Consider the following 57,671-nt stretch of genomic DNA (forward strand, 5'->3'; position numbering starts at 1 on the left):
GGGACTCACTTTCTTTGCTGCTGCAAAGAAAGTAAGCAAAGAAAGCAGCTTCACAACGCCAATCCTTGCCATGCGCCGCTAGACCGCTCCCTCGGAGTGGTCCAACCGGGGGAGTGTCCTTAGCGGGGTTTCTTCGTTGTTGGCATGTAGACGAGGCGCGCGCGTCGCACCGCTCTACGAAGTGGACCAGCAGTCATACATCCAGCCTCGCGCTACGCGCTCACCCGTCAGGCAAAACCGAAACCCATCGCTACCTCGCTACATTTGTGCATGCTGACGCTTCAAATCACCACCGCTAGCAGCCCTATCGTCGGGCACGAAGTGCCATGACGGATGAATGACTGCTGATCCACTCTGTATCGCGGTGCGATGCCCGTACCTCTTCTACATGCCAACAACGATGAAACCCCGCTAACGACACTCCCCCGGTTGGACCACTCCGAGGGAGCGGTCTAGTGGCGACTGGCAAGGATTGGCGGTGGGAAGCTGCTTTCTTTGCTTACTTTCTTTGCAGCAGCAAAGAAAGTGAGTCCCGCCCCGGACAGGGGCAGAGCTAATAGACCGCTAAGAAAACAAGTTCCATAGAAGCCCAAGCGCATCAAACGGTGTAACCCAAACCCGAACCCCAGACCCCAAGCGCCAGCGACCACCCACACTTCAGTGCAAAAACCCCGTCGAGATCCACGGCACCGCCGCGACCACGATCAGCCCGACGATCAGCGCCGCGATATACCCCACGATCGGCTTCATGCCCTCGTCCGGATTGATGCGGCTCACCGCGCAAGCGGAGTAGTACCCAACCCCGAACGGCGGCGCAAACAACCCAACGCCCATCGAGAGGATCACGACCATCGAATAGTGGACATCGTTGATGCCCATCGCGCGCGCGATCGGGAACATCAGCGGGCCGAACAGCACGATCGCGGGAATGCCTTCGAGCACGCTGCCAAGCACGATGAACGCGGCGATCGATGCGGCCATGAACATCGCCGCGCCGCCCGGCAACGCACCCATCGTGCGGGCGAGCTGGCCGGAAAAGCCCGATTGCGTGAGCGCCCACGCCATGCTCGTCGCCGCGCCGATGATCAAAAGAATCGCTCCCGAGAGCGCGGCGGTGTCGACCAGCATCGGCTTCAGGCGCAGCCACTCGAAGCGGCGATAGATCAGCAGGCCCGCGAGCACCGCATACGCGATGCCGATCGTGGAGACCTCGGTCGCCGTCGCGATCCCTTCGACCACCGCCGCGCGGATCACGAACGGCAGCGCGAGCGCCGGCACCGCGATCACCAGCTTCTTCAGGATCTCGCCACGCGTGGCACGCCGCACGGCCGACAGGTCGTCGCTGCGATAGCGCCACCACACGACCGCGCACAGCGTCACCGCGAGCACGATGCCCGGCAGCATGCCGCCCGTGAAAAGCGCGGAGATCGACACGCCCGTCACCGAGCCGAGCGTGATCAGCACGAGGCTCGGCGGAATCGTCTCGGTCTGCGCGCCGGTTGCCGCCAGCAGCGCGACCAGATCGCCGGGCTTCGCACCACGCGCCTTCATCTCGGGGAACAATACCGGCGCGACCGCGGCCATGTCGGCGGCTTTCGACCCGGAGATGCCCGACACGAGATACATCGCGCCGACGAGCACATACGACAGCCCGCCGCGCACGTGACCCAGCAGGCTTGCGAGAAACGCGATCATCGCGGCGGCCATGCCGGTCATCTCGATCAACTGCCCGAGGAACACGAAGAGCGGCACCGAGAGCAGGATCAGATGCGACATGCCTTCGTCCATGCGGCCGACCACGACGACGAGCGGCGTGCTCGTCGTGAGCGCGAGATAGCCGAAGGTCGCGAGGCCGAACGAGAACGCGATCGGCACACCCGAGAGCACCGTGAGCGCCACCAGTCCGACGAAGAAGATCAGCAGGTTGACGTTGCCGAGATCGCGGAACACCGGAGCGAGCGCGACGAAGATGCCCGCGAGCGCCGCGACGAGCGCGAGCGCTGCGATCGTCAATTGCCAGTTCGCGCTCTTGATGAGCCGCAGACAAGCGACGAGCAGCATCAGCCCCGTGCCGATCGGCAGCGCGGCGGCCCGCCACGAGTTCGCGATCTCGAGTGCGGGCGTGGTGATGAAGGCCTCGTCCTGCGCGAACTCCACGGCGGGTCCGATCACGAGCAAGAGGAACGCGAGCGGCGCCGCGATCGCGACCACATCGAGGAATGCGCGCACGCCCGGCGACGCCATGCCGACCAGCGCCGTCATGCGCATGTGCTCGCCGCGCCGCAATGCGACCACGGCGCCGAGCATCGCGAGCCACAGGAACAGGATGGACGCGAGCTCGTCGGACCAGACGAGCGGCGTGTGCATCACATAGCGGCTTGTCACGCCCGCCAGCAACACGACGATTTCCGCGACCACCAGAAGTGCTGCGGGTATCTCCACAAGATGACCGAGGATGGTGTCGAGGACACCGGCCAGGCGGCGCGGCGCCGCGTGCGAGAGCGTGAACGCGGTCATGGCATCACACCAGCTTGCCGACGTTCTTTTCGAGCAGCGACCAGCCCTCGTTGCCGTACTTGGCCTTCCAGTCGCTGTAGAAGCTCGTCTTGCGCAGTGCGCCGCGGAAAGCTTCGCGATCGACCTCCACGATGTTGATGCCCTTCGTCTTCAGGTCCGTGCGCAGCGACACGTTCAGCTTCGCGATGTCGGCGCGCTGCAGCATGCCCGCCGCCTCGAATTCGCGCGTGACGATCGCGCGCATGTCGGCGGGAAGCTTTTCCCATGCACGGCGGTTGCCGAGAATCCAGTACGCGTCCCACACGTGCGAGGTCAGGCTGATCGACTTCTGAACTTCATAGAGCTTCGCCGTCGCGATGATCGGCAGCGGATTTTCCTGGCCTTCCACCACGCCCGTCTGCAATGCGGAATAAAGCTCGTTGAAGTTGATCGGCGCGGGGCCGGCGTCGAGTGCCTTGAAGAGCGAGGTGAGCATCGGCGCCTGCGGCACGCGGATCTTGAAGCCTTTGAGGTCCTCGGGCTTCTTCACGACGCGCGTCGACGAACTGACCTGGCGGAAGCCGTTGTCCCATGCGCGCGATACCGAGACGATGCCCGACTTCTCGATCTGCGCGCGCACATAGGTGCCGAGGTCGCCGTCCATCGCCTTCCAGACGGCGTCGTAGTCCTGGAACGCGAAGCCCGTATTGACGATGCCAGCAGCCGGCGCGAGCGTCGCGAGAATCGACGAGGCCTGGTTGAAGAACTCCACGCCGCCGCTTCTCACCTGCGAGAGCAGATCGGTGTCGGAGCCGAGTTGGTTCGCCGGGAAGAGCTTGATGTCGAGCTTGCCGGCCGTCGCTTCGCGGATCTTGTTCAGCGCTTCCTGCGCGCGGATGTTGACGGGATGGCTCGGGTCCTGGCCGGTCGCGAGCTTGTAGTTGAAATCCGCGGCTGATGCGCGGCTCGACAGGCCCAGGAACGGTGCCGCGACGGCGACCGTTGCGCCTGCCTTCAGGAACGTGCGCCGGTCGATGCCCTTCTGGGCGTGCGGACGGGTTGTCATGGTGTGCTCCTCCAATACGGGGTATCGGTATGGTTATCGCGCCTCGTGCGGCGCATTTTGTGGCGCCTCGCGGACGCATCATTCCGTGCGATCGGCAACCCGCTCTGCGGCGCGTTTGCCTTGAACGCTTCGCTGCGCCGTGCGGGCGAAGCGAAGCGTCCGGGTCCTGCCGCAACGCTCAACCGTGGATCAGCATGCCTCCGTTGACGTCGATGACGGCGCCGGTGATGTACGACGAAATGTCCGCCGCGAGGAACAGGAACGCGCCGGCGACGTCGTCCGGCACGCCGAGACGGCCCGCCGGAATGCCCGCCAGGATCTCGCCGCGCTTCTCGTCGGGGATCTTGCCCGCGTTGATGTCGGTCTGGATCAGGCCCGGCGTCACGCAATTGACGCGGATGCCGTCGCCGCCGAGTTCGCGCGCCATCGCCTTGGCCAAGCCGAGCACGCCCGCCTTCGCGGCCGAGTAGTGCGGCCCGCCCAGAATACCGCCGCCGCGCTGCGCGGAGACCGAGGACATGCAGCCGATCGAGCCGCTCTTTTGCTTCTTCATCTGCGGCACGACGGCCTGCGAGAGATACAGCACGCCGCGCAGGTTGACATCGAGGATGCGGTCCCAGCTTTCCGGGTCGATGTCGAGCAGCTTCGCCGCCTGCGTGATGCCGGCGTTGTTGATGAGCACGTCGATCGAGCCGAAGTCGGCCACGACTTTCTCTACTGCGGCCTGGCATGCCTGCCGGTCGGTCACGTTGCACGCGTAGCCGCGATGCTCCGCACCGATCGATGCGGCCGCTTCCTTCGCCTGCGCTTCGTCGAGATCGAAGATCGCGACCTTGGCGCCGTGCTTCGCGAACATGCGGGCGGTCGCCATGCCGATACCGCGGAGAGATGCTGCGCCGGAAATGACGGCGACCTTGCCTTCGAGCAGACGCGAGTCGGACATGATGGGTTTCTCCTGATGATAGGGTTGTTGTTTGAAGCTGGTTCGATGCGTTGGCTTCAGCCGAGCCAGCCCTTGATGGTGTCGACCATGAGATTCGTCGAGATGCCGTAGCGGTCATGCAGCGTCGGCAAGGCGCCTGCGTCGAGGAACGCATCGGGCAATGCGATCTGGCGGAACGGTGGGGTGATGCCGGCCGTGAGCAGCGCCGTTGCGACTGCTTCGCCGAGTCCGCCGATGCCGGTATGGTTTTCCGCGACCACGACGAGGCGGCCCGAGCGCTTCGCCTCGCGCAGGATCGTGGCGGTGTCGAGCGGCTTGATCGTCGGAACGTGCAGCACACCGACGCCGACCTTGTCCGCTTCGAATGCCTTCGCCACTTCGAGCGCGCGCATCGTCATGATGCCGGTCGAGATGATCAGCACCTCGGCGCCGTCGCGCAGCAGCTTGGCCTTGCCCAGCTCGAACTGGTAGTCGTATTCGTCGAGCACGACAGGCACGTTGCCGCGCAGGAGACGTGCATACACCGGGCCTTTGTGGGCCGCAATCGCGGGCACCATCTGCTCGATTTCGAGCGCGTCGCAGGGATCGATCACCGTCATGTTCGGCATCGCGCGCATCAGTGCGAGGTCTTCCGCCGCCTGATGACTCGGGCCGTAGCCGGTCGTGAGTCCGGGCAGCGCGCAAACGATCTTTACGTCGAGGTTGTCCTCGGCGATGGCCTGGTGCATGAAGTCGTAGGCGCGTCGGGTCGCGAACACGGCATACGTCGTCACGAACGGCTGCGCACCTTCATGCGCCATGCCGGCCGCCGCGCCCATCAGCAGTTGCTCGGCCATGCCCATCTGGTAATAACGTTCAGGGAATTCCTTGCCGAAGATGTGCAGATCGGTGTACTTGCCGAGGTCGGCGGTCATGCCGACTATGTTCGTCTTTTCCCGAGCCAATTGGGCCAACGCATGGCCGAACGGCGCGGAACGGGTGACTTGTCCTTCGCCTGCAATCGAGGCGATCATTGCCGAGGTCTTCAGGCGCGGCTTCTTGCCGATGACGGTATCGCTCATGCTTGTCTCCCTGCTTCGAGTGCGGCAAGCGCGAGCTGCCATTCATGCGGATCGACGCGGATGAAGTGGTTCTTCTCGCGTTCTTCGAGGAACGGCACGCCGCAGCCCATGCGCGTATCGCAGACGATGATCCGCGGCTTGGCCTCCGGATGGTTGCGTGCGTTGTCGAAGGCCGCTTTGACTGCATCGATATCGTTGCCGTCGATGCGTTGCGTGTACCAGCCGAATGCTTCGAGCTTTTCGACAAGCGGCTCGAACGCCATGACCTGGGACGAAGGACCATCGGCCTGCTGGTTGTTCACGTCGACGATGGCGATCAGGTTGTCGAGCTTCCAGTGCGCCGCCGACATCAGGCCTTCCCAGATCGCGCCTTCATCGAGTTCGCCATCGGAAAAGAGCGTGTAGACGAATGCGTCCGAGCCTTTGCGCTTGAGTCCGAGGCAACGGCCTACCGCGATCGTTAGACCATGGCCGAGCGAGCCGCCCGACATCTCCATGCCCGGCGTGTAACTCGCCATGCCGGACATCGGTAACCGGCTGTCGTCGCTGCCGTAGGTTTCGAGTTCTTCGGGCGGAAGGAAGCCCGCTTCAAAGAGCGCGGCGTAGAGCGCAATCGCATAGTGGCCGTTCGAGAGCAGGAAACGGTCGCGTCCTTCCCACTCTGGATTGTCAGGCTGATAACGCATCGCGCCGAAGTAGGCCACCGCCAGCACATCGGCGATGTCGAGCGCCTGGCCGATATAGCCCTGCCCCTGCACCTCGCCCATCAGAAGCGCATTGCGCCGGATGCGGTAGGCGCGTTCCGCGAGAGGGGCACGTTGCCCGGCTTCGCTCGTATTCACGTGTGTCTCCTTTTGTTTTGGCAGACGTATGAGGCTGCCGGCCGATACAAAGGACCTTGCTAAAAGCCCTTCCAGCCACCTCTCGCCGCGTCGGGAAAACCCTTGTCGGATAAGGCCGGCGAGTGAATCAAGCGTATCCACTTGAGCCGAGCGGCTCAAACGAATTAAAGTGGCTTATCGCTGAATTGAATTCATCTTGATACTGCAATGCAAAATCGTGCGACGCTCAAGTCCATACAAGCCTTCGAGGCCGCAGCAAGGCTTTCGTCATTTGCGCTTGCAGCAGAAGAGTTGTTCGTGACGCCCTCGGCGATCAGCCATCAGGTGAAGCTTCTGGAGGAGCAATTGGGCGTGCGCTTGTTCCACCGCGTGCATCGCGCGGTGATCCTCACCGACATCGGCCGCAAGTACGCCGAGGAGATCGGCGCGGCGTTCGGGCGGATCGAAGTCGCGACGCGCGACATCGGCCGCGTCGCGAAGAGCGACATCCTCACCGTGCATTCGACGCCGAGCTTCGCGACGCAATGGCTCATGTCGCGGCTCGCGCGTTTCAGCGCCCTGAACCCGGATATCGACGTGCGGCTCAATGCGTCGACGGAAGTCTGCGACCTCTCGACAGGCGTGGTCGATGTCGAGATTCGTTATGGCGCACGCAAGATGCAGCCCGCTGGCACGATGGTGCTGGAGTTGCCGCCGGAAACGATCGTGCCGCTCTGCTCACCGGCGCTGATGCAGGGCGAGCATCCGATCCGCGCGGTGGCGGACCTGCGCCACCATGCGCTGATTCACAGTGAGGGGTGTCTGGTGGGATGGCGCGACTGGATGCGCCTCCATCGCAAGACGGTCATCGACATCACGCGCGGCCCGCGCTTCGCACGGTCGTTCATGGCGATCAGCGCCGCGGCCGATGGCATGGGCGTCTGCCTGGAAAGCCTGCTGCTCGTGCACCGGGAACTCGAAACGGGACGGCTCGTGGCGCCGCTTGGCGTCGAGGGGCTCAGGGTAAACGGGTATACGATGAATCTGCTGAAGTCGCGCGCGGAACTGCCGAAGCTGCGCAGTTTCCAGGACTGGCTCTTTGCCGAGTTGGACAAATAGGCGCGCGACGGTGGGGAGACGCGCTCGGGCATCTCCCCGCGATGTAGCTAATGCGGCCAACAAAACTCACGCTCCGCCACTATCAGGGCATGACCTGACCGCCGTTGACTTCCACGATCTGCCCGGTGACATAGCTGCTCGCCTCGTCGCTTGCGAGAAACAGGAACGCACCCGTGCATTCGTCCGCCGTGCCGAGGCGTCCCATCGGGATCGCCGCCGAGAAGCGCTTCAGGATCTCGGGACTCGAATGTCCGTCATGGAACGGCGTCTCGATCACGCCCGGCGCCACGGCATTGACGCGAATCCCGTCGCCCACGAGTTCCTTCGCCATCGTGCGCGTGATGGTCGAAACAAAGCCCTTGCACGCGGCGTACAGGCCGGCGCCTGGCCCGCCGCCAGTGCGGGCGGCCTGCGTCGTCACGTTGATGATATTGCCGCCGCCGGCTTGCGCCATCAGCGGAATCACGCGGCGGCTGACCGCCACCACCGACCGCGCGTTGAGACGGAATACCTCGTCGATGTAGTCGTCGTCGGCTTCGACGATCGGCGCGCGTCGCACAAAGCCGCCTGCGTTGTTCACGAGCACGTCAATGCGCCCGAAATGCGCATGCACCTTCGCGACCATGTCATCCACTTGCGCCGACTGCGTGACATCGGCCTGCACGGCGATCGCGTCGCCGCCTGCGTCCTTCACCTGCGACACGAGCGTGTGCGCCGCGTCAGCGCCGCTTCGGTAATGCACCGCGACTCGCGCGCCACGCGCGCCGAACGCGCGCGCAAGCGCGGCTCCGATTCCCGAACTCGCTCCGGTGATCAGCACAACCTTGTTCTTCAAGTCCTGCATGCGTGCTCCATGATGATGGTGGGTGGATCAGACTTCCCGCAACGAGAGCTCGACGTGCTTCAGCCGCCGCACGATGCGATCGACGAATTCGAGCGTGACGTTCGGCAACGCGCGCTGGTTCGGCGTGATGATGCCGACGGTGAGCGCGTTCACGTTCACATCGTCGAGCGGGCGCCAGACCACTTCGCCGCGCGACAGTTCGTCGAGGAAAGCCAGTTTGGAAAAGAATGAAATGCCTCGCCCCGACGCGATCAGGCGCTTGAGCAGCGTCGTCGAATTGCAGGTCACGCTGGGTTGCAGCGATTCCCAGTACTCGGGGAAATCGGTCGTCACGACACCCTGGATCGGCGAGCGCCCCTCTAGCCGGAGGAAGGCATGATTGCGGCATTCGTCGAAGCTGATCCGCTCCTTCTTCGCAAGCGGATGCGACGACGCCATCACGACGCCCGGCGGCAGCGACACTTCCGTCACGACATCGAGGCCCGCGGGAAGCTTCGTGATGTACGAGATGCCGACGTCGTACTCGCCGCTCACGAGCCGCGGCGGCACGTCATGCGGCGGCACGGCGGCGATCGAATAGGTGACGGCCGGATAAGCGTCGGAAAACTCCTCGACGGTCGCGGGCAGGAAGTCGACGAAGAGCGAATCCATCGCCACCACCGATACATGACCCTTGCGTTCGCCCTTCAGCTCGTCGAGTTCGCTGCGCATCAGGTGGAAGTCGTTGAGCGTCGCGCGGATATGCTGCAGCACGCGCTCACCCGCCGCGTTCAAGCGGATGCCGTTGGGCAACCGGTCGAACAGTTCGGTGCCCATCTCGGATTCGAGCTTGAGTATCTGCCGGTTGACCGCGCTCGACGCGACATACAGGTTCTGCGCGGCCTTGCGGATCGAACTGCACCGCGCCACTTCGACGAAATACTTCAGGACGTTCGCATGCATGGTGATACCTCAGTTCATGACCCGCACCGGCCACGCGGCGACCCGGGGATGATCGCAGGCTACCTTGCCCACGTCGCACGCGCCACCCGGTGAACCGAGCGCGCTCACGCGCGCATCGAAGAAATCGCGGTTCACGGCAGCGAACGCGGCTTCCGCCTGCGGAAGCTCTTCTTCGTGAAAGATCGCCTCGGTCGGGCAGACCGACACGCACACGCCGCAGTTGATGCACTCATCGGGATGAATATAGAGCGTGCGCTCGCCTTCGTAGATGCAATCGACGGGGCAGCATTGCACGCACGCACCGTCTTTCACGTCGATGCAGGGTGAAGTGATCACGTAGGCCATCAGCGTCCGCTCCAGCGAGGTTTGCGCTTCTCCTGGAATGCCCGCACGCCCTCATGCGCATCCTCGGATTGCAGCGCCGCGACGAGTGCCGGCAGACGCAGCGCCTGCGCCTCCACCGGCGACAGCGTGGAGGTGCGCCGCACCACCTGCTTGATCGCCTGCAACGACAGCGGCGCGCAAGCGAGCACGGCGTCCACCCAGCGCGCGACAGCGGCGTCGAGTCCGGCGCGCGGCACGACTTCGTTGACGAGACCCATCTCGAAGCCCTCGCGTGCGGAGACGCGCTTGCCCGTGAGCAGCATCGCCATCGCCTGGCGGTACGGAATCTGGCGTTGCAGGAGCGTCATGCCGCCGTCGAGCGGCATGCGGCCGACGAGCGCCTCGGGCAAGCCGAAGCTCGCTTCGTCGCAGGCGATCACGAGATCGCAGCCAAGCACCATCTCGAAGCCGCCGCCGAGTGCATAGCCGTTCACGCGCGCGATCACCGGCACGTTGAGCGTCTCGCGCAGCGCGATCCCGCCGAAGCCGCCGGGACGCGGTGCGGCCCAGTATTCGAGGCCGCTCGTCGACGGATTCTTCAGGTCCGCGCCGACGCAGAACGCGCGCTCGCCCTCGCCCGTCAGGACCACGACGCGCACGTCGCGGTTATGCTCCAGCTCGGTCCAGATGCGTTGCAGTTCCCCTTCGGTCGCGAGGTCGACGGCATTGAGCGCGTCGGGGCGCGCGAGCGTCACGGTGGCGACGTGCTGATCGATGACGAGACGTACGCTCATACGGCCTCCGTGGCGACGCCGCCGCGCAGTTGCTGAAGGATTTCCTCGGTGTGCTGCCCGAGCCTGGGCGGCGCGCGCCGCAAGCCGACCGGCGCCTTCGAAAGCTCGATCGGGCTGCCGATGAAGCGCACCGGCTGGCCTTCGCCCTCGCCTTCGATGATCAACTGGTTATGCAGCGTCTGCGGATCGACGAGCGCTTCGCGCAAGTCGCGCACCGGCGCGCACAGCAGGTCCTGCTCTTCGAGCCGCGCGAGCCAGAAGTCGCGCGTGTTGCTCGCGAAGCACTCGCGGAAGATGCGCTGCAACTGGGCCTTGTGGACGAATTGCTGGTTCAGGTTGCAATAGCGCGGATCGGCGGAGAGATCGTCGATCTGCAGCGCCGCGCAGATGTCCTGCAGCGGATTCGCCTTGAACGCGCCGACCAGCACGAGCGCGCCGTCCTGTGTATCGAACACGCCGGAGAGCGGCATCGCGGCCCAGTTCACTTCGGAGTCGGCCATCATGATCATCGCGGCCTCCTGCATCTGCATCGCGAGCATCGAGTTGTACAGCGACACGTTGACCTTCTGCCCTTCGCCCGTGCGTTCACGATGCAGGAGCGCCAGCAGGATGCCCTGCACCATGTGCATGCCCGCGGAGTAGTCGGCAAGCGCCGTCGGGTAGACGGAGACCGGCAGCGAGTCGTCGGCGCGGCGCGCCATCACGCCGCTCATCGCCTGCGCGAGCACGTCCTGGCCGCCCTTGTGCGCATACGGACCGGTTTCGCCGAAGCCCGTGCCCACTGCATAGACGATGCGCGGATTCAGGCGCCGGCAGTCTTCATAGCCGATGCCCATGCGATCCATCACACCCGCGCGGAAGTTGCTCACGACGACGTCCGCGTCCGCGATCAAGCTTTTCAGCGCCGCCATCTGGCCGGGATCGCGCAAGTCGAGCGCCACGCTGCGCTTGTTGCGGTTCAGGCTGCAGAAGATCGGGTTGTCCGCGCCGGCGACCGGTTCGAACGTCGAGCGGCTCAGGTCGCCCGCGCCCTTGCGCTCCACCTTGATTACGTCGGCGCCGTAGTCTGCGAGCATCTGCGTGCATACCGGGCCCATCATCACCTGCGTCAAGTCGACGATGCGCACGCCCGAGAGCGGCAGGTCGCGCGGGTTGGCTGTGTTGTGCGTGCCGCTCATGCTGCTTCCCTCGCGTCGATATGAACGGCAAGCGACGGAATGTCCGCGTTGCGCCCGGTCTGGTCGCCCGGATCGGCGCCTTGCGTGCGCAGGGTCTTTTGCAGCGTGCGCACATCGACGTTGCGCACCGATACGCCCGCGCCGAGCGCCAGCGCCGCCGCGACGCCCGCCGCTTCGCCCATCGCCATGCACGGCGGAATTTCACGCGACATCTTTTGCGCCTGCGAGGTCGCCGAGTAGTGGCGGCCCGCGACCAGCAGATTGTCGACCTGCTTGGGCAGCAGCACGCGATACGGCATGTAATAGTCGCGTCCGCGTGCGATGCTGTCTTCAAAGCGGGTGCGCTGCGCGAGGTCGTCCTTGGTCATCACGTATTCGCCTTCGAGCAGACGCGTCTGGCGCACGCCCGTCTGCGGCGCGACGTCGATCACATAGGCCTGTTCAAAGCCCGGCAGTTTTTCGCGCACGAAATCGACGACCGCGTGGATGTGCTTGCGGCCCTGCATCTCGGCCCGCGTCAGGTCTTCGGGCTTGAGTCCGTCGAGACCGGCCATGTGCGGGCAGTTGCACCACACGACGCCCGGCAGCGGCGTCTTGAGCCACCAGTAGCCCCACGAGCCGCCGAGAATGCGTTTGATCTGGCGATCGAGCGCGGCGAACGCTTCCGGCTCTTCGGCTTCGAAGCGCTCGGCCGCGTCGGTGTCGACGCCGCCGAGGCGGAATACCGTCGTCGTGATATAGGTGCCGCCCACATGCGGCACGCCCGCCGACGCCGCGACATCGAGGTCGCCGGTCGCGTCGATCACGACATCGGCGAGGATCGCCTCACGGCCGCTCTTCGACTCGCAGATCACGCCCTTGACCTGGCCGTCCTCGACCAGCGTGCGCGAGAACCACGAATGCAGGCGCAGCTTGATGCCGAGCGATTCCACCAGTTCCAGCGCGACGCGCTTCATCCCGTCCGGATCGAACGCCGCCGCGAAACACACGGGGTGCGGCGTCTTCTGGCTGTGAAAATCGAAGGTGCCCCAACGGCCCCACTGACGGTAGGACGCAGGATCCTCGCCCCATTCGTGCGAGCGCGGGAACGTCGCGAGCTTGCGCGCCGCCATGCGCTCGATGAAGGTCATGCAGGTGCCCCGCACCGAGATCTCCTGAAGGTGGTTGTCCCACATGTCGTCGAGCACCAGCACCATGCCGCCCGATGCAAGGCCGCCCAGGTGGTTGTAGCGTTCGAGCAGGATAACTTCCGCGCCGTTGCGCGCCGCGCCGATCGCCGCCGACAGTCCGGCGGGACCGCCGCCGACCACCACCACGTTTGCCTTTGCCGCCACGCGCACATCGCGGGCGCTTTCCTGAATCCAGTCGCTGATCATGTTCATTTTCGTCTCTTGTCTGAAGGGGTTGTGTCGCTCGTCGTTCAATGGGCGCCTTCGGGCTGCCACTTGACGAGCCAGCGTTCGAGTGCGGCGATCACCAGGAAGAACAGGCCGGACAGGACGGCGCTCATGATGATCGCCGTGTACAGCAGGGCCGAATCGAAGCTGTACGTCGCCTGGATGATCATGGCGCCGATGCCTTGCGTCGCACCGATCCACTCCCCGACCACCGCGCCGATCACCGACATCGATGCCGCGATGCGCAGCGCCGAAAACAGGTACGGCAGCGAAGCGTAGAGACGCAGCTTGAAGAAGATCTCGCGCTTGCTCGCCGAGAGAATCTGCATCAGTTCCATCGCCTGCGGATTGACGGCCTGCAGTCCGCGCACCATGTTCACGAGCGTCGGGAAGAAGCAGACGATCGCGGCAATCGTGATCTTCGGCTCCAGCCCGTTACCCATGATCAGCACGAGAATCGGCGCCTTCGCGACGACCGGAATCGAGTTGATCATCACGGCGACCGGATAGAAGATGTCCTGCAGCGTCTTGTTGTGCACGAAGACCGTCGCAAGCAGGATCGCCGCGAGATTGCCGATCAGGAAACCTCCGCACGCTTCGATGGCCGTGGGCACGAGGTTCTGCAACAGCACGTCGCTCTTGCTGAAGAGCGTCTGCAGCACGAGCAGCGGCGAAGGCGCGATGAACGGCTTCACATGAAAACCCGCCACGATCGCCCACCACGCGAACAGCAGCCCCGCGACGCCGAGCGCCGGCAACACGCGCGCACGCCACACGCGCTGGCGGCGGCGTGCGAGCCATGCCGCGGCTTCAGGGTCCAGCGACTCGGCGGACAGGTTCAGTTGCATTTCGGACGTGGTCATCAGCAGGTCTCCAGTACGCGTCGCAGATACGCGGCGAGTTCGACGAATTCGCGCGTTTCGCGGATGTCGAGCGTGCGGTCTTCAGGCAGGTTCACCGGCACGATCTCCTTCACGCGCCCCGGGTTCGCGGCGAGCATCAGCACGCGCTGGCCGAGGAACGCCGCTTCGTAGATGCTGTGCGTGACGAAGAGCGTCGTGAGGCCCATCTCCTTCCACACGCGGCGCAGTTCTTCGTTCAGGCGGTCGCGGGTGATCTCGTCGAGCGCGCCGAAGGGCTCGTCCATCAGCAGCACTTTCGGATCGCTCACGAGCGCTCTTGCAATCGCGACACGCTGGCGCATCCCGCCCGACATCTCGTGCGGGTAGGCATCCTCGCGACCCTTGAGGCCGACGAGTTCGAGCAGCTCACGCGGGGTCGCACGTCCGGCACGCGCCCGGCCGTTGGCGACTTCGAGCGGCAACTGCACGTTCTGCAGCGCGGTGCGCCACGGCAGGAGTGCGGCGTCCTGAAACACGAAGCCGATGTCGCGGCGCTCGCGTGCCAGGCGCGGCGCCGCGCCGAGCACGCTGATATCGCCACGGCTCGGCTTGACGAGATCGGCCACGACGCGCAGGAACGTCGACTTGCCGCAGCCCGACGGTCCGAGCAGCGTGAGGAACTCGCCTGCCGCGACGTCGAGGCTCAGGCCTTCGATCGCGGTGACGCTGCGCCGGTCGGTGAAGAAGCGCACGTTGATATTGCGGCAACTGATTGAAAGATCGTTGGCTTGCGGCGTGGCGAAGGGCGAGCCGGACCGCTCCGCACGCGGCGGATTCATGATGGCAGCTTGCATGGGTTACACCGTTAGACGAGAGGAATGAGTGGCCTTGAGCACGTCCATTGTCATGACGTCCTCGACCTTCGGCTGATGCGCACGGAACTGGCCAAGCTGTCCGTACATCGCAATCTGATCTTCCCAGACCTTCGCATCCATCGTGCCCCAGCCCTGCGTTTTCGTGGTCTGGTCGAATGCGTAGCCCATCAGCGAATCGATCGCGACGCGTTCGTCCTCGCGATTCAGGTTCGGATATTCCTTCACGAGCAGATCGACAGCCTGGTCGCGATGCGTGTTCGCGTAGATCCAGCCGCGCGCCGTCGCACGCAGGAAGCGCGAGACCGTGTCGGGGTGATCCTTCAGCGTGTCGGTGGTCGCGTAGTACGGCAGCGCGTAGAGGCGCACGCCGGTGTCCCACAGACGCAGGTCGACGCGATCCGCGCCGAGCGCCTTGAGCGCCGTGGTGTTGGTTTGCCAGCCGGTGACCGCATCGACCTGGCCGCTCAGGAGCGGCATCATGTCGGCGCCGACCGGCACGATCTTCACCTGGCTCTCGGCAATCTTGTTCTTCGCGAGCAGCGCCCTGAGCAGCACCATGCCCGTCGACTGGATGCCGATGCGCTTGCCGATCATGTCCTGCGGCGTGCGGATCGGGTTCTTCTTCAGCGAAAAGAACGTGTACGGATGCTGCTGGAGGCCCACCGCGATGCACTTGATCGGCAGGCCTTCGGAGACCGCCAGCATGATCGACGGGCTCGACGAAATCTCGCCGGTTTCGAAGCGCCCCGAAGCGACGATCGCAACACCGTCGATGTTCGGGCCGCCCGGCTGGATGCGGAAATCAATTCCTTCCTGCTCGTAATAACCGAGCCGCTTCGCGACGATCTCGCCGACCTGGTTGCCGCCCGGCACCCAGCCGAGCTGCATGTTGACCGTCGCCTTGTCGCCGGCGAACGCGCGCACCGAAAGCAGTGAGCCCGTTGCAGCCATGCCGCCCGCCGCGAGCGTCATCCGCAGCAAACGACGGCGTCCGGCATTTTCAATTACTGACATCTGCACCTCCGATGGTCCTTCATGGATTCAAGGAAATCCGGTCTTTTTCTTCAGAGTGTTGCCGGCTGAAATCATTGTCAGCAGCCAAAAGTGTCCCCGCAAGCATCAAATTTGGCGCCGAGTGATGCCGAAATTAGCTCACCCACGGTGCAAGAAGATTTCTTCGCCCCACACGCCGACTGCGCACGATTCGTTCACGTTTGCGCGGTCGATGAGCGAAAAATTAGTCCACTGGGAGCCAAATTCAGTGCTAGGCGGCGTGAATTTTGTTCCGCAAGAATCGGTCGCAGATCGGACGAAACAGCATTTTCGAGCGGCAATTTACGGTTTACTTTCGATGCGATCCCCATTTCCGGTGTCGAATTGAAGATGCCCTCACGCGGCTTTATATTTCGTCATCCTACGTTTATAGACGGTTCACGTACCTACTCTTCGCTCCCTAACCAAGCTCCAAGGAAATCATGAATCGACGTGTCTTCGTTCTTGCCGCAACCGCACTGGCCTGCCAGGCCGCGTCCGCCCAAAGCAGCGTGACTCTCTACGGCCTGATCTCGACCGGGATCGTCTATGCGAACAACCAGAAGGGCGCCGACAAGCAAGGACACTCGACGTGGCAGTTCGCAAGCGGGCCGATGCAGACGCCGCGCTGGGGCATGAAGGGCGTGGAGGATCTCGGTGGCGGCGTGAAGGCAATCTTCACGCTGGAGAACGGCTACAACGTCGGCAATGGCACGCTGTCGCAAGGCGGACGGGAATTCGGGCGGCAGGCTTTCGTCGGGTTGTCGTCGGATAGGTTCGGGGCGGTGACGTTCGGGCGCCAGTACGATGAAGCCGTGACCCTGTGTGTGTTTTCATCGGCGTGCCAGTTTGCGGCATACGGCGCGCACATCGGCGACAGCGACAACGTGTTCGACACCTTCCGCATCAACAACGCCGTGCAGTACAAGAGCATCGATTACCGCGGCTTCCAGTTCGAAGGGCTGTACGGCTTCTCGAACAAGGCTGGCGGATTCTCGGACAACAACGCGTATAGCGCCGGCGCGCAGTATCGCAACGGGCCGCTGTCGCTGGGCGCGGCTTACCTCCAGGTCAACAATCCGAATGACGTGAATAACCCGAACGGCGCGGTGGTCGGCGACTACGGGTTTTCTTCGCCGTTCATCACGAATCCGGCAACGTCGTCGGGCGTGAGCAAGCAGCGGATGTATGGCGGTGGCGGCGCCTACGTATTGGGCACGGCTAGCCTTTCGCTGCTCTATACCAATGCGCGCTTCGACTATCTCGACAACTCGCGGCTGACTTTGCAGAACTTCGAGGCTTCGCTCACCGACTACGTTCGCCCGGACCTGATGCTCGGTGTCGCGTATATCTTCACCACGGGGCAGTATCGTCCGCAGGAGACGAGTCCGAAGTGGCATCAGGTGAATGCGGGTGCCGACTACTTCCTCAGCAAGAGAACCGATCTGTTCCTCGTCGGCATTTACCAGAAGGCCGCGGGCGATGCGCAGTACGCGCAGATCTATACGCTCTCGCCTTCGACCACTAAGACGCAGGTTTCGGCGGTGATCGGCCTGCGCCACAAGTGGTAATCGTCATTCTGTGTTCGGTTTGACGGGGTGGTGTGTTTCGCCTGCGTATTGAAACGCCTGAAACCCCGCCGCGCTGCGCGGCGGCGGGGTGATTCGAGCCGGACCGAATCGAACTAGCGCATGCCGCCGCTTGCGATAAGGTGCTCGCCGGTCAGCCAGCGCGCATCGTCCGATGCGAGGAACACTGCGATCGACGCGATGTCATCCGGCTGACCCAGCCGGCCGAGCGGAGTCTGGCTGAGCGCGGCCGCATCGAAGTCCGATCCGATGATGCCCGCGGTATGGGTCCCTTCCGTCACCACGACGCCGGGATTGATCGAGTTCACGCGAATCTTTCGCGGACCGAGTTCGCGCGCAAGCGCGCCGGTGATCGCATCGACCGCGCCTTTGGTGCCGCTATACACCGCGCTTGTGGCAGGCGTGATGCGGCTGACCACCGAACTCACGTTGACGATGCTCGCGCCTTCGCCAAGGTGCTTCGCGGCGGCCTGCGTGGTGAGCAGCACACCGAGCACGTTGGTATTGAACTGTTTGTGAAAGTGCTCTTCCGTGATTTCCTCGATTGCCCCGAACTCGTAAATACCCGAGTTGTTGACGAGGATGTCGAGGTGGCCATACGTTTCGATTGCTGCGTTGATGATGCCTTGCGCTTCCGCTGCCTTCGACACATCGCCGCCGACGGCGACTGCCTTTCCCTTGGCCGCTTCGATCGCCGCAACGACGGCATCGGCACCCGCCTTGCTGCTTGCATAGTTGACGACCACCGAAGCGCCCTCTGCTGCGAGTGCCTTCGCGATAGCGGCTCCGATACCCTTGGATGCACCTGTAACGACCGCCACCTTGCCTGTGAGCTTGCCCATGAACGTTTCCTTGAAAAGATTGTGTACCGCGGAGAATGACCGGCTGTTTTTTTGCTAGCCGGCTTCCAGTGGTGCCAATGTACCGATCTCATCAGCCGCGATAAAGCGGCGAAAAACGAATTGACTGACAGGATTTGGCGAACAATCGATCCATTGCCAACCCTGAGCACCAGCGAATCCCAATCGTGCAGTACACTGCAAACCGCCGCACCGGAACCCTGCGATCAAGCGTTGGAGACTTCTGATGAAAGTCCTCTTGGTAGACGATTACCGCACCACCACCGACCTGCTCGCCGACGTGGCGTGTTCGATGGGTCACGCAGTGACGAGAGCCTACAGCGGGGCCGAGGCCCTGGCGGCAACCGGCGGCGAAGGCGCATTCGAGCTCATTCTTCTGGACATTGGGCTGCCCGACATCAACGGCCACGAATTGTGCATGCGACTCCGTGCATCGGAGAAATACGCTTCCCGCCGCATCTTTTCCATCACGGCGCACGACGACCTTCACGAGCGTTTCGACATGTCATGCTTTGATGGCCAACTCACGAAGCCGCTTTCGCTCGGAGACTTCGAGTCCTTGCTCTCGGGCAAGAAGGAAGCCGAGCGACGCGATCACCGCTGACGAATGTCCCGTGCAGCAACCGCGATTCACGCCATGAGATATCTCTTTGCATCGACACTCGCGGCGGTCATCGCGGCCGCAAGCAGCGCGGCGAACGCACAAACGGCCGGGAGCGACGGTATCCCCACGACACAGTGCGCCATTGGCTATGTCACCGGTGTCGGTGGATCGGCACAGAGCGTTCGTGAGTATCTTGCGACACCCGACAGGGACAAATATCGCTACGTTGCAGACAACCCGATCCGATGCCAGGTCTCCGACGAAGGTCGCGCGTCTGCCTGCACCGGCATCACCGACCTTCGCCATGAAAAAGTCAGCGTGTACGACGACATCGACAGCGCGACGATGGCCGTGGTCGCGCGCGTGGAACTCGACCGGGGGACCTACCCGGCGATTATCGTGGTGCCAAAGCAGGATGTGCAATGCGGGGAGTAAGCACCTCAGCCTTACTCGACCAACGTCGAACCCGTTCGCGCGACGACCAGGACAACGCATCCGTCATCGGATGAAGTCGAATGGTTTGATCCTGCCGCATACTTTTGAGAGCAACGACTACCGGCTTCTTGTGTCGTTGGCGGAGACGGGCGAAGGGACGGTCCTCGGCCGGCATCATTTGGTCCACCGTCAGAACAGCGAGGGCATTCTCGTCCCGACGAGCGTTAAATCGTCAACCTCACGGCTTCAGGCTCATCCGGTTCGAACCAGTCGGGATTCAACTGCGCGACCGGTCCGAGCGACACCAGAATCTCCCGCAAATGGGCACGCATCGCGTTTTCGGCGGCGTCGGGATCGTGCGCCTTCAGACCGCTCACGATCAGCGCATGCTGCTTGATCAGCAAGTCGAGCGGCGATACTTCATGCAGGCTCAGATAGCGCACGCGATCCATCTGCGCCTTGATGTCCTGAATCGTCTCCCAGGCCGCAACGCAGTCGATCGACTGGGCGATCAGGAAGTGAAACTGCTCGTCGCAGGCGAGGAACGCGGCCGTGTCGTTGGCCTTGGACGCCGCTCTCTGCTCCCGCATGTTCGAAGCAAGCTCGGCCAGTTGCGCATCGGTGATGGCGACCGCCGCCTTGCGCACGACCGCCGCTTCGATCGCCTCGCGGATAAAACGCCCCTCGCGCACCTTGCGCGGCGAGATCCGCTTGACGAAGGTGCCGCGCTGCGGCAACACCTGCAGCACACCCGCTTCGACCAACTTGATGAACGCTTCGCGCACCGGTTGGCGCGACACCTGAAACATCTCCGACACCTCTTTCTCCGAAAGCGGTGTGCCCGGCGCCAGCAAACCGGTAAAGATCGCCTCGCGTAACGACCGGAAGATCTGCTTGCCGATCGGCTCGTGTGATTCGACCGATAAACCCGCCAGCGCGCCGCGAAGCGGCGTTTTCGATTCGCCGACAGAAGCGGCACGTGGCCTACTCGTGGCCGGTGCGACCGCGAGCGCGGCCCCTCCTTTTTCACGCCGCGTCGCGGGCCTCAGGCTTGCAATTTTCGTATCCATACCGGGTGCTCGAAGACTAGTATCGCAAAGCTACCATACTAGCTTACGCTCTGTCGGCGCTTTTTGCGACTTCGGTTCGCGGATGAATACCAGTGCGCACAGCGCGCCGAGCACCGCGATCGCACCCGCCAACACGAACGCACTGCCGTAGGCGCCGTGCGTCGCCTGCACGATAAAGCCCGTCACGGCCGGTCCGATCACGCCCGCGAGATTGGCCAGCAAGTGCACGAAGCCGCCGACGCCGCCCACGTTCTCGCGCCGCACCGTATCCTGGATCACCGCCCAGTAGACGGAGCCGGTCACGTACAGGAAGAAGATCGACACCGACATCAGCGCCACCGCGCCCTGCATGCTCTGCACGCGTCCGGCGAACGCCACGCACACCGCCGCCGCGCCAAGGCATACGGACAGCACGATCCTGCGCGACAACAACGGCTTGCCGGTCAGGCGCAGGATGAAGTCGGTGATGAAGCCGCCCGCCGCCAGCCCGATGCTGCCGAGCACCCAAGGAATCACCGTCGCGATGCTCATGTCGTGCAGCGACATGTGATGCGCTTCGGTCAGATAGGTCGGGAACCACGACAGGAAGAAGAACAGGACGTAGTTGTAGGAGAAGAATGCGAAGGCGGTAGCGAGGATGATCGGCTGCTTCAGGTAGAAGCCGAGGCCGGCCTTCTTGCCCGCGGGCGCATGTTCCATCGACGAAGCCTGCTGCTGCCCCGCGACGATCAGTTCGAGTTCGGCCGCCTTCACGCGCTTGTTGTGCTGCGGAAGTTCGGTCGTGGTGAACGACCAGAGCACGAGCCACGCGAGGCCGAACAGCATGATCGCGACGAACGCCCAGCGCCAGCCGAACTGGATCGCCATATAGCCGACGACCGGCCCCGCAAGCGCCCCGCCGAGCGGCGTGCCCGAACTGATGACGCCAATCGCGCTCGCCACTTCGCGTCGCGGGAACCAGTTGTTCACCATCTTGCTGTTCGACGAACTGAACGGGCCTTCGCCCATGCCGAACAATACGCGCAGCACGATCAACGAGACGAGGCCGCTCGCGAGCGCCGTCGCGCCGCAGAAGATCGACCAGATGCCCATCGCGCCGCCGAACACTTTCTTCGCGCCGAATTTATCGGAGGCCACGCCGCCGATGAAGTTGAACAGCGCATAGCCAACGAAAAAGCTGCTGAACACGATGCCCATCTGCGCATGCGAGAAGTTCAGGTCTTTCTGGATCAGCGGCGCCGCGATCGAGAGCGCGGCGCGGTCGAGGTAATTGATGACGCCTGCAAGAAACAGCAGGCCGACGACGAACCATCGCTGGCTCTTGATCATGGTGAGTCTCCAGTGCTCCGCCTCTTTGTCTGCCAGGGCGGTTTGTGCGGGTAAATTAGTCGAAGTTCAGATGGACCTTCATCGATTGCGTGCGGTCATGCGCCACTTCGAACGCGCGGTTCGCTTCTTCGAGCGGGAACGCGTGCGTCATCAGTGGCCGCAAGTCGATCTTGTGCGCGCCGAGTTCTTCGGCGGCGACCGCGTATTCGTCGGTGAAGCGAAACGAGCCTCGATAGAGCAACTCCTTCGACATCACGAGATTCGCCGCCACCGGCGATTGCCCCGCCGGCAGGTTGCCGACCTGGATCACCGTGCCGCCCGCGCGCGCGGCGCGCAATGCGGTGTCGAGTCCGGCGGTGCTGCCCGACGCTTCCAGCACGACATCGAAGGTGCCGCGCTGCTGCGCCCACTGGTCGATGCGTGCCTGATCGTTGGCGAGCACGGTTTCGTCGGCGCCGAGTGTCGCCGCCATTTGCAGCGCCTTGTCCGCGAGATCGAGCGCGACGATGCGGTGCGCGCCCGCACGCTTCGCCACGGCCAGCAGAATGCAACCGATCGGTCCGCAACCGACCAGCAGCACCTTCGCTCCGACGAGCGACCCGGCGAGACGCAACGCATGCAGCGCGACCGCGAGCGGCTCGGCCATCGAAGCCTGCGCGAAATCGAGCCCATCGGGCACCGGCACGCACTGATGCGCGCTCACCGCGATGAACTGGCGGAACATGCCCTGCATGTGCGGAAACGTCGACGCGCTGCCCATGAAGTGCATGTTCAGGCAATGGTTCGGCATGCCTTTTACGCAGTATCGGCAGACGCCGCAGTTGAGCCCGGGATTTACCGCAACGCGCTGGCCGACGGCGAGACCCGTCACGCCCTCGCCGAGCGCCGCGACTTCACCCGCGACTTCATGACCGAGCACGAACGGCTCGCGCACCGCGAAGTCGCCGCTCTTGCCCTTGAAGTAATACGAGAGATCGGAGCCGCAGATGCCGCCCGCGCGCACACGAATCTGCACCTGGCCGGCTTGCGGTTGAGGGGCATCGAGTTCGTCGATGAGGAGTTTCTTCGGTTCGTGCAGAACGGCTGCAAACATGCTGATGCTCCTTGGTGTCTTTTTGGGCTCGGTACTTACCAGTTCCACAGCGTGCCGTCTTCGAGCCGAGCGACCGGCAGGTACGCCGGGTCGTATGGATAGCGCGCAGCCGCTTCCTCATCGATATCGACGCCATGTCCCGGCGCCTCGCCCGGATGCATCATGCCGCGATCGAACGTCCACGCATGCGGGAACACATCGAGCGCTTCCTTCGGAAAGCCCATGTATTCCTGCACGCCGAAGTTCGGCACCCACAGGTCGAAGTGCAGCGCAGCGCCCATGCAAACCGGCGACAGATCCGACGGCCCGTGACAACCCGTGCGCACCTGATAAAGCGAAGCGAAATCGGCGATGCGCTTCAGGTGCGTGATGCCACCCGCATGCGTCAACGTTGCGCGGATATAGTCGATCAACTGCTCTTCGATCAGTTGCTTGCAGTCCCAGATGCTGTTGAACACTTCACCGACCGCGATCGGCGTGACCGTGTGTTCGCGGATCAGGCGGAAGCCCGCCTGGTTCTCGGCGGGCGTCGGGTCTTCCATCCAGAAGAGCCTGTATGGTTCGACCGATTTGCCGAGGCGTGCCGCTTCGATCGGCGTGAGCCGGTGATGCACGTCGTGCAGCATGTGCGAATCGAAGCCGAACTTGTCGCGCACTGCTTCAAAGAGCTTCGGCACGAAGTCGAGATATTTTTCCGTCGACCAGCTTTGTTCCTCGACCGCGCCCTTGGTCGCCGGCTCGTACATGCCGCTGCCCTTGGACACGCCGTACACCGAGCGCATGTTCGGCACGCCGCACTGGATGCGGATCGCCTTGTAGCCCTGTTCGAGGTGCTCTTCGTAGCGGTCGAGCGCTTCGGGAATGTCGCGGCCCGTCGCGTGCCCATAGACCATCACGCCCTCACGCGACGCACCGCCCAGCAACCGATACAGCGGCAAATTAGCCACTTTGCCCAGAATGTCCCAGAGCGCCATGTCGACGGCGGCGATCGCGCTCATCGTGACCGGGCCGCGGCGCCAGTAGGCGCCCTTGTATAGAAATTGCCAGATATCCTCGATGCGTCCCGGATCGCGACCGATCAGGAGCGGACACACATGGTCCTTCAGATACGACGCCACCGCGAGTTCGCGGCCGTTCAGCGTGGCATCGCCGATGCCGTACACACCCTCGTCCGTCACCACCTTGAGCGTGACGAAGTTGCGGCCCGGACACGTGACGATCACATCGGCGCGGACGATTTTCATGGGGATTTCCTTGAGTGGCATTCGATGGAACCGATGCTACCATACAAGTATATTCAATCGTCAACAGCGGGTTTTCCCGCCCCTCGGACCTGAACATGACCGCCAATTCACTGCTTTGCCGCAACGCGCTCCCTTCATTGACAGACCATGTGCTGGCGCCGGCGTGGCGCGATCCGCGTATCGGCATCGTTCATCTGGGGATCGGCAACTTCCATCGGGCGCACGAGGCCGTCTATACAGAAGAGGCGATGCTCGCGGCCGGTGGCGACTGGGGTATTTGCGGCGTGACGTTGCAAGGCGACGTGAGCAAGCGCGATGCCCTGATGGCGCAGGACGGTTTGTATAGCGTGGTCGAACGCGGGCCAGAAGGCGTGCGCGTGACGGTGATTCGCGCGCTCAAGGAAGTGCTCGCGATGCCGCACGATCGTGCGCGTCTGTTCGAATTGCTGGCCGATGACAACGTGCGCATCGTCTCGCTGACGGTCACTGAAAAGGGCTACTGCCGCGATACGAAAACCGGCGACGTCGACCTGAACCACGCCGGGATCGTGCACGATCTGGCTCATCCGGACGAAGCGTCGACCGTGCCCGGCATCCTTGCCGCCGCGCTCAGGCAAAGGCGCGACGCCGGCACGCCCCCCTTCACCGTGCTTTCATGCGACAACCTCTCGCATAACGGTGCGGCCTTGAAGCAGGCAGTCGTGTCGTTCGCGCGCATGCTCGACCGCAAACTCGCCGACTGGATCGACGCGCATGTCGCGTTCCCGTCGACGATGGTGGATCGCATCGTCCCCTCCACCACCGATGCCGATCGCGAAGCGGCGCTCAGCGCGTTGCAGACAAAAGACGCCGTGCCCGTGCCGTGCGAGCCGTTCCGTCAATGGGTGATCGAAGACCGCTTTCCGGCGGGGCGTCCGGCATGGGAGGAAGCCGGCGCACAACTCGTCGAGGACGTGATGCCGTTCGAACTCGCCAAGCTGCGCATGCTCAACGGCACGCATTCAACGCTCGCGTATCTCTCGATGCTCGCGGGCTTCACGACGATCGACGAAGCCATCGCGCACGCGCCTTTGAAAGCGCTGATCCACGCGATGATGACGCACGAGATCGCGCCGACGCTCGACGTGCCGCCCTCGTTCGACATCCTCGCCTATCGCGACGCGCTGCTCGCGCGCTATGCCAACGCGGCGCTCAAGCATCGCACCGCGCAGATCGCGATGGATGGCAGCCAGAAGATCCCGCCGCGTCTGCTCGCAACGATCGAGGCGCGCCTGAACGCGGGTCAATCGATCGAGCGGCTTGCGCTGGCCGTCGCGGCATGGCTCGTGTTCCTGCGCGGCCATGCCGATGACGGCACGCGTTACGACATCAGCGACCCGATGGCTGCCCGCCTGACGGCGAACGTCCCTGGCGATCCGGAACAACTCGTCGAAACGATGCTGGCGATCAAGGAAGTGTTCTCGCCAGAACTGGCGAACCGCGAAGCGTTTCGGCGACCGCTGCTGGACGCAGTCACGCTGCTTCAACGTGGTGCGCGACAAGCCATTGCGATGCAGAGAAATTGACGAGACACGCCGTGGCGACCTCGTTCACGTCATACGCGATCACACCGCCCGCGTGAAACACGAAGCGCCGCCGACCCGCACCTGGAAATGCAGCTCGTCGTATGCATGGTTCATCGCACCGGCGCACCCGCCTTTGCCCCAAAGTCCATGCTTCGAGCGAGGCACCCTTTGTGCGCGATCGTATTACGATGGACGCGCGGCGTCCGGTCTGCACCCACGCGCTCATGTTTCATGACGCGAAACGCACCGCCATTGCATGATCGTTCTTTGAAAAAACTCGAAGGCTGATGGCGATTAAAGAAACCTCGCTCTCGTAGGAACTTGCCATTTCGGTTGGTCTCCAAATCGGAGCGTATCGGAGTTGCATCCGCGTGGACGCGCAACGAGACGCCCTCAATCGAGTTTTCGCACCGGTTACTTGCCGCCGCCCCGCCGGACCCGCGCTACCCCAGCACCGAAAGGAGAGGCAATTGAACACTTACGATCGTCCAAACGCTAACGCGCGCACCGAGGCTGTCGACTCCGAAAGCGCCCCCCTTTCTCCCGACCAATTGCAGAAAATGAACGCCTACTGGCGCGCATGCAATTACCTGTCGGTCGGCATGATCTATCTGCGCGCAAACCCTTTGTTGCGCGAGCCATTGCAGCCGGAGCACATCAAGCGGCGCCTGCTTGGACACTGGGGCTCGGACCCGGGACAGTCGTTCGCATGGGTGCATCTGAACCGTCTGATCGTCGAGCGGGACCTGAACGTCTTGTTCATCTCGGGACCGGGTCACGGCGCACCGGCGACGCTCGCGAATTCGTATCTCGAAGGCTACTACTCCGAAATCTATCCCGACCGCAGCGCGGACAGCGCCGGCATGCTCAAGCTGTTCCGGCTCTTCTCGTCGCCGGGCGGGATCGGTTCGCACTGCACGCCCGAAACGCCGGGGTCGATTCACGAAGGCGGCGAACTGGGCTATAGCCTCTCGCATGGCTTCGGTGCGGCATTCGACAATCCGGACCTGATCGTCGCGGTGATGGTCGGCGACGGCGAGGCCGAAACCGGGCCGCTCGCCACCTCCTGGCATTCGAACAAATTTCTCAACCCGGTGCAGGACGGCGCGGTCTTGCCGATCCTTCATCTGAACGGCTACAAGATCGCCAATCCGACCATTCTCGCGCGCATTCCGCGCGAGGAGCTCGAAGCCCTGTTCATCGGCTATGGCTACCAGCCGTATTTCGTCGAAGGACACGACCCCGCCGAGATGCACCAGCGCATGGCGTCCACGCTCGCGCGCTGCGTCGACGAGATCAAGGCCATCCAGGCGCATGCGCGTGACAACAACGATGCGACACGGCCGCGCTGGCCAATGATCGTGCTGCGCTCGCCCAAAGGCTGGACTGGCCCGAAAGAGGTCGATGGACACAAGGTGGAGGACTTCTGGCGTTCGCATCAGGTGCCCGTGCTCGATCCAGCGACGCGCGACGAAAGCCTGAAGGTGCTCGAAACCTGGATGCGCAGCTATGAACCCGAAACGCTGTTCGACGAGCACGGCCAGTTGATCGCCGAGCTGCGCGCGCTCGCGCCGCAGGGGGAGCGGCGTATCAGCGCAAATCCGCATGCGAATGGCGGACGCTTGCGTCACGCGCTGACGCTGCCGGATATTCGCGACTACCGCTTCGACGTAAAGGAGCCTGCCGCCGTGTATCACTCGCCAACGGCTGTGCTCGCCACGTATCTGCGCGACGTCGTCCGCAACAACATGTCGACGTTCCGCCTGTTCGGTCCCGACGAGACGGCCAGCAACAAGCTCGATGGTGTCTACGAGGCTTCGGGCAAGCGCTGGATCGCGGAATACAAGCCCGAGGACAGCGACGGCGGCGCGCTCGCCGTCGACGGCCGCGTGATGGAAATGCTGAGCGAGCATACGCTCGAAGGCTGGTTCGAAGGCTACGTGCTCACTGGCCGACATGGCCTCTTCGCCACCTACGAAGCGTTCGTGCACGTGATCGACTCGATGTTCAACCAGCACGCGAAATGGCTGGAGAAATCGAAGAAGGAACTCGACTGGCGCGCACCGGTTCCGTCGATCAATCTGCTTATCACATCGCTCGTCTGGCGCCAGGATCACAACGGCTTCACGCACCAGGACCCGGGCTTTCTCGATGTCGTCACGAACAAGAGCCCCGAGGTCGTAAGGATCTATTTGCCACCGGACGCGAACTGCCTGCTGAGTGTCGTGGAGCACTGCCTGTGCTCGCGCGACTACGTGAACGTGATCGTCGCCGACAAGCAGCCTCATCTTCAATACCTGAACATGCAGGACGCCATCGTGCACTGCACGAAGGGTATCGGCATCTGGGATTGGGCATCGACCGATGAAGGACACGAACCGGACGTCGTGATGGCCTGCGCCGGCGATATCGCGACGATGGAATCGCTCGCCGCCGTCGAAATATTGAAGGCGCAATTTCCCGACTTGCGCATTCGCTTCGTGAACGTCGTGGACCTGTTCCGCCTGATGCCCGAGAGCGATCATCCGCATGGCCTGTCCAACCGCGATTTCGATTCGCTGTTCACGCGCGACCGCCCCGTGATCTTCAACTTCCACTCGTATGCGACGCTCGTGCACAAGCTTACGTACAACCGCACGAATCACGAAAACATGCACGTGCACGGCTATCGCGAGAAGGGCAATATCAACACGCCGTTCGAACTGGCGATCATCAACGAGGTGGACCGTTACACGCTCGCGATCGACGTGATCGACCGCGTGCCCAGGCTGCGCGATTCAGGCGCGCACGCGAAGAACTGGCTGAAGGATCAGATCATCGAAAGCATCCGGCACGCGCATGCGGAAGGCATCGACCGGGAGGATATCCGCAACTGGGTTTGGAAGGGTTGAATTTGCCGCTGGCGCTTGGGGTTGGGCGGGGGTGGGGTTGGGGTTGGGTTGGGGGTTACACCGTTTGATGCGCTCAGGCTTCCATGGAATTTGTATTCTTAGCGGTTTATTAGCTCTGCCCCTGTCCGGGGCGGGACTCACTTTCTTTGCTGCTGCAAAGAAAGTAAGCAAAGAAAGCAGCTTCACAACGCCAATTCTTGCCATGCCCCGCTAGCCCGTTCCCACGGAGTGGTCCAACCGGGGGAGTGTCGTTAGCGGGGTTTGATCGTTGTTGGCATGTAGACAAGGCGCGCACGTCGCACCGCTATACGGAGTGGAACAGCAGTCATTCATCCGTCTTTGCACTTCGTGCCCGACGACAGGTTTGCAAGTGGTGGTGAATTGAAGCATGCGGCAGTACGAAGTACGACGCAGATTCACCGATGGGTTTCGGTTTTACCTAACGGGTGAGCGCGTAGCGCGAGGCGGGATGTATGACTGCTGGTCCACTTCGTATGGCGGTGCGACGTGCGCGCCTCTTCTACATGCCAACAACGATGAAACCCCGCTAACGACACTCCCCCGGTTGGACCACTCCGAGGGGACGGGCTAGCGGCGCATGGCAAGGATTGGCGTTGGAAAGCTGCTTTCTTTGCTTACTTTCTTTGCAGCAGCAAAGAAAGTGAGTCCCGCCCCGGACAGGGGCAGAGCCAATAAACCACAAAGAAAACAAGTTCCATAGAAGCGCAAAAACATCAAACGGCGTAAACACCCCACCCCCAAGCGCCAGCGGTCAATCGAACACCACCACCTGCCGGATTGCCTTGCCTTCGTGCAGCAGATCGAAACCGCGGTTAATCTCCTCGAGCTTCATGCGCCCCGTGAGCAGCTTGTTCACCGGCAAGCGGCCCTGTGCATACAGATCGACAAAGCGCGGGATGTCGCGCGACGGCACGCATGTCCCGATATAACTGCCCTTCAACGTGCGCTCCTCAGCGACGAGACTGACCGCGGGCAGCGGCCAAAGCGCGGTTGACGGCGGCAGGCCGGCTGTCACGGTCATTCCGCCGCGTCGCGTAATGCGATACGCCAAATCCAGCGCACGAATCGACCCGGCAAACTCGAACGCGAACTCGACGCCTCCCGAACTCAGCGCGCGGATCTGCTCCGCCGCATCGTCCTGACCCGCGTTGACCGTGTGCGTGGCGCCGAGGAGCCGCGCCTGCTCCAGCTTGTCTTCGGCCAGATCGATCGCGATGATCTGTCGCGCGCCCGCCGCATGCGCACCGATGAGCGCCGCCAGACCGACGCCGCCCAGGCCGATCACCGCAACCGAGGCGCCGACTCGCACTTGCGCCGTATTGACCACCGCGCCGACGCCGGTCAGCACGGCGCAGCCGAACAGCGCGGCTTCGTCGAGCGGCACGCCGCGATCGATCTTCACGACGGAGCGGCGCGACACCGTCGCGTACTCGGCAAACACCGAGCATCCGAGGTGATGGTTCAACGCTTCGCCGCCGCGTGTGAGACGCCGCTCGCCGGACAACAGCGTGCCGGCGCCGTTCGCCGCCGCACCGGGTTCGCACAGGGCTGGCCGCCCTTCCGCACATGGTGCGCAATGGCCGCAGCTCGGCACGAACACGACGACCACGTGATCGCCAACCTTGAGGTCGGTCACACCCGCCCCCAGCTCCTCGACGACACCCGAGGCTTCATGTCCGAGCGCCATCGGCATCGGACGGGGCCGGTCGCCGTTGATCACGGAGAGATCAGAGTGGCAGAGACCTGCCGCCGCGATCTTGATCAGCACCTCATCGGGGCCGGGCGGTGCAAGTTCGATCGCTTCGATGCGCAGGGGACGCGAGTCGGCGTACGGCAGTGCCGCACCCATTGCCTGCAAAACAGCTGCCTTGATTTTCATTGTGCGACCTCATTAACGCGGTTTCTGAGTTCGTCGACGAGTACGCGGCTGTTCTCCGAGTAGTCGACGGGAACGATGACGAGCTGCACCCCACCCTCGCGGAATGCCGCCTCCAGCGCCGGTGCCAGTCCTTCGGCCGATTCGACGCGTCGTCCTTTCGCGCCGTAGGCTTCGGCATACTTGACGAAGTCGGGATTGCCGAACGTGAGGCCCCAATCGGTGAAGCTGTCGACGGCCTGCTTCCAACGGATCATGCCGTAAGCGTCGTCCTGAATGATCAGCACGACGAGGTTCAGCTTCAGCCGCACGGCCGTCTCGAGCTCTTGCGAGTTCATCATGAAGCCGCCGTCGCCGCACACCGCCATCACGCGTCGGCCGGGATAGAGCAGCGCCGCCATCATCGCCGATGGCAGGCCTGCTCCCATCGTGGCCAGCGCATTGTCCAGCAGCAGCGTGTTGGCGCTGCGCGTTCGATAGCAACGGGCGAACCAGATCTTGTACATGCCGTTGTCGAGTGCGACGATGCCCTCGGCGGGCATGACTTCGCGCACGTCGTGGACGATACGTTGCGGCGTGAGCGGAAAGCGCGATTCGTCGGCGCGATCGAGCGTGCGCTTCAGGATACCTTCGCGCAATGGCGCGAGCGCGGCCGCGTTGGGCAGCTTTCCTTGAACGCGATCGGCGAGCCGCGCAAGGCTCAAGCCCAGGTCGCCCACGACTTCCGCATGCGGGAAGAACACTTGCTCGACGTTGGCCGGCGTGTAGCCGACATGGATGACCTTGGGCCCCTTCGGCCCCATGATGAACGGTGGTTTTTCGACTGTGTCATGCCCGATCGCGAGAATCAGGTCGGCGCGGTCGATCGCTTCGTGCAGGTAGTCGCGTTCACTCAGCGCGGCCGTGCCCATCCATAGTTCCGTGGCTTCCTCACGGCCCACGGCCGCCACCGTGCCCTTACCCATCTGCGTGTTGAAGAACGGAATGCCGGTGCGCCGGATGAAGTCGGTCAACTGGCCCACGAGCCGCGGCCGGTTGCTGGCCGCGCCGAACATCACGAGCGGCCGTTCGGCTTGCATCAGCAATGCCGCAGCCCGTTCGATGGCGGCATCGTGGGCCACCGGCAGTTCGACGGGATGCACGGGAACGATGGTCACGTCGTCGTTCACTTCGACGGCGGCCACGTCCTCGGGCAATTCCAGGTGGACGGGACCAGGACGCTCTTCCGCCGCCATCCGGAACGCATCGCGCACGACAGTCGGAATGCTGGCCCCGCTCACGATCTGCCGCGAGGCTTTAGTGAGCGGCTTCATCGTCGCGACGATGTCGACGATCTGAAAGCGCGCCTGGCGCGAGGTCATGATCGCCTTCTGGCCGGTGATCAGCACCATCGGCATTGCGCCAAGCTGCGCATAGGCCGCACCCGTGACGAGATTCAGCGCGCCGGGGCCGAGTGTCGCCATGCAAACGCCGGGTGTTCCGGTGAGGCGGCCATGAGTCGCCGCCATGAACGCTGCAGACTGTTCATGCCGCGTCACGATGAGCTGGATACTCGAGCGTCGCAGCGACTCGACCACGTCGAGGTTTTCCTCGCCCGGCACAGCAAAAATGCGATCGACGCCTTCATTCTCCAGCGCCTTCACGAATAAATCGGAAGCTTTCATCGGCAATCTCCTTGAATTTCAAATCACGGTTGATCGGGATGGAACGCGCAACGCAGCGTGCTCATCCACGTACGTTTCGTGGGGCGTCGACAATCGACTCTTGAGCGACGTCCTCGCGCCGGCTAGCGACGAACGCAGCCGCTTCCGTGTGTGTCCTGAAAATCTGCGATGCGGAACCTGAATCTCGATCGCACAACGCTGCACCCAGCTTCATGCGCATGAACGCGCTCGTGGTGAAGCGCGTGGCCGAGTGGTAAAACCTCGACTGCAAGTCCCTCGCCATGTCGAAGTACGCATCCGCTATCGAATCGTCGAGCCTGCATCCGTCATAGTTGACGATCAGCGAGACTTGATGGCCGATGCTCTCACAAAGCGCCTCCATCACGCGACGCACACTTGCGACATCGTCCGTCGAGCGAATCCCGATGCCTTCAAAGTTCACGAACAGGGTATTTCTTTCGGCGTCGTAGCTGAGGCGGCTGCGCAACTGGCGTTCGAACAGGATCGTCGACAGGTTGAGGATCTGCGGCAGGAAAATTCGCGGGTCCATTGATCGGACATTGCGCACGATCGGCGCGAAGTCCATATGCGCGAGCACATCGCGCTCGAGATCGATGCCGGGTGCGAGTTCCGTCAACTCAAGCCCTTCAGGCACGCGCCGAAAGACGCAGCGCTCGGTCACATAGAGCACGGGTTGACCGCGTTCGGCCGCGAGCGATCCGTTGAACGTGATCTGCTCGACGGATTCGACGAACTTCTTCTTCGTGCCTTCCGTGACAATCTTAAGACGCCCGCCTTCCACCCGTACATCGAGACCGCCCGCCGTGAACGTTCCCGCGAATATCACGCAACGGGCGTTCTGACTGATGTTGATGAAACCGCCGGCGCCCGCGAGTCGCGGCCCGAAGCGACTGACGTTGACGTTGCCGCAACGGTCGACCTCGGCCATGCCGAGGCACGCGAGATCGAGGCCGCCTCCGTCGTAGAAGTCGAACTGCTGGTTCTGATGCAGTAGCGCATCGACATTGATCGCCGCGCCGAAATCCAGTCCGCCCTGAGGCATGCCACCGATCACGCCCGGTTCCGCAGTCAAGGTCAGGTGACTCAGCAGGCGCTCTTCTCCCGCCACGGCGCCAACGACTTCCGGGACGCCGATGCCCAGGTTGATCACCCCGCCCAGCGGCAATTCGAACGCGCATCGGCGTGCGATCACTTTTCGCTCGTCGAGGGCGGGGCTTTTCATCGCCCCGACCGCGACTTTCGTCTGCGCCGAGAACGCCGGGTTGTACGCCGTGCCGTAGGTCTGAGGCTGAGCACCGGGACGCGCGAGAACGACACGGTCGACCAGGATGCCGGGAACCACGACCGCTCGCGGATCGAGCGTCCCGCTTGCAACGATGTTTTCCACCTGGGCGATCACCAGGCCGTTCGAGTTGTGCGCGGCCATCGCCGCCGCTTGCGCGTCGAGCACGAGCGCTTCGCGTTCCATTGTGATGTTGCCTTCGGGGTCGGCCGTCGTCCCGCGGATCAGCGCAACGTTGAGCGGAAAGACTTTATAGAGGAGCCAGGTCTTGCCGTCGATCTCGATGGTGCTGACCAGGTCTTCAAGCGTGCACGCGTTGATCTTGCCGCCGCCGTGGCGCGGATCGACGAAGGTGCCGAGGCCAACCTGAGTCAGCGTGCCGGCCCGATGCGCCGCGATGTCCCGGTAGAGATGCGACATGACGCCGAGCGGCAGGTTGTACGCCTCGATCAGATTCTCAGTCGCCATCCGGGCGAGCTTCGGGACCAGCGACCAATGTCCGCCGATTGCCCGCTTGACCAATCCCGGCAACGCGATCCGGTTGAGTCCCTGATCCTTGCCGTCACCCGGCGCGGCGGCGAAGACCAAGGTCAGGTCGCGAGGCATGCCCGCACTCGTGAACCGTCGTTCCAGCGCGATGAGGAGTTCGTCCGGCGTACCGATACCGACAAAGCCCGAGCAGCAGACGGCATCACCATCGCGGATCAATCCGATCGCTTCGTCAGCGGTCACAATCTTGTCTTTCATGGCGGGGTCTCAAGTGGCGACTCGGCGCTTGCCGGACGCGGGGCGGTGCGATCGGGCCCTGTTGATCGAATCGGCCGTGAGAATTCGTCCGGCCGGTCGACTACATATTGAGCGCAAACTGCGGAAGACTCGAACAATGCGTCGAGCATAATAAAAAGCCCGCCATGGCGCGGGCTTCGAAACCAGACGGTGAGACGAAAGGCACGACGCTTTCCGGGAATCTCGGCGAACAAATCTTTGCGGCGCGTCGTTTGCCAGCTTGGAGAGTCGCCGGGTTCAGGACCGCAGTACCGTCTTGACCGTTTGCGCGTTCAACTGGCAAGTCGTTGAGGACCGCTCACATGGCGCTTGGGGTCACGTTCATCGCAGACTGCAAGTTCGCCGATGCAGCCCACGATGCCTGCTGGGGAGAATAAGGAAAGATTGACCGCTCGTGAAATAAATTCTTCGTGGGTCGGTCATTCAATGCCATTGCGAAGATTTGCTGCATTGCACCAATGGACCCATCATACGGCACTCTCGATAGCCGTCAAGCGGACATTTTTATAATTTGGCTTTTCGATCCAGCCGAGGCCGCCAGCCCCCTGAATCACGCGGTGCGCTGTCGCGTGGCGTAATCGTTCAAAGCCAGCGTGAAGCGGGCGGGCTCCCAATCCTCGGCAAGCGCACGGTGCATGAGTTCCTGCTGGCTTTCCGGCGCCAACCCGCCGACCGGTGGGTCGCGGTCGAGATTGGTGGGGAACGGGTAACCTTCCGCGCAGGATGCGATTACCGCAGCGGCTTCGGCATCACGGATTCGCCCCGACGCACGCCGCTTGCGCAATTCCGGATAAACCGCCTCGCACATTCTCCTGCGGTCGAGCGCTTCCATCGCCCGGCCATAAGCCGACGAGACCTGCAGCAGGTTCGCCATGCGTTGTACGTCCGCGGTGCGGTTCGCGCCAGCCGCATGGAACAACGCGGGATTGAAAAACACGGCATCGCCCTTCGAGAGCGGCAGTTGTACGAAATGCGCCTCGAAATATTCCCGGAAATCAGCGCGACGCCATGCGAGATATCCCTCGGCATATCGCTGCGAATACGGCAGGAGCTTCGTCGGACCGCTCTCAACCGGCATGTCGCCATGTGCGACCGCGCCCTGGAGCGTGAGGAAGGGCGACATCCGATGCACGTGCGCAGGATAGCGTTCGGCCTTTTCAGCCGTCTGGAAGCCAAGATGGTAATCGCGATGTGCCTCTTGAGCGGCACCGCCGGGGCGCACCACGTTGACCTGTGACGTCATCTGATAGCACGGTCCAAGCCACGCTTCCGACACAAGCATGAGCAACGGATTCGAGAAGTAATCCGTGAATACCGCGGGCGCTCGCAGGCAGAGCTTCTCCTGGGCGTTCCAGACACGGTCGTTCGCGCCCGCCTTGGCGAAATGATCGGCTCCGCCTGCGCCTTGCTCCTGCTCACTGCGGATAATGGATTCGAAAACAGCCGTGGCGTCGTCGACAGGTCTTGTATCGGCGAATGCTTGTCGAAGCACCAGCACCCCCGCGCCGTCGTGGAAGACGCGAGCCCATTCCGCCTGCAACTGCGCTTTCTGGGAAGCATCGCGCGTAATGCCTTCGAGCTGCCTGCAATCGTAGATGGGAATCCGCTGCGTAACTTCCGCCGCATAACGCGTCGGACGATTGTCATCGGCCTCCAGGAGTTCGATGAACTCATCCAGGGCGCAGTCGCGCTCGCGGTACCAGTTCTGCGCCCGTTGTTCGATACGTCCCTCGCTCGCGCCCATGTCCCTCTCCTGTTTATGCGTCAAGCATAGTCTCGGGGATCGCCAGCGGGGTATCATTAATCCATCAAAAACACATCAAATCAGAGGGGGCCCGCGGTGGCCTCACTGCCCATTGAAGTCGCTGAGGCGACCCGCCGTAGACTCGATGCACGCCGTCAAACTGGCTCCGTTGTTCTCGCTGCTCGTTGTGGAATGAGCGCCACGCTCACGACCATGAACGCGAGCAGGATCAGCGACGCATACAGGCGGCTCACGTGCAGGCCGCCCTGCGCCACGGGCTTGTCGAGCCAGTCGCCGAGCGTCGCGCCTAGCGGTCGCGTCAGAATGAACGCGGCCCAGAAGAGCGCGGTGCGCGACATCACCGCCCGGAAGTAGAGCGCGGCGACGATGACAAGGCCCGCGCCGAAGATCAGCGCGCCGGATTCGTAGCCGAACCCCAAGCCGCCGCGGTCGTTGCCCGCAATCCAGTCGCCGAGCGCCGTGCCCAGCGTCTGCGAGAACAGGATCGTGATCCAGTAGAACCATTCGGCCTTCGGGGTCGTGACGCTTTGAACGGCGACGTCGCCTTCGGCCCAATACCAGACTGCGAGACTCGCGGCAAGCAATCCGGCGACGATCGCGACGCCGCCGGGATAGCCCAGGCCAAGCGATCGATCAGCAAAGTCGGCCATTGTGGTTCCGAGCGTAGTCGTCGCGACAATGGTTGCCCAATACAGAAACGGCCGAAACTGATCAGCCTTGATCTGTCCTGAAACAAGGCCGATGAATATCAAAGCGAAGATTGCCGAACCGATCAGATACCCAAGGTTCAGCGACATCGTGACCCAGTCGCCACCGGTTTCGCCGAGCGTCGTCGCAGCGATCTTGATGACCCAAAAGCCGAAGGTAAGCTGAGGAACTTTGCTGATCGCGTAATGCGCCGGGGTGCGCACGTCGTTTGTCATGTCGAATGCCTTTCATTGGAAATGGGACTGCAACTCGCCTGGAAAGCCTTTGCGGCACAGGGCGCCCGCCCCTCCTTTACAGCGCGGCGTCCCGCTTCGAGTGGTATCGGGATAAGGGAAGTCAGCTTGCGTCGACCTCGACGTGCTCGGGATGAAGCCCAATTTCGTTGGCCGCCTTTTCGACTGCTTGCGACGAATCGAATGCCCCGAGAACGCCGATTTCCTCGGTCCCGAGAAAGAGCCGACCAGCCCATTGGCCGCCTGGGCCGCAGTAGATGCGCAGCGTGATTGCGTCGGAATCTGGTTCAAGCATTGATACTCCGTCGGATAACTTTTGCGGCGCGCCAGGCGCTGTGATTTTCGTTGTCATTTCGAACCGTTCGCGAATTCAATGGCGGCTTGCTTGGCACGTTCACGCGCCTCTGCCTCCGTTTCGAATTGCTCCTCCAGTTGGTGCGCAGCGCTGACCGGCATGTGGCCCGTCTTCCTCCGATATTCATCTACCGAAAAGCGAGGACGCCACTTTCCCGTATCGTGAGTGAGGTCCGCGCTGTACCAGACCATCTTCACGGTTCCACGTACCGAGATTTTGATGGCCAACGCTCCATTCGGATGAATCGGCTTACCGGACGCCGGTTCGCGCTCAAATAATCCTTGCATGAATCGTGACCTGGTTTGCCAAGGGCGCGATAAAACGCCGAGTTATAAGCACGGGGCGGTGTGAGTCAGCGCGACAGCGGTTTGTCGAGCGCGTAACATAACGCGCGCTCCGCTGCGCGATGCCAGGATTGTCCCGCCCTTTCGCTTAAGTATTGCTTAAGGAAAATGGCCGTTGCTTTTGGCGCTCGGTCAAAAGGGTAAGCAGATCCAGTCAACCAACATGGGGAGGAGGTGCTTCCGGTGCTCACAAGTAGCGAGGCCGCGCGCTTGTCACCCGCAATCGATGTTCAACCTGGTTCCCCGCTGGTCGGGCTGGCAAGCGCACCGGCCCATGCCGAGCTTGCGTACTGCCGGCTTATTCGTTCACTCACCGCGCGTAAAGTTGCGCCGAATCCTTTCTCTGCCCGAGAATCAACGCGCGCACTCGTCACCACCCGGGCCGCCGCGCTCCATGCGATTTCGGCGCCGTCGTCGATCAAGGCGCGAATGAGCGCAACGTCTTCGTTCCACGCGACTGGCGGAAAGCCGCCAACGCGCAGATAGGCGGCAGCCGTCAAACCCAGGTTCGCGCCGTGGATATGACGGTGGCCGTCCGCATCGGTATAGGTGGTGACGAAGTCCTCACGTACAGCTTCGTGATGCCCTGTCCAGTCGTCGATCTGAATCACACCGCATACCACCTCGGTATTGCACCGAAGTTGACACGCAAGCCAGTCATCGGCGACTACGCAATCGGCATCGGTAAATGCGAGCCATTGCGCCCCGCAGGCCAACGCGACCCGCGCGCCTTCCGCTCGGGCGATGCCGACGTTCCGCGCTGTCACGCGTATCGTCGCGGCGCCGCAGGCTCGGGCCAGGGCCGCGGTCGCGTCGGTACAACTGTCGACCACCACAAACGCCCGGACGACATAGCCATCCAACTCAGGGTGCCGTCCCGCGCGTAACACCGACTCAATGCATGCCGCGATGTTCGCCGCTTCGTTATGGGCAGGAATAACGACACCGATCATTTTTATTCTCCGATGACATTGCAATCAGCGTCGGCGTTCAAAGTCCTGTGCCAATGGATCTTCAAGGGCAAGCGGCATGCCCAGTCGCTGCTTTGCGCGTGCCCGGGAACGCGCCATGCGTAACGCTCCAGGCTGTTGTCATCGTCCAGGCGGTCCGCTGCCATTTGCCAGAGTCGCTGACTCTGAGAACCGGGTACCCGTCCAAGCGGGTGCTTCACGACCAAGGGGTCGTGAATGCCGCCCGGTGCGTCATCGGTGAATTCATCGAAGCAACCACGCCGCGCGGTGTTCCCCGGCCGCAGGCTTCGACGCGTCCACCATTTGTCTCGAGGAGAGATTCATGTTCGTGCATAACAAGCGCCTCCAATACACCGTGCGCGTCGCCGCGCCCAATCCGGGTCTCGCCAACCTCCTGTTGGAGCAGTTCGGCGGACCACAAGGCGAACTGGCGGCCGCGTGTCGATATTTCACCCAGGCAGTCGGCGAGGACGATCCTGGCCGGAAGGATTTGCTTTTCGACATCGCGACGGAAGAGCTGAGTCACCTCGAGATCATCGGGTCGATCGTGGCGATGCTCAACAAGGGCGCAAAGGGGCAGTTGGCGGAGGCTGTGGAATCGGAAGCCGAGTTATATCGGTCACTCACGTCAGGCGGGAACGACTCGCACACGACAGCCTTGCTCTATGGCGGCGGTCCGTCGCTCACGAACTCGGCAGGCGTGCCCTGGACCTCGGCCTACATCGACACGATCGGCGAGCCGACCGCCGACCTGCGCTCGAACATCGCGGCCGAAGCGCGGGCGAAGATCGTCTATGAACGGCTCATCAATGTGACCGACGACCCGGGAATCAAGGAAACGCTCGGCTTCCTGATGACCCGCGAGATTGCGCACCAGAAGTCGTTCGAGAAGGCGTTGCACTCTATTCAGCCCAACTTTCCGCAAGGCAAGTTACCAGGGGTGCCGGAATTTACAAGCGTGTATTACAACATGTCCAAGGGAGAGGATCGTGAGGAGGCCACGCGTGGGCCCTGGAATGAAGGCCCGGAGTGGACCTTCATTGATGATCCACAACCCGCCGTCGATGGTGGCGATGGGCTCGCAACAGTCGGGGTATCGGCCGAAGACGTGAAGGTTCTTCAGGCAATGGCGTCGCGCACCGCCTCGGACACGAGCGTTGATCCGACAACTGGTGCGGATCTCGGAGCCGGCGCGGCGGTGGCTTAGCGAGCGCTAAAACCACGAGGGCGCCCCGTTGGGGCGCCCTCGATTCGACCACCATTCTTCGCGTGCGACGTTGACGCTTCAGAAGGAAAAATCGGGCTTTCTCAAGCGTTCTCGGTCAAGGCTTCAGCATGACCTTGATGCAACCATCCTCCTTGTCGCGGAATGTCTTGTACCTTCCCGGTCCCTCTTCGAGTGGAACGGTGTGCGTAATGACGTTAGGGTACTGCGCTCGAACCCGAGAAATTCCCTCGCTTGCATTGGTCGCCGTGGCCGCAGAAGATCGTAAAAGGAACCACCACGCGGTCTCCAACCTTCAGTGCCTTGTTCTCGGCGCCGACCCCCACGACCTCGCCCATGAATTCGTGGCCCATGATGTCACCGCTTTTCATGGTCGGCACGAATCCGTCGAAATATCGACGAAGGTGCTTCGCGGATTCAGCAAAGCATGTTCCGCAGCCTTTAAGCGGGAAAGCGAGCGATGCGAGGTTGTTTGGCTATGTGGCAATTCCATTGGAAAACCGTGGGGATTCGCACTGTCCGACCGCATCTATCGCGGAAGAATGACTACATCACTACCGTGAGCCACTGAGCGCGCACTTGTGTTCAGCGCGCCCCAAGAAGATTTTGCCGAAGTGCGACGACGCAACAGTATTTTTGCCTTCGGAGGAAATGTGCGTAACAATAGGATTTGGTCCCACGCGATATCTGGTCGATTTAAGGGTCATCTTCGGACTCTTATTTAAATCACGCTGTGGGGGACTCGTCGCCTATAGGAGATCGGAGTAGATGTTCGAGCGTTTAGTGCGGGTCAACGCGGCGTCGGATGAATCACAAGAAGTGCTCACTGCACGTAAAGTGGCCGCAATCGTGGCGACGCTGACGACCGATATTACGGGGTTTTCGAAGTTCGACCATCGGGTTCTCCCTAGGAACTTCGCGGACAAACTTGTCGGTTACATGCACGGATTCAGCCTCACGATCTGTGCCGCCTGGCGAATCACGGAACCCGGCGTGCCGCGCGCCGCAACGCGGATCGCCGCGAGTTTCGTTTTGCCGCACGTCGAGGCACACTACCTGGACCAGATCGTCAACGAAATTGGCTCGTGCGCCGAATTCTCCGCTGGACGCGAAGCGGGACTCGCGGATGGGAATCGCTATGTCGCTACCGGACGAAGAGGCACCGCTTTGATCGAGATGCTGATGGATCGAACCGGCGCCGCGGTTGCGCCTTTCGAAACCGATCGGGGCCTTTCCGGTCAGGTGAGCCAGGAAGCTTAAAGACCCGCCCGCGGTCATTGCGGATGATTGCCTCGCTCATTCGCCCCCGGCCGGATTATCAATTGTCGGGCAACCGTATGGTTTGCCGTCGATCATCGCGTATTGGCTTCCCTGACAACCGATCGATCCGAAGGCACGCGTGGATGAGCGCCAGGCCTGTACGTGGACACCGCCTTCGAATCCCCCAGACTGGCACAATCGAGGAAATACTCGATCCGCCAGGGAATCTTCATGCCAGACGACGTCCCGTCTTCGCCGCGTATCGGCCCCCTGTTTGCCCTGTTTCCCTTCGTGCGCCCTTATGCCGTTCGCTGGGCGCTCGCGTTCCTGGCGTTGGTGACGTCGGCGGGTGCCACCCTCGCGCTTCCGGTGACGTTCAAATACCTGATTGACCGGGGCTTCGCCGCGGGCGACCGGTCGCACATCGATCGCTATTTCCTCGCGCTATTCGTCGTTTCGCTCGTACTGGCCGGCGCCACGGCGCTGCGCTTCTACCTCGTATCGTGGCTGGGCGAGCGGGTCACGGCCGACTTGCGGCGTGCCGTCTACGACCACGTGCTGGAGATGAGTCCGCAGTTCTTCGAGACCACTCAGACCGGAGAGGTGCTGTCGCGGCTCACCACCGATACGACGCTGATCCAGACGGTGGTCGGCACCAGCCTGTCGATGGGCTTGCGCAACTTCTTCCTGCTCACCGGCGGCGTGACGATGTTGGCGGTGACCAGCCCCGTGCTGTCGGGCTACATCATCGCGACGCTGGTCGTGGTGGTCGCGCCGATTGTCATGTTCGGACGTCGCGTGCGGCGGCTCTCGCGTGCGAGCCAGGACAAGGTGGCAAACGCGAGCGCGCTGGCGAGCGAGGTGCTCAATGCCATGCCGACCGTGCAGTCGTATGTGCAGGAGCCCTTTGAGGCGCGACGCTTTGCCGGCGCGGTTGAACTGGCCTTTGAAACAGCGCTCAACCGCATTCGGGCACGCGCCTGGTTGACTGCCGTGGTGATCGTACTGGTGTTCTCAGCCATCGTGTTCGTCCTGTGGCTTGGGGCGCAGGCGGTGCTGGCGGGGCGGATGACGGCCGGCCAATTATCCCAGTTCATCCTTTATGCGGTGTTCACGGCGGGCGCCGTGGGAGCGGTCGCCGAGGTGTGGGGCGACCTGCAGCGGGCTGCCGGCGCCACCGAACGCTTGCTGCAACTGCTGACGGCGCGCTCGCCGGTGGTCGAGGCCAAGACCACGGTCGTGCTGCCGGCGCGCGGCGAAGGCATACGCTTCGACAATGTCACCTTCTCGTATCCGTCCCGTCCGGGCATCGCCGCGCTATCGGGTCTCTCGCTCGACGTTCGCGCGGGCGAGCATGTCGCGTTGGTTGGACCGTCCGGCGCCGGCAAGACCACGCTGTTCCAACTGCTGCTGCGCTTTTACGACCCGCAGACCGGCAGCATTCTGATCAACGGCGTCCCGACACGAGAGGTGCCGCTCGCCGAGTTGCGCAACGAAATCGGAGCCGTGCTGCAGGAATCGGCGATCTTTTCAGGCAGCGTGCTCGACAACATCCGCTACGGCGCGCCCGAAGCCACACTCGGGCAAGTGCAGCGCGCTGCCGAAATGGCCGCAGCAGCCGGCTTTATCGAAGAACTTCCGCAAGGCTATGACACGTTTCTAGGCGAGCGCGGCGTGCGCCTGTCTGGCGGACAGCGCCAGCGCATCGCGATCGCCCGCGCGATTCTGAAGAATCCGCCGATCCTGTTGCTCGACGAAGCGACCAGCGCGCTCGATGCGGCAAGTGAACGGCTGGTACAAAAGGCCCTGGACAATGCCGCGAAGAACCGCACGACGCTGGTCATCGCGCACCGCCTCGCTACCGTGCAACAAGCCGACCGCATTGTCGTGCTCGAGCAGGGCCGCATCGTCGCGCAGGGCCGTCACGCCGATCTCCTTCTCGACTCGCCGCTCTATGCGCAGCTTGCTGCCCTGCAGTTCGGCGAGCCTCTGGCGAGGCACACGGCATAGCACGGCGTCGTGCGCGATCACATTGACTCCGAGCGAAGACACGGAAACTTCTACGTCGACTCACCCGCCTCGCCTTTGAGTTCGAGCGCGATAAAGTCAACGAAAGCACGAATCCGGTTCGACATCTGATGCCGTTGAGAATAGACGGCGAAGATATCCGCGTTCGGCGTGTCGTGATCGGCCAGCACGCGGACAAGGGAGCCATCGGCCAGGTACTGCTTGATGTCCCATTCGGCGCGCATCAGGATGCCGTGCCCCTCTAGCGCCCACTTGACCGCGATTTCGCCGTCGTTCGTCGTCAGCGTGCCGTTGATCCGCACGGCTTCCGTTTTGCGCGACGCCCCTCTGCCCGATGTCAGGCGCCAGACGCCATACGCTTCGTCGCCCTGGCGAATGCCGATGCAGTTGTGTCGCGTCAGGTCGTGCGCGGTCAATGGCATCCCGCGCGACGCAACATAAGAAGGCGCCGCGCACAGCAACCGCCGATTCGCTGCAAGACGCCTTGCGACCACGCGGGTATCGGGCGGCTCACCGAATCGAATACAGACGTCGAATGCATCGTCGGTGAGCGGCGGCGGCGTGACCGACAACTGAAGCTGAACCGCTACTTGAGGGTATCGCGCGACAAACCGGGAGATCGCAGGCGCGACGTGGCTGCGCCCGAACCCGAGCGTCGCGTTGACGCGCAGCAATCCTTTCGGGCTCTTCTTCGCCGTTCCGAGCAACTCGGCCAGTTCATCGATCTCGTCGAGAATCCGGCGCGCGTGGGCGAGATACAGTTCGCCCTCCGGCGTCAGCATCATCCGGCGCGTGGTCCGGTTGATGAGCGCCACGCCGGCGCGGCTTTCCATCTGCGTCAGGCGCTTGCTGACCGCAGCCGCGGTCAGCCCCAGTTCGCGCGCTGCCGCGCTCAGGCTGCCAGACGCCGCAAGCGTCGAGAAAAAGCTCAAGTCGGCCGGCTGGACGGTGTCCCGCATCGCGCTCACTTGTGAATTGAAGTTAAGGATGCTTTGAGTCTAGCACCGGTTTTCGGCCATGGATGTGGGTAAAGTTCAGTCACACCCACAACAACTGAAGGACGGAGACATGAAAACCTATCGCATCGCAACCATCCCCGGCGATGGCATCGGCAAGGAAGTGGTTCCTGCTGGCCAGCAAGTGCTCGAAGCGCTCGCGAAAACCGGTCAGTCGTTCGGATTCGAGTTCGAAAACTTCGACTGGGGCGGCGACTATTACCGCGAGCACGGCGTCATGATGCCCGAGGACGGACTCGATGCGATCCGTGGCAAGGACGCAATCCTGTTCGGGTCGGCAGGCGATCCCGACATCCCCGATCACATCACGCTGTGGGGCCTGCGCCTGAAGATTTGCCAGGGCTTCGACCAATACGCCAACGTCCGGCCGACCCGCATCCTGCCGGGGATCGACGCGCCGCTCAAGCGCTGCAAGCCGGAAGACCTGAACTGGGTGATCGTGCGCGAGAACTCCGAAGGCGAATACTCCGGCGTAGGCGGTCGGGTCCACCAGGGACATCCGATCGAAGCGGCAACGGACGTGTCGATTCTGACGCGCGCCGGCGTCGAGCGGATCATGCGTTTCGCGTTCCGCCTCGCCCAATCGCGTCCGCGCAAGCTGCTGACCGTCATTACGAAGAGCAACGCCCAGCGCCACGCGATGGTGATGTGGGACGAGATCGCGCTAGAGATCTCGAAGGAGTTTCCGGACGTCACCTGGGACAAGGAACTCGTCGACGCGTCGACCGCACGCATGGTCAATCGGCCCCAGACGCTCGACACGATCGTCGCCACCAACCTGCACGCCGACATTCTCAGCGACCTCGCCGCCGCGCTTGCCGGCAGTCTCGGCATCGCGCCGACGGGCAATATCGATCCTGAGCGCCGCTACCCGTCGATGTTCGAGCCGATTCACGGCTCCGCGTTCGACATCATGGGCAAGGGCCTGGCCAATCCGGTCGGCACGTTCTGGTCGGTGGTGATGCTGCTGGAACACCTCGGTGAATTCGACGCGGCCAGGCGCGTGATGCACGCCGTCGAAGCTGTGACCGCCGATACGGGTCTTCATACGCGTGACCTTGGTGGCTCGGCGACCACGGCGCAGGTTACTGCTGCTGTTTGCGCCCTGCTCGGTGAGGTAGCGGTCCCCGCGGCAGCGTAAGAGCGGGTTTGGCACGGGGGTGGGCTGGGGCTGGGCGAGGTTTACGCCGTTTGATGCGCTCAGGCTTCTATGGAGCTTGTTTTCTTAGTGGTCTATTTGCTCTGCCCCTGTCCGGGGCGGGACTCACTTTCTTTGCTGCTGCAAAGAAAGTAAGCAAAGAAAGCAGCTTTCCCCCGCCAATCCTTGCCATGCGCCTCCAGACCGCTCCCTCGGAGTGGTCCAACCGGGGGAGTGTCGTTAGCGGAGTTTCATCGTTGTTGGCATGTAGAAGAGGCGCGCACGTCGCACCGCTACACGAAGTGGACCAGCAGTCATACATCCGGCCTCGCGCTACGCGCTCACCCGTCAGGTAAAACCGAAACCCGCTGCTGCTTCGCTACGTTTGCATGTCGAACGCCAATGCACCATTGATTCGCAATCCTTTCGTCGGGCACGAAGTGCCAGGACGGATGTATGACTGCTGTTCCGCTCCCTGTATTGGTATGACGCCCGTGCCTCTTCTACATGCCAACAACGGGGAAACCCCGCTAACGACACTCCCCCGGTTGGACCACTCCGAAAGAGCGGTCTAGCGGGGACTGGCAAGCATTGGCGGTGGAAAGCTGCTTTCTTTGCTTACTTTCTTTGCAGCAGCAAAGAAAGTGAGTCCCGCCCCGGACAGGGGCAGTGCAAATAAACCAATAAGAAAACAAGTTCCATAGAAGCCTGAGCGCATCAAGCGGTGTAAACAACCCAACCCCAAGCGCCAGCGCCCCCCACCCTCCAGGAGACAAAAATGATTTCCGATCTCGAAGCCCGGGTTTCCCGGAAGCTCATGCTGCGGATTATTCCGTTCGTGATGCTGCTTTACTTCGTCAGCTTTCTCGATCGCGTCAATGTGGGTTTCGCCGCGATCTCGATGAACAAGGCCATCGGCCTCTCCCCGACTGCCTTTGGCCTCGGCGGCGGCCTGTTCTTTATCGGCTACTTCCTGTTCGAGGTGCCGTCGAACCTGATCCTTCACAAGGTCGGCGCACGCAAGTGGATCGCCCGAGTGATGGTGTCGTGGGGCATCGTGTCGGCGGCCTCTGCGTTCGTCGTCGGACCCAACAGCTTCTACGCGCTGCGCTTCATTCTGGGCGTCGCCGAAGCGGGCTTCTTCCCCGGCATCATTCTTTACCTCAGCTTGTGGTTTCCAGGCCGGCAGCGCGCAGTCGCCGCGGCCTGGTTCATGGCCGCCGCGCCGATTTCCACCGCAATCGGCTCGCCGCTCTCCGGCGCGATCATGAAACTCCCGCCGATCGCAGGCTTTGCCGACTGGCAGATGCTCTACATCATCGAAGCCGTGCCCGCGATCATCCTCGGCTTCGTCGTGTTGAAGTACATGACGGACACGCCGTCGAAAGCCAAGTGGCTTCAGCCGGACGAGCGGGACTGGCTGATCGCGAAGTTGAAAATGGAAGCGGACGCCAAGCAGTCGCATGCCGGACACACCGCCGGTGCGCTCAGCGCGCTGCGCGATCCACGGGTCCTGGCGCTCGCGCTGATTTACTTCGGAACGTCAGCCGGACTCTATACGCTCGGCCTCTGGGCTCCGTTGATCATTCGCCAGTATGGGTTCGGTTCGTTCGAGACAGGGCTCCTGGCAGGCGTGCCGAGCATCCTGGCCGTGATCGCGATGATCCTCTGGGCCAGGCACTCGGACCGCACGGAAGAACGCACGTGGCATGTGGTCATCCCGTGTGTGGTGGCCTGTCTCGGATTCGTCTTTGCAGGCGGCGCCAGCAGCGCGTTGATGATCATTCTGGCGCTTGTCGTCGTGAACATCGGGATCAGCGCTGCCAAAGCGCCCCTGTGGGCGATGCCGAGCATGTTTCTGTCGGGTGCGGGCGCGGCGGCCGGAATCGCCATGATCAATTCGGTTGGCAATCTTGGCGGCTTTGTCGGTCCATTTGCGATCGGCTGGCTCAAGAACGTGACGGGTGGCTACTCGGCGGGCTTGTATGTCGTCGGTGCGACGTTGGCCGTGTCTGCCGTCGTCACGCTCATGCTGAGCCGGCAATCGAAGCAGGTGCCGGTCGCGGCCGGCGAGCGGCACGGCCACTGAATGAGCTGGAACGGGTGCGTGAGACCTGGCAGCGGCCGTTCGGTGTGTCACCGGCGGTCGCTGTGCGGTGTCAACGCGGGCGGCCCGCTTAAGCTTCGGCAAGAATCCGTTGTATGGCTTGCTCAAACGCTTCCACGGATTGTCCGCCGGTCACCAGATAGCGTTGGTTGAAAATGATCGATGGTACCGACTGGATCCCCATTTCCTGATACTTTCGCTCTTCGGCACGAACGTCATCGGCGTAGTCTCCGCGCCGCAATACGTCACTTGCTTCCGCCGCGTCGAGTCCCGCACTCTGTGCCGCTTCGACCAGCACTTCATGGTCGCTCGGGTCCCTGCCCTCCGCATGATAGGCCTGCAGCAACGCCCGTTTGAGCGGCACCTGCCTGCCCTTGATACCGGCCCAATGCATGAGGCGGTGCGCATCGAAGGTGTTATAGACCCGCGTACGCGGGCCAAACTGAAAGCCGACGCTCTCGCCGCGTTCGCGGATCATCGCTTGCGTTTCGGCGATCTGCGCCGGTGTGCGTCCGTATTTTCTGCCGAGATACTCGACGATGTCCTCGCCGTCCGGCCCCATCTGCGGGTTCAACTCGAAAGGATGCACGACGATTCGAGCGTCCACCGCGTCGCCCAGGCGCGATAGCGCAAGCTGGAGCGACGATAGGCCGATCGCGCACCATGGGCACGCGACATCGGAGACGAAATCGATTGTTAGCGGTTGAGTCATTGCTTTCCTGAGGGAATAACCTGTTGCGTCGTCGGCTTGTCTAGTAGCCGCAGCCGCGATAGGTTAGCCTGAATCGCCGCGACTTGCAGCGGCGGAGTCCGTTCAATCGCGCTTGGCCAGATAGGCATCGACCAACTCGACCAGCCGTTCTCGGCCGAAACTCGTGTCGTGTCCGGCGTGGACCACCTGCACGGGCAATTCGCGCAAGCGCTTCATCGTGCGGACGTAGGTCGGAATATCGGCACCGCCAATTTCGTCGAGCAGCGGCCCATCGTAGATCGCATCGCCCGAGAACAGCGTGCCGGTCGCCGCTTCCCACAGCCCGATGCTGCCCGGTGAGTGACCGGGCAGATGCAGGACTTCAAAGTGCCGGTCGCCGAGATCGACGATGTTCCCTTCCCTGACGATTTCCGTGACCGTCGCGGCCCGCACGCGATAGTCGGACATCACGTAATCCGCGCTGGGAAGGGCCGTAATCAGGTCGCCGTCGAACGGATAACCTGCTTCGCGATACCGGAGAATCGCCGCGTCGCCCAGCACCGACGCCAGGAGCGTGCCTCGCTCGCGCGGCGAGCGCAGGGTGTCGGCTTCCAGCTCGTGAACCAGCGTGTGTTCGAACTCGTGATGTCCGCCGATGTGATCCGCGTGCGTGTGCGTCGCCACGGCGGTGACGTCCTTCTGCAACAAGTGCCTTGCCGCATCGTGCAGGCTGACGATACCCATACCCGTGTCGATCATCAGGTCCCGGTCGCGGCCGCGCACATGCCAGATATTGCAGCGCATCAGCGGCACGACGTGGGGTTCCCACAGGAGGGTAATGTCGTCGCTGATGCGCTTGAGTTCGAACCATCGGTCGGCAATCGGTAACTGGGTCATGGGTGTGCTCGGAGGTCAGCGATTTGGTACTTTGACACACTACGCGTCGCACTTCGAGCGTCATATCCATTCTCGCCTGGCCCTAGGAGAAACCTATGGCCGGCAGAGATAACTCATATTTGCGTACAAGCGGTTCTCCGATTCCAATAAGGTCAATAAGGTCAATGAGGTCCTCAAGGGACGCTGTGCGATGAACATGGAGAAGACGATGAAGATAGTGGTGCCGGTAGAGCAACCCCACCCTTTGAGAACGAAGATGCCCGACCTCGGCGCTCAACAAAACCGCTCTTTCCTGTTCGTGCCGGGAAGTCAGCCGGCTCGCTTCGACAAGGCACTCGGCAGTGGCGCGGATGCGATCATCGTCGACCTGGAGGATGCAGTCGAGCCCGGCGCGAAGGCCGATGCGCGTCATGCGGTCGCGCAATGGCTGTCGCCGGACCGGCCTGTGCTGTTGCGAATCAATGCGAATCACTCGCCCTGGTTCACCGAAGATGCGCAACTCGCCAGGCTTCGCGGTATCGCCGGCATCGTCCTGCCCAAGACTGAGAGCGCATCCGATGTGACTGCACTGGTCTCGCTGACGAAAGCGAAGATACCTGTCTTTCCATTAATCGAAACCGCCCGGGGGATGTGGAACGCGATGGAGATCGCGAAGGCGCCTTTCGTTCACCAGCTCATGTTCGGGACGCTCGATTTCATCGCCGACATGGGCATGGAATCGGATGGCGTCGAACTCGATCCGTTTCGTGCCCGGCTGGTCATGATCTCGCGGGTCGCGGGCATCGCTGCGCCTGTCGATGGCGTCACACCCGGCATCGACGATCCGGAACGCCTGGCCGCCGAGACGAGAAATGGCAAGCGGCGCGGTTTCGGCGGCAAGCTGTGCATTCACCCGAAGCAGGTCCCGATCGTCAACGAATGCTATGCCCCGACCGAAGCCGAAGTCGCGTGGGCAAAGCGGGTGCTCGATGCGTCGGACCAGGCCAACGGGGCGGCCATCTCGATCGACGGCAAGATGGTCGACCGCCCTGTCGTGCTTCGGGCGCAGCGCGTGGTCGATTGGGCACGGGCCTGATCGGCCAACGCTCCTGCGTTCTCGTACGATGCCATAGGCCAGTACAATGAGTGAGTCCCGAACTCTGTCAATCACGTCATGGACGTTCGACAACTCAGATATTTCGTCAGCATCGTCGACTACGGCAGCTTGGGCAAGGCAGCCGAGAAGCTTTTCGTCGCTCAACCTTCGCTGAGTCAGCAGATGGCTCGCCTCGAGGAGGACCTCGGGGTGCCGCTACTGCTGCGCAGCAACCACGGCGTCACGCCGACCCCGGCAGGCGACGCGCTGTATCGTCATGCGCGGCTCGTCCTGCGGCAGATGGAACAATTGAAGCAGGAAGTGACGAAGGGAGGCGGTGCGGAGTCGGGCACCGTAGCGGTAGGTCTGCCGACCACGATGGCATCGGTCCTTGCAGTCCCTCTGTTCGAGCGCTTGCAAGACCGGTACCCCGGAATCAGGTTGCAGTTCTTCGAGAGCCTGAGCGGCTATCTGAACGAGCTATTGGCAAACGGCCGCCTCGATCTCGCGATGCTCTTTCGCAGCACGGACACGCCTGGCATCTCCGCATTGCCCGTCTTTGACGAAGCCTTGTACGTGCTGGGCGATCCGGGCGGAGACCTGTCCCCCCGTTCGACTACCTGCCCGCTCGCCAAGCTCGCCGGCGTAAGGATCGTCGCTCCGGGCGTCTTGAACGGCCTGCGGCTTCTCCTGGAACGAACGTTTTCACGCGAGAACGTCGACCTGAACATCATCGCCGACATCGATTCATTGCCGACCATGATTTCGATCGCGCAATCAGGACGGGCTTGCACGATTCTTCCCGGCTCGGCGGTCGCGCAAATCGATGCGTCCCGTCTTCCCAGGATGCGTCGCATCGTCGAGCCGGCGATCGAACGTCCCGCAAGCATTTGCTGGCCCAATGGCTTGCCAGTCCACGCGGCAACGGTGGCCGTCCGTGAGACGATCGTGGGGCTCATCACCGAGCAGGTCGACAAGGGCGCCTGGAAGGGTGTCACGCTGAGACGCCCCGTCTCGATTCCCGGCGAAAACGAAAGTTCGCCGGCTTAGAGCCTGCTCCCCGCTAGTGCCCTGCTGCACCTGACCGAAGGAGATCGACAATGGTGGTCGAATCCAGCGTCGTCAGACTGCGCCCGCCTCGTGCATCTCCCTGATCTGAACATCGCTCAGGCCGAGTTCATGCAGGATGGAATCGGTGTGCTGGCCGAGCGCGGGCACGGCTCCCATGTTCGGCTCCTCGGCCGGTGTGACGCCCGGCGGATACAGCGCGGGGATCTCGCCCGCCGGCGTCTGCACCTTTGTCCAGCGCTTGCGGGCCAATAGTTGCTCGTGGTTCCAGACACCCTGCATATCGTTCATCCGGGCGTTGGCGATCCCCGCCTCATCGAGCCGCTCGATCACCTGTGCAGCGCTCAGAGTCGCGAATGCCTCGAGGACGAGTCGGGCCAGTACTTCGCGGTTCGCTACCCGGCGGCTGTTGGAGTTGAAGCGGTCGTCAGCGCATAGTTGCGGCTGGGCGATCACCGATTCGCAGAACTTCTTCCATTCGCGCTCGTTCTGCACGCCGAGCATGACCGTCTTGCCGTCGCCTGCTACGAATGGGCCGTATGGAAAGATCGTCGCGTGCGATGCGCCGGTCTGCCTGGGCGCGGCTTGTCCATCGATTGCGTAATAGAGCGGAAAGCTCATCCACTCGACCATGCTCTCCAGCATCGATACATCGATATGCTTGCCGCGACCGGTGCGTCCACGCTCGATGAGCGCAGCGAGGATATTGCTGTAGCCGTACATGCCTGCGGCGATGTCCGCGATCGAGCAGCCGGCCTTCGCGGGTTCGCCTTCAGAGCCGGTAATGCTGAGGAAACCCGACTCGCTCTGGATCAGCAGGTCGTAGGCCTTCTTGTCGCGAAAGGGACCATCGAGTCCATAACCGGAGATGTCGCAGACGATCAGACGCGGATACTGCTTGCTCAATGCTTCATAGTCGAGGCCGAGGCGCTGAGTCGCGCCGGGTGCGAGGTTCTGCACGAACACATCGGCATCGGCCAACAGCTTGTGCACGACATCGATCGCCTGAGCTTGCTTGACATCGAGCGTGATGCTTTCCTTCGAGCGGTTCGTCCACACGAAATGCGAAGCCAGACCTGAAACGCGTTCGTCGTAGTTGCGTGCGAAGTCGCCGGTACCTGGGCGCTCGACCTTGATCACGCGTGCGCCGCGGTCGGCGAGTTGCCGGGTGCAAAACGGCGCTGCAATAGCGTGTTCGAATGTAACGACCTTGATTCCTTCGAGCGGGCGCATGATGGGACTTTTCCGGTTAGAACGAGCGGGGCAAGCCGAGAATGTGCTCGGCAACATACGAGAGAATCAGGTTCGTCGAAATGGGCGCCACCTGGTACAGGCGCGTTTCGCGGAACTTGCGTTCGACGTCGTACTCCGACGCAAACCCGAAGCCGCCATGGAACTGAAGGCAGGCGTTCGCCGCTTCCCACGAAGCGTCGGCGGCCAGCAGCTTCGCCATGTTCGCCTGCGCGCCACAGTGCTGATGCGCGTCGAACAACTCACACGCCTTGTAGCGCATGAGGTTGGCCGCTTCGACATTCACGAGCGCTCGCGCAATCGGAAACTGCACGCCCTGGTTCTGGCCGATCGGACGCCCGAACACCACGCGGTCCTTCACGTATTGCGAGACCTTGTCGATGAACCAGTAGCCATCGCCGATACACTCCGCCGCGATCAGCGTTCGCTCGGCATTGAGCCCGTCGAGGATGTACTTGAAGCCCTTCCCTTCTTCGCCGATCAGATTCTCGGCGGGGATTTCGAGGTTGTCGAAGAACAGTTCGTTCGTCTCGTGATTCACCATGTTGGGAATCGGCCTGACGGTCATGCCCTTGGTCTCCGCTTCGCGAAGATCGACGATGAAAATCGACATGCCCTCGCTCTTCTTCTTCACATCCGACAGCGGCGTCGTGCGAGCGAGCAGGATCATCAGGTCCGAGTGCTGGATACGCGAGATCCACACCTTCTGGCCGTTGATGACATAGCGGTCACCCCTGCGCTCGGCAGTGGTCTTGATCTTGGTCGTATCGGTGCCGGTGGTCGGTTCCGTCACGCCCATGGACTGAAGGCGCAATTCGCCTGAAGCGATCTTGGGCAGATAGCGCTGCTTCTGCTCGGCCGACCCATGGCGCAGCAAGGTGCCCATGTTGTACATCTGGCCGTGACAGGCGCCCGAATTGCCGCCGGAGCGGTTGATTTCCTCCATGATCACCGATGCCTCGGTGAGTCCGAGACCCGAGCCGCCATATTCCTGCGGGATGAGCGCGGCGAGCCAGCCGGCCTTGGTCAGCGCTTCGACGAACGCTTCGGGGTAGCCGCGCTCGTCGTCGACCTTGCGAAAATACTCGGCGGGAAATTCCTTGCAAAGGTCGCGCACTGCTTCCCGAATGTCCTGGTAGGGATCTGCTGAGATGTTGAGCATGTTGGTTTTGTCCTGGCGATAGGGTGATCAGGCGAGCGTGGCGCGGGCGGACATCGTGAGCCAGCCTTCGTGGTCTTTCGCCCAGAGTTCGATCGTCTTGCCGTCCGGCGAAGGACGACCGCAAAGAGCGAGCGCGTTCCCGGCGAAACTCGGGCGAATCGCCTTGAAGGTGAATTCGAGCACGCTCGCCTGCGGCTGGTTTCTGTGGACGAGGTCCATCAGCAACGTGGCGATCAAAGGTCCGTGAACGACCAGGTTCGGATAGCCTTCGATCCGGGTCGCATAGGGCTTGTCGTAGTGAATGCGATGGCCGTTGAACGTCAGCGCGGAGTAGCGGAACATGAGCACTTCGTCAGGCACGATCTCCCGGTGCCACCGTTCATCCGAGGGCGCCTTCGTCGGCGTAGGCGCGGCAGCGCCCGGCAACGCGGGTTCGCGATAAACGATGTCCTGCTCTTCCTCGATGGCAAGCGTTCCCGCTGTCCGCACCTCGTGCTTCACCGTGACGAAGCCCAGCTTGCCGCTTCGGCCTGCCTTCTCGCTGACTTCGACGATGCGCGATTCGCGCGTGACCGCGTCACCGACCGTAAGCGGAGCAATGAATCGCAGCCTCCCGCCCGCCCACATCCGACGCGGCAAGCCCAGGTCCGGCAGGAATCCGCCTTTCACGGGGTGGCCGTCGGCGCCGATGCGGGATTGCCGCACGAGCGGCCGGAACAGGATCCAGTGCCACAAGGGCGGAAGCGAAGCGCCCTGAGCCGGGGGCGTTTCGTAGTCGAGCGTCGCGCCGAGCGCCGCGACAGAACTTGGCGTAACGAGGTCGGCAAGGATTTCCGTGCGCCCGATCGGCGAGGCTGAAGTCTCGGTCATTGCTGTCTCCGTCGCTGGTCGAGTCCAGCAAAATATTTAAGTGAACTCTATTGGAAGCCGCCAAACGATGGAAATACCAGTTTCATGTGCCGGCCATAGGGTGAACCTATGTCCGGGGGCACCCCGCTACGCGTGCCGCTTGCGCTTCGCGGCGGCAAGCGTTGGAAGCCGCACGTGTACCGCGCCCGACATGCCATGCTCGATCAGGAAGTCGCGAAAGAGACTTGCCACATGCGGCAATCGCTTGTCTGAAACGTGCATCACGTACCAGTCGCGCTCGATCGGGTTGGCGGGCAACGGCAGCAACGCGAGCAGTCCCGCCTGAAACTCCAGCGAACACGCATGCAGCGACAGGAATGAAACGCCGAGCCCCGCTTCGACGAGTTGCTTGATCGCCTCGTTGCTCGACAGTTCGGAACCGATGTGAAGCTTGAGACCTTCCTGGCGGAACAGGTTCTCGATCGTCGAGCGGGTGCCGGAGCCGCGTTCACGCACGAACAGGTTCGCGGTTTGCAGGTCTTCGAGCGAAAGCTTTTTACGCTTCATCAGCGCATGCGCCGGCGACGCGACGAAGGCCATCGGATGCTTGGCGAACGCGGTTGCGACTGTACGCAACTCGCGCGGAGCGCTGCCCATCACCGCCAGGTCGATCTCATGCGTGGCCAGCATGCGGATGATGTCCGCCCGATTGCCGACCTTGAACTGCACCTTCACCTGCGGCCGCGCTTCGGTGAAACGCACGAGAAACGGCGGGATCAGATACTCCGCTGTCGTAATGGCGCCGATGCGCAACGTGCCGCCCATTTCTCCCTGCAAAGCGGCGAGATCGTCCGCCGCACCGTTCCACAGATCGAGGATTTCGAGCGCATAGCGAGCGAGGATTTCCCCTGCTGCGCTCAACTGCACGCCCCGGCCTACCCGCTGCAGGAGCGGTGCACCCGCCGCTTCTTCCAGCAGGCGAATCTGCAGCGATACGGCGGGCTGCGTGAGGCGCAATTCCTCCGCCGCACGCGACACGCTGCCGAGTCTCGCGACCGTGTGAAGGGCCTTCAGTTGGCGGAACGTCGCGGTCTTAACCATAAGTCCTCACCTATATATTCGTCATAAACATTAAATTGTGCTGCGGTTTCGTCCGATTCTATACTTGGTCCAACAGGTCGTGTTAACGAATCCCTTTCGCGTTTCGAACGACACGTTCCGCATGTTTTTCGCATCAAGTCCCGGTGGCGCGAGCCACGACCCTACGAAAGCAATTTGTCAGGAGGACAAGGATCATGAGAGCCGTCGACCAGCACGCAACAACCGCGAATCAACGCGGCGCGCATCGGATCGTCATCGTGGGTGGTGGCGTGGGCGGTCTGTCGCTCGCTACGCGCCTCGGCGAGACCCTCGGCAAGGCGGGGCTCGCGAAGATCGTTCTGATCGACCGTTCGCCCACGCATTTCTGGAAGCCGCTTCTGCATGAAGCGGCGTCGGGTCATATCGATCCCGCCACGCATCATCTTCAGTACGCGGTGCAGGCCGAGCGGCATGGCTTCGAATTCGAGCAGGGCGAGCTCGCCGGGATCGACCGCGCCGAACGTCACGCGATGATCGCCGCGATGCACGACGCCGACGGCCGCGACATCCTTCCGGCACGGCGTCTCGCCTACGATACGCTGGTGCTGTCGATGGGAAGCGTGACCAATTTCTTCGGCGTGCCGGGCGCCGCCGAATACGCGTTGCCGCTCGAGTCGGTCGCGCATGCCGAGGCGTTCCGGCGCAAGTTGCTCGACGCCTGCCTGCGCGCGAACCATGCGCGCCGTACGTCGCAGAACGTCGCGCCGGTGTCGGTCAACATCATCGGTGCGGGAGCGACGGGCGTCGAACTCGCGGCGGCATTGCGGGACACGGTGCGCCTCCTGAACCGCTACAGCCAGTTCGCGCTGGACCCGGAGCGTGATTTCCGCATCCGCCTGATCGAAAGCGGCGAGCGCGTGCTGCCCGCGTTGTCGGAGGCCGTTTCGGCTCGTGCAGAGCGCATGCTGGGCGCGCTCGGCGTCGAGGTGCTGAGCGTGACGCGCGTGACCCAGGTTCGCGCGGACGCCGTGCTCACCCATGACGGCCGTGCACTGGAAAGCGACATCGCGATCTGGACGGCCGGCATCTCGGGGCCGCCGGTGTTGCGTTCGCTCGACGGCGTCGAAGTCAATCGCAACGCGCAGGTGCTCGTCACGCGCACGCTGCAGACGACGGTCGATTCGCACATCTTCGCGCTCGGCGATTGCGCCGCGTGTCCGTCACATGTTACGCAGGGGTTCCTGGCACCGCGGGCACAGGTCGCACATCAGCAGGCACAATTCCTGGCGCGCGCGTTGAGGTCGAGGGTCGAAGGCAAGCCGCTGCCGGAGTTCGCCTATCGCGATGCCGGGACGCTGGTGGGATTCGGCCGTGAGGGCACGATCGGCAGCCTGAGCAACAGTCTGCTCACGCGGCCGGTATTCGTCGATGGCTGGTTTGCGACTGCGGTCTACAAGCTTATCTACCGCAAGCACGTGATGACGCTGACCGGCTTTGCGCGGATGGCGCTCGATACCGCGAGCCACTGGTTACGGCGGCGGGTGCATCCGGTGATCCGGTTGCACTGAGGGGCCGCTGGCGCCTGGGGTGCGGTGTTTGCACTCCCAGGCGCCAGCGCCCTAAACCGTGACGATCCGATTTCGCCCGTCGCGCTTGGCCCGATACAAAGTCCATATCGGCTTCGATCTGCTGCTTCGCGCACTCATCGCCATGCGGGGTCTGCGCAACTCCACCGATGCCGTAAGTGTCGATATCGGACTTGAAGTTGTCGACATCGATCATCAGGAAGCCGGTCTAGGCTTGGTGAATGCTACAGCCGCACCACCGAATTAACGATCTGGATCGCCGCGATGACCACGAACACCAGGATCGAAGCGGCGAACAGCGTGATCCCGGCGGCGATCAGCCAGTCGTCGAGGGTCAGCTCATCGCGCTTGAGGGTGGAATAGAGTCGTTCGATCGCCAACGCGTCGTCTTGCGAATAACGCGGCGCGCGTACGCTCCTCGCCGGGAGTTCGGCTGGTTTTTCGTGCTCGGGCGGACTTCGCGGACTTTCACGTTTCACGATTCAATGGCGCGTCCGGTACGACGCAATTCCGTATTCAAGGCCCGCCGGTTTTCGATGAGCATGGCATGAGTGTCGCAGGTCGGGCGCTGGACTCTTGCATCGAAAAGATGCCGGTTTGGCCATCTGTTTGGGGAATTGGGGAGGGTGGGCGCTGGCGCCTGGGGTTCGGTGGTGTATCGGGGTGCTGCCCGCACCCGGCGGCTAACGGATCATCGAGCCGCCTGAAGTCATCTGCGGCGCGCCTCCACAGGTGACCGACCGTGTATTCACCGCCCAAAAACTGTATATACTGTTTCCGCCTACCATAAAAGGAGAA

The 57,671-nt window shown here is 62.6% G+C and carries 49 protein-coding genes and 1 pseudogene; 14 read left to right on the forward strand and 36 right to left on the reverse strand.

The window, feature by feature from the left end:
- Positions 1-657: 657 nt before the first annotated feature.
- From AWB68_RS15935 to AWB68_RS15955, 5 genes are all read right to left on the reverse strand, one after another.
- A complete protein-coding gene (locus tag AWB68_RS15935; RefSeq protein ID WP_087645319.1) occupies positions 658-2,517 on the reverse strand; it encodes a TRAP transporter large permease in 1,860 nt (619 codons plus the stop codon).
- A 4-nt stretch (positions 2,518-2,521) separates the two neighbouring features.
- On the reverse strand, positions 2,522-3,562 hold the full coding sequence (locus tag AWB68_RS15940; RefSeq protein ID WP_087645320.1) for a TRAP transporter substrate-binding protein: 1,041 nt from the start codon (positions 3,560-3,562) through the stop codon (positions 2,522-2,524).
- 178 nt (positions 3,563-3,740) lie between these two features.
- A complete protein-coding gene (locus AWB68_RS15945) occupies positions 3,741-4,505 on the reverse strand; it encodes an SDR family NAD(P)-dependent oxidoreductase (protein WP_087645321.1) in 765 nt (254 codons plus the stop codon).
- Between the two features lie 56 nt (positions 4,506-4,561).
- Entirely contained in the window at positions 4,562-5,566 is a 1,005-nt protein-coding gene (locus tag AWB68_RS15950; RefSeq protein WP_200828710.1) for a transketolase family protein, read from the reverse strand.
- Complete coding sequence (locus tag AWB68_RS15955; protein ID WP_235028356.1) at positions 5,563-6,333, reverse strand: transketolase; 771 nt, start codon at positions 6,331-6,333, stop codon at positions 5,563-5,565. Before AWB68_RS15955 ends, AWB68_RS15950 begins: the two co-directional genes overlap by 4 nt.
- A gap of 282 nt (positions 6,334-6,615) precedes the next feature.
- On the opposite strand from AWB68_RS15955, the gene AWB68_RS15960 reads away from it, so the two are divergent.
- Positions 6,616-7,506 (forward strand): LysR substrate-binding domain-containing protein, encoded by an 891-nt coding sequence (locus AWB68_RS15960; RefSeq protein WP_087645324.1) that lies wholly within the window; start codon positions 6,616-6,618, stop codon positions 7,504-7,506.
- 82 nt (positions 7,507-7,588) lie between these two features.
- Here AWB68_RS15960 and AWB68_RS15965 read toward each other — a convergent pair whose 3' ends face one another.
- The 9 genes from AWB68_RS15965 to AWB68_RS16005 are packed head-to-tail and all read right to left on the reverse strand — an operon-like array spanning position 7,589 to position 15,716.
- A complete protein-coding gene (locus tag AWB68_RS15965) occupies positions 7,589-8,350 on the reverse strand; it encodes an SDR family NAD(P)-dependent oxidoreductase (RefSeq protein ID WP_087645325.1) in 762 nt (253 codons plus the stop codon).
- A 27-nt stretch (positions 8,351-8,377) separates the two neighbouring features.
- Positions 8,378-9,292 (reverse strand): LysR family transcriptional regulator, encoded by a 915-nt coding sequence (locus tag AWB68_RS15970; protein ID WP_087645326.1) that lies wholly within the window; start codon positions 9,290-9,292, stop codon positions 8,378-8,380.
- A gap of 9 nt (positions 9,293-9,301) precedes the next feature.
- Positions 9,302-9,637: a ferredoxin gene (gene fdxA, locus AWB68_RS15975; protein ID WP_087645327.1), complete on the reverse strand. Its 336-nt coding sequence runs from the start codon at positions 9,635-9,637 to the stop codon at positions 9,302-9,304.
- Complete coding sequence (locus AWB68_RS15980; RefSeq protein WP_087645328.1) at positions 9,637-10,410, reverse strand: enoyl-CoA hydratase-related protein; 774 nt, start codon at positions 10,408-10,410, stop codon at positions 9,637-9,639. The genes fdxA and AWB68_RS15980 overlap by 1 nt, the downstream gene beginning before the upstream one ends.
- A complete protein-coding gene (locus AWB68_RS15985; protein ID WP_087645329.1) occupies positions 10,407-11,588 on the reverse strand; it encodes a CaiB/BaiF CoA transferase family protein in 1,182 nt (393 codons plus the stop codon). Before AWB68_RS15985 ends, AWB68_RS15980 begins: the two co-directional genes overlap by 4 nt.
- Positions 11,585-12,970 carry an FAD-dependent oxidoreductase gene (locus AWB68_RS15990; RefSeq protein WP_087645330.1) on the reverse strand — a complete coding sequence of 462 codons (1,386 nt, stop codon included), beginning with the start codon at positions 12,968-12,970 and terminating at the stop codon, positions 11,585-11,587. The genes AWB68_RS15985 and AWB68_RS15990 overlap by 4 nt, the downstream gene beginning before the upstream one ends.
- A 38-nt stretch (positions 12,971-13,008) precedes the next feature.
- Positions 13,009-13,848: an ABC transporter permease gene (locus tag AWB68_RS15995; RefSeq protein ID WP_087645331.1), complete on the reverse strand. Its 840-nt coding sequence runs from the start codon at positions 13,846-13,848 to the stop codon at positions 13,009-13,011.
- The gene (locus tag AWB68_RS16000; RefSeq protein WP_087645332.1) at positions 13,848-14,681 is read right to left on the reverse strand and encodes an ABC transporter ATP-binding protein; all 834 of its coding nucleotides are present in this window, start codon (positions 14,679-14,681) and stop codon (positions 13,848-13,850) included. The genes AWB68_RS15995 and AWB68_RS16000 overlap by 1 nt, the downstream gene beginning before the upstream one ends.
- Positions 14,682-14,684: 3 nt before the next feature.
- Complete coding sequence (locus AWB68_RS16005; protein ID WP_087645333.1) at positions 14,685-15,716, reverse strand: ABC transporter substrate-binding protein; 1,032 nt, start codon at positions 15,714-15,716, stop codon at positions 14,685-14,687.
- A gap of 461 nt (positions 15,717-16,177) precedes the next feature.
- Here AWB68_RS16005 and AWB68_RS16010 point away from each other — a divergent pair, with 461 nt between their 5' ends.
- Entirely contained in the window at positions 16,178-17,305 is a 1,128-nt protein-coding gene (locus AWB68_RS16010; protein WP_087645334.1) for a porin, read from the forward strand.
- A 113-nt stretch (positions 17,306-17,418) separates the two neighbouring features.
- On the opposite strand, the gene AWB68_RS16015 is transcribed toward AWB68_RS16010, so the two are convergent.
- Complete coding sequence (locus AWB68_RS16015) at positions 17,419-18,165, reverse strand: glucose 1-dehydrogenase (RefSeq protein WP_087645335.1); 747 nt, start codon at positions 18,163-18,165, stop codon at positions 17,419-17,421.
- Between the two features lie 244 nt (positions 18,166-18,409).
- On the opposite strand from AWB68_RS16015, the gene AWB68_RS16020 reads away from it, so the two are divergent.
- Entirely contained in the window at positions 18,410-18,787 is a 378-nt protein-coding gene (locus tag AWB68_RS16020) for a response regulator (RefSeq protein ID WP_087645336.1), read from the forward strand.
- A gap of 33 nt (positions 18,788-18,820) precedes the next feature.
- Entirely contained in the window at positions 18,821-19,222 is a 402-nt protein-coding gene (locus AWB68_RS16025) for a hypothetical protein (RefSeq protein WP_087645379.1), read from the forward strand.
- Between the two features lie 224 nt (positions 19,223-19,446).
- On the opposite strand, the gene AWB68_RS16030 is transcribed toward AWB68_RS16025, so the two are convergent.
- The 4 genes from AWB68_RS16030 to manD are packed head-to-tail and all read right to left on the reverse strand — an operon-like array spanning position 19,447 to position 23,958.
- A complete protein-coding gene (locus tag AWB68_RS16030; RefSeq protein WP_087645337.1) occupies positions 19,447-20,292 on the reverse strand; it encodes a GntR family transcriptional regulator in 846 nt (281 codons plus the stop codon).
- Positions 20,293-20,322: 30 nt separating this feature from the next.
- A complete protein-coding gene (locus AWB68_RS16035; RefSeq protein ID WP_087645338.1) occupies positions 20,323-21,621 on the reverse strand; it encodes an MFS transporter in 1,299 nt (432 codons plus the stop codon).
- A 55-nt stretch (positions 21,622-21,676) separates the two neighbouring features.
- Positions 21,677-22,714, reverse strand: a complete 1,038-nt coding sequence (locus AWB68_RS16040) for an L-idonate 5-dehydrogenase (protein ID WP_087645339.1) — start codon at positions 22,712-22,714, stop codon at positions 21,677-21,679.
- 35 nt (positions 22,715-22,749) lie between these two features.
- Positions 22,750-23,958: a D-mannonate dehydratase ManD gene (gene manD, locus AWB68_RS16045; protein ID WP_087645340.1), complete on the reverse strand. Its 1,209-nt coding sequence runs from the start codon at positions 23,956-23,958 to the stop codon at positions 22,750-22,752.
- A gap of 95 nt (positions 23,959-24,053) precedes the next feature.
- On the opposite strand from manD, the gene AWB68_RS16050 reads away from it, so the two are divergent.
- Together AWB68_RS16050 and AWB68_RS16055 are read left to right on the forward strand one after the other, a co-directional pair.
- Complete coding sequence (locus AWB68_RS16050; protein ID WP_087645341.1) at positions 24,054-25,523, forward strand: mannitol dehydrogenase family protein; 1,470 nt, start codon at positions 24,054-24,056, stop codon at positions 25,521-25,523.
- Positions 25,524-25,993: 470 nt separating this feature from the next.
- Entirely contained in the window at positions 25,994-28,414 is a 2,421-nt protein-coding gene (locus AWB68_RS16055) for a phosphoketolase family protein (protein ID WP_087645342.1), read from the forward strand.
- A 772-nt stretch (positions 28,415-29,186) separates the two neighbouring features.
- Here AWB68_RS16055 and AWB68_RS16065 read toward each other — a convergent pair.
- From AWB68_RS16065 to AWB68_RS16095, 8 genes are all read right to left on the reverse strand, one after another.
- Positions 29,187-30,314, reverse strand: coding sequence for a zinc-dependent alcohol dehydrogenase family protein (locus tag AWB68_RS16065; RefSeq protein ID WP_087645344.1), 1,128 nt, complete (start codon positions 30,312-30,314; stop codon positions 29,187-29,189).
- Positions 30,311-31,975, reverse strand: a complete 1,665-nt coding sequence (locus AWB68_RS16070; RefSeq protein WP_087645345.1) for an acetolactate synthase large subunit — start codon at positions 31,973-31,975, stop codon at positions 30,311-30,313. The genes AWB68_RS16065 and AWB68_RS16070 overlap by 4 nt, the downstream gene beginning before the upstream one ends.
- 61 nt (positions 31,976-32,036) lie before the next feature.
- Entirely contained in the window at positions 32,037-34,025 is a 1,989-nt protein-coding gene (locus AWB68_RS16075) for an acyl CoA:acetate/3-ketoacid CoA transferase (RefSeq protein ID WP_087645346.1), read from the reverse strand.
- A 589-nt stretch (positions 34,026-34,614) separates the two neighbouring features.
- Entirely contained in the window at positions 34,615-35,808 is a 1,194-nt protein-coding gene (locus AWB68_RS16080) for a phytanoyl-CoA dioxygenase family protein (protein ID WP_087645347.1), read from the reverse strand.
- Between the two features lie 155 nt (positions 35,809-35,963).
- Positions 35,964-36,752 (reverse strand): COG4705 family protein, encoded by a 789-nt coding sequence (locus tag AWB68_RS16085; protein WP_087645348.1) that lies wholly within the window; start codon positions 36,750-36,752, stop codon positions 35,964-35,966.
- 121 nt (positions 36,753-36,873) lie between these two features.
- Entirely contained in the window at positions 36,874-37,065 is a 192-nt protein-coding gene (locus AWB68_RS16090; RefSeq protein WP_087645349.1) for a hypothetical protein, read from the reverse strand.
- A gap of 53 nt (positions 37,066-37,118) precedes the next feature.
- Positions 37,119-37,412, reverse strand: a complete 294-nt coding sequence (locus AWB68_RS46520) for a hypothetical protein (RefSeq protein ID WP_125482947.1) — start codon at positions 37,410-37,412, stop codon at positions 37,119-37,121.
- 287 nt (positions 37,413-37,699) lie between these two features.
- Positions 37,700-38,422, reverse strand: a complete 723-nt coding sequence (locus AWB68_RS16095; RefSeq protein WP_087645350.1) for a glycosyltransferase family 2 protein — start codon at positions 38,420-38,422, stop codon at positions 37,700-37,702.
- A 340-nt stretch (positions 38,423-38,762) separates the two neighbouring features.
- On the opposite strand from AWB68_RS16095, the gene AWB68_RS16100 reads away from it, so the two are divergent.
- Positions 38,763-39,647, forward strand: coding sequence for a manganese catalase family protein (locus tag AWB68_RS16100; protein ID WP_087645351.1), 885 nt, complete (start codon positions 38,763-38,765; stop codon positions 39,645-39,647).
- 236 nt (positions 39,648-39,883) lie between these two features.
- Here the strand turns inward: AWB68_RS16100 and AWB68_RS50795 are convergent.
- Positions 39,884-40,090: pseudogene (locus AWB68_RS50795) on the reverse strand (alcohol dehydrogenase catalytic domain-containing protein); the annotation flags it as partial.
- Between the two features lie 343 nt (positions 40,091-40,433).
- Here AWB68_RS50795 and AWB68_RS16115 point away from each other — a divergent pair.
- A complete protein-coding gene (locus AWB68_RS16115) occupies positions 40,434-40,925 on the forward strand; it encodes a hypothetical protein (protein ID WP_087645353.1) in 492 nt (163 codons plus the stop codon).
- Between the two features lie 231 nt (positions 40,926-41,156).
- Positions 41,157-42,935: an ABC transporter transmembrane domain-containing protein gene (locus AWB68_RS16120; RefSeq protein WP_087645354.1), complete on the forward strand. Its 1,779-nt coding sequence runs from the start codon at positions 41,157-41,159 to the stop codon at positions 42,933-42,935.
- 50 nt (positions 42,936-42,985) lie between these two features.
- On the opposite strand, the gene AWB68_RS16125 is transcribed toward AWB68_RS16120, so the two are convergent.
- Positions 42,986-43,912, reverse strand: coding sequence for a LysR family transcriptional regulator (locus AWB68_RS16125; RefSeq protein WP_087645355.1), 927 nt, complete (start codon positions 43,910-43,912; stop codon positions 42,986-42,988).
- 109 nt (positions 43,913-44,021) lie between these two features.
- Between AWB68_RS16125 and AWB68_RS16130 the strand changes: the two genes are divergently transcribed.
- Both AWB68_RS16130 and AWB68_RS16135 read left to right on the forward strand, forming a co-directional pair.
- On the forward strand, positions 44,022-45,110 hold the full coding sequence (locus AWB68_RS16130; RefSeq protein ID WP_087645356.1) for a tartrate dehydrogenase: 1,089 nt from the start codon (positions 44,022-44,024) through the stop codon (positions 45,108-45,110).
- Positions 45,111-45,885: 775 nt separating this feature from the next.
- Complete coding sequence (locus AWB68_RS16135) at positions 45,886-47,196, forward strand: MFS transporter (protein WP_087645357.1); 1,311 nt, start codon at positions 45,886-45,888, stop codon at positions 47,194-47,196.
- Between the two features lie 88 nt (positions 47,197-47,284).
- Here the strand turns inward: AWB68_RS16135 and AWB68_RS16140 are convergent, their stop codons facing one another.
- Together AWB68_RS16140 and AWB68_RS16145 are read right to left on the reverse strand one after the other, a co-directional pair.
- Positions 47,285-47,926 (reverse strand): DsbA family oxidoreductase, encoded by a 642-nt coding sequence (locus AWB68_RS16140; protein ID WP_087645358.1) that lies wholly within the window; start codon positions 47,924-47,926, stop codon positions 47,285-47,287.
- 102 nt (positions 47,927-48,028) lie between these two features.
- Entirely contained in the window at positions 48,029-48,802 is a 774-nt protein-coding gene (locus AWB68_RS16145) for an MBL fold metallo-hydrolase (protein ID WP_087645359.1), read from the reverse strand.
- A gap of 256 nt (positions 48,803-49,058) precedes the next feature.
- Between AWB68_RS16145 and AWB68_RS16150 the strand changes: the two genes are divergently transcribed.
- Positions 49,059-49,877, forward strand: a complete 819-nt coding sequence (locus AWB68_RS16150; RefSeq protein WP_087645360.1) for an HpcH/HpaI aldolase/citrate lyase family protein — start codon at positions 49,059-49,061, stop codon at positions 49,875-49,877.
- Between the two features lie 78 nt (positions 49,878-49,955).
- Positions 49,956-50,927 carry a LysR substrate-binding domain-containing protein gene (locus tag AWB68_RS16155; protein ID WP_087645361.1) on the forward strand — a complete coding sequence of 324 codons (972 nt, stop codon included), beginning with the start codon at positions 49,956-49,958 and terminating at the stop codon, positions 50,925-50,927.
- Between the two features lie 72 nt (positions 50,928-50,999).
- Here AWB68_RS16155 and AWB68_RS16160 read toward each other — a convergent pair whose 3' ends face one another.
- The 4 genes from AWB68_RS16160 to AWB68_RS16175 form a co-directional block, all read right to left on the reverse strand.
- On the reverse strand, positions 51,000-52,178 hold the full coding sequence (locus AWB68_RS16160; RefSeq protein ID WP_087645362.1) for a CaiB/BaiF CoA transferase family protein: 1,179 nt from the start codon (positions 52,176-52,178) through the stop codon (positions 51,000-51,002).
- 16 nt (positions 52,179-52,194) lie between these two features.
- Positions 52,195-53,358 carry an acyl-CoA dehydrogenase family protein gene (locus AWB68_RS16165; protein WP_087645363.1) on the reverse strand — a complete coding sequence of 388 codons (1,164 nt, stop codon included), beginning with the start codon at positions 53,356-53,358 and terminating at the stop codon, positions 52,195-52,197.
- Positions 53,359-53,385: 27 nt separating this feature from the next.
- The gene (locus AWB68_RS16170) at positions 53,386-54,228 is read right to left on the reverse strand and encodes an HTD2 family dehydratase (protein WP_087645364.1); all 843 of its coding nucleotides are present in this window, start codon (positions 54,226-54,228) and stop codon (positions 53,386-53,388) included.
- 126 nt (positions 54,229-54,354) lie between these two features.
- Positions 54,355-55,308, reverse strand: a complete 954-nt coding sequence (locus tag AWB68_RS16175; RefSeq protein WP_087645365.1) for a LysR family transcriptional regulator — start codon at positions 55,306-55,308, stop codon at positions 54,355-54,357.
- Positions 55,309-55,502: 194 nt separating this feature from the next.
- On the opposite strand from AWB68_RS16175, the gene AWB68_RS16180 reads away from it, so the two are divergent.
- Positions 55,503-56,855 carry an NAD(P)/FAD-dependent oxidoreductase gene (locus tag AWB68_RS16180; RefSeq protein ID WP_087645366.1) on the forward strand — a complete coding sequence of 451 codons (1,353 nt, stop codon included), beginning with the start codon at positions 55,503-55,505 and terminating at the stop codon, positions 56,853-56,855.
- A 242-nt stretch (positions 56,856-57,097) separates the two neighbouring features.
- Here AWB68_RS16180 and AWB68_RS48215 read toward each other — a convergent pair whose 3' ends face one another.
- Positions 57,098-57,253, reverse strand: coding sequence for a hypothetical protein (locus AWB68_RS48215; protein WP_160110021.1), 156 nt, complete (start codon positions 57,251-57,253; stop codon positions 57,098-57,100).
- Between the last annotated feature and the right edge of the window lie 418 nt (positions 57,254-57,671).

Origin of the sequence: Caballeronia choica (assembly GCF_001544535.1) — a bacterium.
In the GTDB taxonomy this organism is placed as follows: Bacteria; Pseudomonadota; Gammaproteobacteria; order Burkholderiales; family Burkholderiaceae; genus Caballeronia; species Caballeronia choica.

What these genes read in the sequence shown, in the direction of transcription:
- AWB68_RS15950 (WP_200828710.1), bottom strand. Translation starts at nt 5,566, where the DNA reads ATGAGCGATACCGTCATCGGCAAGAAGCCGCGCCTGAAGACCTCGGCA.
- AWB68_RS15960 (WP_087645324.1), top strand. Translation starts at nt 6,616, where the DNA reads ATGCAAAATCGTGCGACGCTCAAGTCCATACAAGCCTTCGAGGCCGCA.
- AWB68_RS16130 (WP_087645356.1), top strand. Translation starts at nt 44,022, where the DNA reads ATGAAAACCTATCGCATCGCAACCATCCCCGGCGATGGCATCGGCAAG.
- AWB68_RS16125 (WP_087645355.1), bottom strand. Translation starts at nt 43,912, where the DNA reads ATGCGGGACACCGTCCAGCCGGCCGACTTGAGCTTTTTCTCGACGCTT.
- AWB68_RS16100 (WP_087645351.1), top strand. Translation starts at nt 38,763, where the DNA reads ATGTTCGTGCATAACAAGCGCCTCCAATACACCGTGCGCGTCGCCGCG.
- AWB68_RS16000 (WP_087645332.1), bottom strand. Translation starts at nt 14,681, where the DNA reads ATGCAAGCTGCCATCATGAATCCGCCGCGTGCGGAGCGGTCCGGCTCG.
- AWB68_RS16075 (WP_087645346.1), bottom strand. Translation starts at nt 34,025, where the DNA reads ATGAAAGACAAGATTGTGACCGCTGACGAAGCGATCGGATTGATCCGC.
- AWB68_RS16140 (WP_087645358.1), bottom strand. Translation starts at nt 47,926, where the DNA reads ATGACTCAACCGCTAACAATCGATTTCGTCTCCGATGTCGCGTGCCCA.
- AWB68_RS16180 (WP_087645366.1), top strand. Translation starts at nt 55,503, where the DNA reads ATGAGAGCCGTCGACCAGCACGCAACAACCGCGAATCAACGCGGCGCG.
- AWB68_RS16005 (WP_087645333.1), bottom strand. Translation starts at nt 15,716, where the DNA reads ATGTCAGTAATTGAAAATGCCGGACGCCGTCGTTTGCTGCGGATGACG.
- AWB68_RS16120 (WP_087645354.1), top strand. Translation starts at nt 41,157, where the DNA reads ATGCCAGACGACGTCCCGTCTTCGCCGCGTATCGGCCCCCTGTTTGCC.
- AWB68_RS16175 (WP_087645365.1), bottom strand. Translation starts at nt 55,308, where the DNA reads ATGGTTAAGACCGCGACGTTCCGCCAACTGAAGGCCCTTCACACGGTC.
- AWB68_RS16085 (WP_087645348.1), bottom strand. Translation starts at nt 36,752, where the DNA reads ATGACAAACGACGTGCGCACCCCGGCGCATTACGCGATCAGCAAAGTT.
- AWB68_RS16170 (WP_087645364.1), bottom strand. Translation starts at nt 54,228, where the DNA reads ATGACCGAGACTTCAGCCTCGCCGATCGGGCGCACGGAAATCCTTGCC.
- AWB68_RS15990 (WP_087645330.1), bottom strand. Translation starts at nt 12,970, where the DNA reads ATGAACATGATCAGCGACTGGATTCAGGAAAGCGCCCGCGATGTGCGC.
- AWB68_RS16160 (WP_087645362.1), bottom strand. Translation starts at nt 52,178, where the DNA reads ATGCGCCCGCTCGAAGGAATCAAGGTCGTTACATTCGAACACGCTATT.
- AWB68_RS16090 (WP_087645349.1), bottom strand. Translation starts at nt 37,065, where the DNA reads ATGCTTGAACCAGATTCCGACGCAATCACGCTGCGCATCTACTGCGGC.
- AWB68_RS16080 (WP_087645347.1), bottom strand. Translation starts at nt 35,808, where the DNA reads ATGGGCGCGAGCGAGGGACGTATCGAACAACGGGCGCAGAACTGGTAC.
- AWB68_RS15965 (WP_087645325.1), bottom strand. Translation starts at nt 8,350, where the DNA reads ATGCAGGACTTGAAGAACAAGGTTGTGCTGATCACCGGAGCGAGTTCG.
- AWB68_RS16010 (WP_087645334.1), top strand. Translation starts at nt 16,178, where the DNA reads ATGAATCGACGTGTCTTCGTTCTTGCCGCAACCGCACTGGCCTGCCAG.
- AWB68_RS15935 (WP_087645319.1), bottom strand. Translation starts at nt 2,517, where the DNA reads ATGACCGCGTTCACGCTCTCGCACGCGGCGCCGCGCCGCCTGGCCGGT.
- AWB68_RS16025 (WP_087645379.1), top strand. Translation starts at nt 18,821, where the DNA reads ATGAGATATCTCTTTGCATCGACACTCGCGGCGGTCATCGCGGCCGCA.
- AWB68_RS16165 (WP_087645363.1), bottom strand. Translation starts at nt 53,358, where the DNA reads ATGCTCAACATCTCAGCAGATCCCTACCAGGACATTCGGGAAGCAGTG.
- AWB68_RS16135 (WP_087645357.1), top strand. Translation starts at nt 45,886, where the DNA reads ATGATTTCCGATCTCGAAGCCCGGGTTTCCCGGAAGCTCATGCTGCGG.
- AWB68_RS16035 (WP_087645338.1), bottom strand. Translation starts at nt 21,621, where the DNA reads ATGATCAAGAGCCAGCGATGGTTCGTCGTCGGCCTGCTGTTTCTTGCA.
- AWB68_RS15945 (WP_087645321.1), bottom strand. Translation starts at nt 4,505, where the DNA reads ATGTCCGACTCGCGTCTGCTCGAAGGCAAGGTCGCCGTCATTTCCGGC.
- AWB68_RS16145 (WP_087645359.1), bottom strand. Translation starts at nt 48,802, where the DNA reads ATGACCCAGTTACCGATTGCCGACCGATGGTTCGAACTCAAGCGCATC.
- AWB68_RS15955 (WP_235028356.1), bottom strand. Translation starts at nt 6,333, where the DNA reads ATGGGCGAGGTGCAGGGGCAGGGCTATATCGGCCAGGCGCTCGACATC.
- fdxA (WP_087645327.1), bottom strand. Translation starts at nt 9,637, where the DNA reads ATGGCCTACGTGATCACTTCACCCTGCATCGACGTGAAAGACGGTGCG.
- AWB68_RS16050 (WP_087645341.1), top strand. Translation starts at nt 24,054, where the DNA reads ATGACCGCCAATTCACTGCTTTGCCGCAACGCGCTCCCTTCATTGACA.
- AWB68_RS16020 (WP_087645336.1), top strand. Translation starts at nt 18,410, where the DNA reads ATGAAAGTCCTCTTGGTAGACGATTACCGCACCACCACCGACCTGCTC.
- manD (WP_087645340.1), bottom strand. Translation starts at nt 23,958, where the DNA reads ATGAAAATCGTCCGCGCCGATGTGATCGTCACGTGTCCGGGCCGCAAC.
- AWB68_RS15985 (WP_087645329.1), bottom strand. Translation starts at nt 11,588, where the DNA reads ATGAGCGGCACGCACAACACAGCCAACCCGCGCGACCTGCCGCTCTCG.
- AWB68_RS16015 (WP_087645335.1), bottom strand. Translation starts at nt 18,165, where the DNA reads ATGGGCAAGCTCACAGGCAAGGTGGCGGTCGTTACAGGTGCATCCAAG.
- AWB68_RS15970 (WP_087645326.1), bottom strand. Translation starts at nt 9,292, where the DNA reads ATGCATGCGAACGTCCTGAAGTATTTCGTCGAAGTGGCGCGGTGCAGT.
- AWB68_RS16115 (WP_087645353.1), top strand. Translation starts at nt 40,434, where the DNA reads ATGTTCGAGCGTTTAGTGCGGGTCAACGCGGCGTCGGATGAATCACAA.
- AWB68_RS16040 (WP_087645339.1), bottom strand. Translation starts at nt 22,714, where the DNA reads ATGTTTGCAGCCGTTCTGCACGAACCGAAGAAACTCCTCATCGACGAA.
- AWB68_RS16030 (WP_087645337.1), bottom strand. Translation starts at nt 20,292, where the DNA reads ATGGATACGAAAATTGCAAGCCTGAGGCCCGCGACGCGGCGTGAAAAA.
- AWB68_RS15980 (WP_087645328.1), bottom strand. Translation starts at nt 10,410, where the DNA reads ATGAGCGTACGTCTCGTCATCGATCAGCACGTCGCCACCGTGACGCTC.
- AWB68_RS16065 (WP_087645344.1), bottom strand. Translation starts at nt 30,314, where the DNA reads ATGAAAATCAAGGCAGCTGTTTTGCAGGCAATGGGTGCGGCACTGCCG.
- AWB68_RS15995 (WP_087645331.1), bottom strand. Translation starts at nt 13,848, where the DNA reads ATGACCACGTCCGAAATGCAACTGAACCTGTCCGCCGAGTCGCTGGAC.
- AWB68_RS16150 (WP_087645360.1), top strand. Translation starts at nt 49,059, where the DNA reads ATGCCCGACCTCGGCGCTCAACAAAACCGCTCTTTCCTGTTCGTGCCG.
- AWB68_RS15940 (WP_087645320.1), bottom strand. Translation starts at nt 3,562, where the DNA reads ATGACAACCCGTCCGCACGCCCAGAAGGGCATCGACCGGCGCACGTTC.
- AWB68_RS16095 (WP_087645350.1), bottom strand. Translation starts at nt 38,422, where the DNA reads ATGATCGGTGTCGTTATTCCTGCCCATAACGAAGCGGCGAACATCGCG.
- AWB68_RS16070 (WP_087645345.1), bottom strand. Translation starts at nt 31,975, where the DNA reads ATGAAAGCTTCCGATTTATTCGTGAAGGCGCTGGAGAATGAAGGCGTC.
- AWB68_RS46520 (WP_125482947.1), bottom strand. Translation starts at nt 37,412, where the DNA reads ATGCAAGGATTATTTGAGCGCGAACCGGCGTCCGGTAAGCCGATTCAT.
- AWB68_RS16155 (WP_087645361.1), top strand. Translation starts at nt 49,956, where the DNA reads ATGGACGTTCGACAACTCAGATATTTCGTCAGCATCGTCGACTACGGC.